Annotated in this window: 54 protein-coding genes and 1 pseudogene (1 of these 55 cut by a window edge); 34 read left to right on the forward strand and 21 right to left on the reverse strand. The window is 72.6% G+C overall.

Annotated elements, in window-relative coordinates; all coding sequences use genetic code 11:
• The first annotated feature begins 686 nt into the window (after positions 1–686).
• The 3 genes and pseudogenes from istA to ABD979_RS02245 all read left to right on the forward strand — a co-directional run bounded on the left by istA (position 687) and on the right by ABD979_RS02245 (position 3,501).
• Positions 687–1,951, forward strand: a pseudogene (istA, locus tag ABD979_RS02230) (IS21 family transposase).
• A complete protein-coding gene (istB, locus tag ABD979_RS02240) occupies positions 1,951–2,751 on the forward strand; it encodes an IS21-like element helper ATPase IstB (RefSeq protein WP_345505801.1) in 801 nt (266 codons plus the stop codon). The pseudogene istA and the gene istB overlap by 1 nt, the downstream one beginning before the upstream one ends.
• 171 nt (positions 2,752–2,922) lie before the next feature.
• Positions 2,923–3,501 (forward strand): hypothetical protein, encoded by a 579-nt coding sequence (locus ABD979_RS02245; protein WP_345505802.1) that lies wholly within the window; start codon positions 2,923–2,925, stop codon positions 3,499–3,501.
• Positions 3,502–3,558: 57 nt separating this feature from the next.
• On the opposite strand, the gene ABD979_RS02250 is transcribed toward ABD979_RS02245, so the two are convergent.
• The 3 genes from ABD979_RS02250 to ABD979_RS02260 all read right to left on the reverse strand — a co-directional run bounded on the left by ABD979_RS02250 (position 3,559) and on the right by ABD979_RS02260 (position 7,648).
• Complete coding sequence (locus ABD979_RS02250) at positions 3,559–4,908, reverse strand: restriction endonuclease (RefSeq protein WP_345505803.1); 1,350 nt, start codon at positions 4,906–4,908, stop codon at positions 3,559–3,561.
• Complete coding sequence (locus ABD979_RS02255; RefSeq protein ID WP_345505804.1) at positions 4,856–6,664, reverse strand: site-specific DNA-methyltransferase; 1,809 nt, start codon at positions 6,662–6,664, stop codon at positions 4,856–4,858. Before ABD979_RS02255 ends, ABD979_RS02250 begins: the two co-directional genes overlap by 53 nt.
• A gap of 408 nt (positions 6,665–7,072) precedes the next feature.
• Positions 7,073–7,648, reverse strand: a complete 576-nt coding sequence (locus tag ABD979_RS02260; RefSeq protein ID WP_345505805.1) for a hypothetical protein — start codon at positions 7,646–7,648, stop codon at positions 7,073–7,075.
• A gap of 262 nt (positions 7,649–7,910) precedes the next feature.
• Here ABD979_RS02260 and ABD979_RS02265 point away from each other — a divergent pair, with 262 nt between their 5' ends.
• Positions 7,911–8,444, forward strand: coding sequence for a hypothetical protein (locus tag ABD979_RS02265; protein ID WP_345505806.1), 534 nt, complete (start codon positions 7,911–7,913; stop codon positions 8,442–8,444).
• Between the two features lie 31 nt (positions 8,445–8,475).
• Positions 8,476–9,354 (forward strand): TIR domain-containing protein, encoded by an 879-nt coding sequence (locus tag ABD979_RS02270; protein ID WP_345505807.1) that lies wholly within the window; start codon positions 8,476–8,478, stop codon positions 9,352–9,354.
• A gap of 28 nt (positions 9,355–9,382) precedes the next feature.
• Here ABD979_RS02270 and ABD979_RS02275 read toward each other — a convergent pair whose 3' ends face one another.
• Positions 9,383–11,278: a glycoside hydrolase family 15 protein gene (locus ABD979_RS02275; RefSeq protein ID WP_345505808.1), complete on the reverse strand. Its 1,896-nt coding sequence runs from the start codon at positions 11,276–11,278 to the stop codon at positions 9,383–9,385.
• A 342-nt stretch (positions 11,279–11,620) separates the two neighbouring features.
• Positions 11,621–12,151, reverse strand: coding sequence for a glycine cleavage system transcriptional repressor (locus ABD979_RS02280; RefSeq protein ID WP_345505809.1), 531 nt, complete (start codon positions 12,149–12,151; stop codon positions 11,621–11,623).
• A gap of 158 nt (positions 12,152–12,309) precedes the next feature.
• Between ABD979_RS02280 and ABD979_RS02285 the strand changes: the two genes are divergently transcribed.
• The gene (locus ABD979_RS02285) at positions 12,310–12,801 is read left to right on the forward strand and encodes a peptidoglycan-binding domain-containing protein (RefSeq protein ID WP_345505810.1); all 492 of its coding nucleotides are present in this window, start codon (positions 12,310–12,312) and stop codon (positions 12,799–12,801) included.
• A 96-nt stretch (positions 12,802–12,897) separates the two neighbouring features.
• Here the strand turns inward: ABD979_RS02285 and ABD979_RS02290 are convergent, their stop codons facing one another.
• On the reverse strand, positions 12,898–13,842 hold the full coding sequence (locus ABD979_RS02290) for an oxygenase MpaB family protein (protein WP_345505811.1): 945 nt from the start codon (positions 13,840–13,842) through the stop codon (positions 12,898–12,900).
• A gap of 64 nt (positions 13,843–13,906) precedes the next feature.
• Positions 13,907–14,308 carry a PPOX class F420-dependent oxidoreductase gene (locus ABD979_RS02295; protein ID WP_345505812.1) on the reverse strand — a complete coding sequence of 134 codons (402 nt, stop codon included), beginning with the start codon at positions 14,306–14,308 and terminating at the stop codon, positions 13,907–13,909.
• Positions 14,309–14,355: 47 nt separating this feature from the next.
• Here ABD979_RS02295 and ABD979_RS02300 point away from each other — a divergent pair, with 47 nt between their 5' ends.
• A complete protein-coding gene (locus ABD979_RS02300) occupies positions 14,356–14,880 on the forward strand; it encodes a 2'-5' RNA ligase family protein (protein WP_345505813.1) in 525 nt (174 codons plus the stop codon).
• A gap of 355 nt (positions 14,881–15,235) precedes the next feature.
• Here ABD979_RS02300 and ABD979_RS02305 read toward each other — a convergent pair whose 3' ends face one another.
• Positions 15,236–15,463 carry a hypothetical protein gene (locus ABD979_RS02305; protein WP_345505814.1) on the reverse strand — a complete coding sequence of 76 codons (228 nt, stop codon included), beginning with the start codon at positions 15,461–15,463 and terminating at the stop codon, positions 15,236–15,238.
• A gap of 561 nt (positions 15,464–16,024) precedes the next feature.
• On the opposite strand from ABD979_RS02305, the gene ABD979_RS02310 reads away from it, so the two are divergent.
• From ABD979_RS02310 to ABD979_RS02325, 4 genes are all read left to right on the forward strand, one after another.
• The gene (locus tag ABD979_RS02310) at positions 16,025–17,356 is read left to right on the forward strand and encodes a toll/interleukin-1 receptor domain-containing protein (protein WP_345505815.1); all 1,332 of its coding nucleotides are present in this window, start codon (positions 16,025–16,027) and stop codon (positions 17,354–17,356) included.
• Between the two features lie 116 nt (positions 17,357–17,472).
• Positions 17,473–18,621 (forward strand): hypothetical protein, encoded by a 1,149-nt coding sequence (locus ABD979_RS02315; protein WP_345505816.1) that lies wholly within the window; start codon positions 17,473–17,475, stop codon positions 18,619–18,621.
• A gap of 290 nt (positions 18,622–18,911) precedes the next feature.
• Positions 18,912–19,583 carry an SRPBCC family protein gene (locus ABD979_RS02320; protein WP_345505817.1) on the forward strand — a complete coding sequence of 224 codons (672 nt, stop codon included), beginning with the start codon at positions 18,912–18,914 and terminating at the stop codon, positions 19,581–19,583.
• 101 nt (positions 19,584–19,684) lie between these two features.
• Positions 19,685–20,371: a hypothetical protein gene (locus tag ABD979_RS02325; RefSeq protein ID WP_345505818.1), complete on the forward strand. Its 687-nt coding sequence runs from the start codon at positions 19,685–19,687 to the stop codon at positions 20,369–20,371.
• A 62-nt stretch (positions 20,372–20,433) separates the two neighbouring features.
• Here ABD979_RS02325 and rocD read toward each other — a convergent pair whose 3' ends face one another.
• Positions 20,434–21,687 carry an ornithine--oxo-acid transaminase gene (gene rocD / locus ABD979_RS02330; RefSeq protein WP_425583896.1) on the reverse strand — a complete coding sequence of 418 codons (1,254 nt, stop codon included), beginning with the start codon at positions 21,685–21,687 and terminating at the stop codon, positions 20,434–20,436.
• Between the two features lie 175 nt (positions 21,688–21,862).
• On the opposite strand from rocD, the gene ABD979_RS02335 reads away from it, so the two are divergent.
• Genes ABD979_RS02335 through ABD979_RS02345 form a run of 3 tightly spaced genes read left to right on the forward strand, consistent with a single transcriptional unit; the run spans position 21,863 to position 25,487 of the window.
• Entirely contained in the window at positions 21,863–23,377 is a 1,515-nt protein-coding gene (locus tag ABD979_RS02335) for a cyclic 2,3-diphosphoglycerate synthase (protein WP_345505819.1), read from the forward strand.
• Positions 23,374–23,892: a hypothetical protein gene (locus ABD979_RS02340; RefSeq protein WP_345505820.1), complete on the forward strand. Its 519-nt coding sequence runs from the start codon at positions 23,374–23,376 to the stop codon at positions 23,890–23,892. Before ABD979_RS02335 ends, ABD979_RS02340 begins: the two co-directional genes overlap by 4 nt.
• Positions 23,889–25,487, forward strand: a complete 1,599-nt coding sequence (locus ABD979_RS02345; protein ID WP_345505821.1) for a DUF4389 domain-containing protein — start codon at positions 23,889–23,891, stop codon at positions 25,485–25,487. The genes ABD979_RS02340 and ABD979_RS02345 overlap by 4 nt, the downstream gene beginning before the upstream one ends.
• 60 nt (positions 25,488–25,547) lie before the next feature.
• Here the strand turns inward: ABD979_RS02345 and ABD979_RS02350 are convergent, their stop codons facing one another.
• A complete protein-coding gene (locus ABD979_RS02350; protein ID WP_345505822.1) occupies positions 25,548–25,736 on the reverse strand; it encodes a hypothetical protein in 189 nt (62 codons plus the stop codon).
• 160 nt (positions 25,737–25,896) lie between these two features.
• On the opposite strand from ABD979_RS02350, the gene ABD979_RS02355 reads away from it, so the two are divergent.
• Positions 25,897–28,131: a M1 family metallopeptidase gene (locus tag ABD979_RS02355; protein ID WP_345505823.1), complete on the forward strand. Its 2,235-nt coding sequence runs from the start codon at positions 25,897–25,899 to the stop codon at positions 28,129–28,131.
• A 50-nt stretch (positions 28,132–28,181) separates the two neighbouring features.
• Here the strand turns inward: ABD979_RS02355 and ABD979_RS02360 are convergent, their stop codons facing one another.
• The gene (locus tag ABD979_RS02360) at positions 28,182–29,111 is read right to left on the reverse strand and encodes an alpha/beta hydrolase (protein WP_345505824.1); all 930 of its coding nucleotides are present in this window, start codon (positions 29,109–29,111) and stop codon (positions 28,182–28,184) included.
• Between the two features lie 217 nt (positions 29,112–29,328).
• Between ABD979_RS02360 and ABD979_RS02365 the strand changes: the two genes are divergently transcribed.
• The 6 genes from ABD979_RS02365 to ABD979_RS02390 all read left to right on the forward strand — a co-directional run bounded on the left by ABD979_RS02365 (position 29,329) and on the right by ABD979_RS02390 (position 35,782).
• The gene (locus ABD979_RS02365) at positions 29,329–30,090 is read left to right on the forward strand and encodes a DeoR/GlpR family DNA-binding transcription regulator (RefSeq protein WP_345505825.1); all 762 of its coding nucleotides are present in this window, start codon (positions 29,329–29,331) and stop codon (positions 30,088–30,090) included.
• Entirely contained in the window at positions 30,087–31,031 is a 945-nt protein-coding gene (gene pfkB, locus ABD979_RS02370) for a 1-phosphofructokinase (protein WP_345505826.1), read from the forward strand. Before ABD979_RS02365 ends, pfkB begins: the two co-directional genes overlap by 4 nt.
• Positions 31,032–31,146: 115 nt before the next feature.
• Positions 31,147–33,258, forward strand: coding sequence for a PTS fructose transporter subunit IIABC (locus tag ABD979_RS02375; protein ID WP_345505827.1), 2,112 nt, complete (start codon positions 31,147–31,149; stop codon positions 33,256–33,258).
• Between the two features lie 81 nt (positions 33,259–33,339).
• Positions 33,340–33,609, forward strand: coding sequence for an HPr family phosphocarrier protein (locus ABD979_RS02380; RefSeq protein ID WP_345505828.1), 270 nt, complete (start codon positions 33,340–33,342; stop codon positions 33,607–33,609).
• A gap of 5 nt (positions 33,610–33,614) precedes the next feature.
• Positions 33,615–35,297 carry a phosphoenolpyruvate--protein phosphotransferase gene (gene ptsP / locus ABD979_RS02385; RefSeq protein WP_345505829.1) on the forward strand — a complete coding sequence of 561 codons (1,683 nt, stop codon included), beginning with the start codon at positions 33,615–33,617 and terminating at the stop codon, positions 35,295–35,297.
• A gap of 143 nt (positions 35,298–35,440) precedes the next feature.
• Entirely contained in the window at positions 35,441–35,782 is a 342-nt protein-coding gene (locus tag ABD979_RS02390) for a hypothetical protein (protein ID WP_345505830.1), read from the forward strand.
• Between the two features lie 50 nt (positions 35,783–35,832).
• On the opposite strand, the gene ABD979_RS02395 is transcribed toward ABD979_RS02390, so the two are convergent.
• The gene (locus ABD979_RS02395) at positions 35,833–38,028 is read right to left on the reverse strand and encodes an ATP-dependent DNA ligase (protein ID WP_345505831.1); all 2,196 of its coding nucleotides are present in this window, start codon (positions 38,026–38,028) and stop codon (positions 35,833–35,835) included.
• 56 nt (positions 38,029–38,084) lie between these two features.
• On the opposite strand from ABD979_RS02395, the gene ABD979_RS02400 reads away from it, so the two are divergent.
• Positions 38,085–38,495: a PPOX class F420-dependent oxidoreductase gene (locus ABD979_RS02400; protein WP_345505832.1), complete on the forward strand. Its 411-nt coding sequence runs from the start codon at positions 38,085–38,087 to the stop codon at positions 38,493–38,495.
• On the opposite strand, the gene ABD979_RS02405 is transcribed toward ABD979_RS02400, so the two are convergent.
• Entirely contained in the window at positions 38,470–39,300 is an 831-nt protein-coding gene (locus ABD979_RS02405; protein ID WP_345505833.1) for a UbiA family prenyltransferase, read from the reverse strand. The two genes, ABD979_RS02400 and ABD979_RS02405, sit on opposite strands and share 26 nt — an antisense overlap.
• 95 nt (positions 39,301–39,395) lie before the next feature.
• Between ABD979_RS02405 and ABD979_RS02410 the strand changes: the two genes are divergently transcribed.
• From ABD979_RS02410 to ABD979_RS02430, 5 genes are all read left to right on the forward strand, one after another.
• Entirely contained in the window at positions 39,396–40,466 is a 1,071-nt protein-coding gene (locus ABD979_RS02410; RefSeq protein ID WP_345505834.1) for a type III polyketide synthase, read from the forward strand.
• Between the two features lie 9 nt (positions 40,467–40,475).
• Positions 40,476–41,075 carry an isoprenylcysteine carboxyl methyltransferase family protein gene (locus ABD979_RS02415; protein WP_345505835.1) on the forward strand — a complete coding sequence of 200 codons (600 nt, stop codon included), beginning with the start codon at positions 40,476–40,478 and terminating at the stop codon, positions 41,073–41,075.
• Positions 41,072–42,154, forward strand: a complete 1,083-nt coding sequence (locus tag ABD979_RS02420; protein ID WP_345505836.1) for an NAD(P)/FAD-dependent oxidoreductase — start codon at positions 41,072–41,074, stop codon at positions 42,152–42,154. Before ABD979_RS02415 ends, ABD979_RS02420 begins: the two co-directional genes overlap by 4 nt.
• 74 nt (positions 42,155–42,228) lie before the next feature.
• Entirely contained in the window at positions 42,229–42,852 is a 624-nt protein-coding gene (idi, locus tag ABD979_RS02425) for an isopentenyl-diphosphate Delta-isomerase (protein ID WP_345505837.1), read from the forward strand.
• Positions 42,849–43,511, forward strand: coding sequence for a Type 1 glutamine amidotransferase-like domain-containing protein (locus tag ABD979_RS02430; RefSeq protein WP_345505838.1), 663 nt, complete (start codon positions 42,849–42,851; stop codon positions 43,509–43,511). Before idi ends, ABD979_RS02430 begins: the two co-directional genes overlap by 4 nt.
• 10 nt (positions 43,512–43,521) lie before the next feature.
• Here the strand turns inward: ABD979_RS02430 and ABD979_RS02435 are convergent, their stop codons facing one another.
• The 3 genes from ABD979_RS02435 to ABD979_RS02445 form a co-directional block, all read right to left on the reverse strand.
• Positions 43,522–44,256 carry a dienelactone hydrolase family protein gene (locus tag ABD979_RS02435; RefSeq protein ID WP_345505839.1) on the reverse strand — a complete coding sequence of 245 codons (735 nt, stop codon included), beginning with the start codon at positions 44,254–44,256 and terminating at the stop codon, positions 43,522–43,524.
• A gap of 21 nt (positions 44,257–44,277) precedes the next feature.
• On the reverse strand, positions 44,278–44,745 hold the full coding sequence (locus ABD979_RS02440) for a DoxX family protein (RefSeq protein WP_345505840.1): 468 nt from the start codon (positions 44,743–44,745) through the stop codon (positions 44,278–44,280).
• 69 nt (positions 44,746–44,814) lie between these two features.
• The gene (locus ABD979_RS02445; protein ID WP_345505841.1) at positions 44,815–45,222 is read right to left on the reverse strand and encodes an NINE protein; all 408 of its coding nucleotides are present in this window, start codon (positions 45,220–45,222) and stop codon (positions 44,815–44,817) included.
• A 148-nt stretch (positions 45,223–45,370) separates the two neighbouring features.
• On the opposite strand from ABD979_RS02445, the gene ABD979_RS02450 reads away from it, so the two are divergent.
• Together ABD979_RS02450 and ABD979_RS02455 are read left to right on the forward strand one after the other, a co-directional pair.
• Complete coding sequence (locus tag ABD979_RS02450) at positions 45,371–46,021, forward strand: DUF4097 family beta strand repeat-containing protein (RefSeq protein WP_345505842.1); 651 nt, start codon at positions 45,371–45,373, stop codon at positions 46,019–46,021.
• A gap of 52 nt (positions 46,022–46,073) precedes the next feature.
• Complete coding sequence (locus tag ABD979_RS02455; protein ID WP_345505843.1) at positions 46,074–46,457, forward strand: Pepco domain-containing protein; 384 nt, start codon at positions 46,074–46,076, stop codon at positions 46,455–46,457.
• A gap of 55 nt (positions 46,458–46,512) precedes the next feature.
• On the opposite strand, the gene ABD979_RS02460 is transcribed toward ABD979_RS02455, so the two are convergent.
• The gene (locus ABD979_RS02460; protein WP_345505844.1) at positions 46,513–46,875 is read right to left on the reverse strand and encodes an antitoxin; all 363 of its coding nucleotides are present in this window, start codon (positions 46,873–46,875) and stop codon (positions 46,513–46,515) included.
• Between the two features lie 251 nt (positions 46,876–47,126).
• Here ABD979_RS02460 and ABD979_RS02465 point away from each other — a divergent pair, with 251 nt between their 5' ends.
• Positions 47,127–47,879, forward strand: a complete 753-nt coding sequence (locus ABD979_RS02465) for an SDR family NAD(P)-dependent oxidoreductase (RefSeq protein WP_345505845.1) — start codon at positions 47,127–47,129, stop codon at positions 47,877–47,879.
• Between the two features lie 2 nt (positions 47,880–47,881).
• Here the strand turns inward: ABD979_RS02465 and ABD979_RS02470 are convergent, their stop codons facing one another.
• From ABD979_RS02470 to ABD979_RS02480, 3 genes are read right to left on the reverse strand one after another with little or no spacing between them, the layout of a single operon-like run.
• Positions 47,882–48,898, reverse strand: coding sequence for an NAD(P)H-binding protein (locus ABD979_RS02470; RefSeq protein ID WP_345505846.1), 1,017 nt, complete (start codon positions 48,896–48,898; stop codon positions 47,882–47,884).
• A complete protein-coding gene (locus ABD979_RS02475; protein WP_345505847.1) occupies positions 48,895–49,434 on the reverse strand; it encodes an SRPBCC family protein in 540 nt (179 codons plus the stop codon). The genes ABD979_RS02470 and ABD979_RS02475 overlap by 4 nt, the downstream gene beginning before the upstream one ends.
• 46 nt (positions 49,435–49,480) lie before the next feature.
• On the reverse strand, positions 49,481–50,659 hold the full coding sequence (locus ABD979_RS02480; RefSeq protein ID WP_345505848.1) for a GNAT family N-acetyltransferase: 1,179 nt from the start codon (positions 50,657–50,659) through the stop codon (positions 49,481–49,483).
• Between the two features lie 354 nt (positions 50,660–51,013).
• Between ABD979_RS02480 and ABD979_RS02485 the strand changes: the two genes are divergently transcribed.
• Genes ABD979_RS02485 through ABD979_RS02495 form a run of 3 tightly spaced genes read left to right on the forward strand, consistent with a single transcriptional unit; the run spans position 51,014 to position 54,688 of the window.
• Positions 51,014–52,603, forward strand: a complete 1,590-nt coding sequence (locus ABD979_RS02485) for a hypothetical protein (protein WP_345505849.1) — start codon at positions 51,014–51,016, stop codon at positions 52,601–52,603.
• Between the two features lie 23 nt (positions 52,604–52,626).
• Positions 52,627–53,490: an inositol monophosphatase family protein gene (locus ABD979_RS02490; RefSeq protein WP_345505850.1), complete on the forward strand. Its 864-nt coding sequence runs from the start codon at positions 52,627–52,629 to the stop codon at positions 53,488–53,490.
• A 1-nt stretch (position 53,491) separates the two neighbouring features.
• Positions 53,492–54,688: a benzoate/H(+) symporter BenE family transporter gene (locus tag ABD979_RS02495; protein ID WP_345505851.1), complete on the forward strand. Its 1,197-nt coding sequence runs from the start codon at positions 53,492–53,494 to the stop codon at positions 54,686–54,688.
• Between the two features lie 40 nt (positions 54,689–54,728).
• Here the strand turns inward: ABD979_RS02495 and ABD979_RS02500 are convergent, their stop codons facing one another.
• A complete protein-coding gene (locus ABD979_RS02500; RefSeq protein ID WP_345505852.1) occupies positions 54,729–55,364 on the reverse strand; it encodes a hemerythrin domain-containing protein in 636 nt (211 codons plus the stop codon).
• 132 nt (positions 55,365–55,496) lie between these two features.
• Between ABD979_RS02500 and ABD979_RS02505 the strand changes: the two genes are divergently transcribed.
• Positions 55,497–55,690: the beginning of a lipase/acyltransferase domain-containing protein gene (locus tag ABD979_RS02505; protein ID WP_345505853.1), read on the forward strand. Its footprint extends 1,237 nt past the window's final position; only the first 194 of its 1,431 coding nucleotides appear in the window; it begins with the start codon at positions 55,497–55,499; its stop codon lies off the right edge, out of view.

The raw sequence follows: 55,690 nt of genomic DNA on the forward strand, positions 1-55,690 counted from the left end.
AGCCCTTCAGCGCCGATGGTACTGCACTGGTGACGGTGTGGGAGAGTAGGACGCAGCCGGACAACCATTCACAACGAGCCCCACCGCACACGCGGTGGGGCTCGTTGCATTTCCCGGCAGTTTTACAGTTTCCGGAACTCCTCGTCGAGGACCTTTCACGCGAGGCGGTGCCCATCGGGTCCGCCTCTGGGCCGGTGTTCGCGAACGTGCCTAGGCCGTTGGCGGTTAAGTCGTCGCTTCATCGTCTTCCATGATTGCGACAACGGTATTAACCGAGTTGGTGATACGGGGGACTGGCGTGCTCGGAGGTGGCATGTAGTCACAGGGAAAGCGTAGACACGTCCGCAACTGTTAGTTAAATGCGCCGGTTCAGAGCCTCTTGACCCGGACATGTCCCCTTCGCGGCGTTAAGACGCGGATGTCGACGTCGGGTGAAAACTGACCCCTGATCGACGGGGCGGGGTCCATTTTCAGCCGCCGTTGACACCTCATCCGTTTCACCTTGAACGGCCAGATGGCTCTGGTCTGCGGCGGTGTTCGGTGCCGAGCTCGGATCGTGAGCGGGGCAACAGCGCCGAGAAGGTCGAAAACATGAAACGGGTTGGGGACTGCTGACGGTCTTGTCGACGACGCTCGAAAATAGGGCCATAGCGACGATCGAAAACGAGGCCATCCAGACAGATTGGATGGGTGATCTTAGTGGAGGATCGGCCCTGATCCGGCGGCTGGTCGCCGAGGGTGTGCCGCAGCGTCAGGTCGCACGTGACCTGGGCCCCGGGCGGGCGACGGTGGCGCGGGCGGTGGTCTCGAACCGGCCGCCGAAGTACGAGCGGCCGCCGGTGGCAACGGCGTGAACGCCGTTCGAGCCGCGGGTGGTGCAGCTGCTGGCTGAGCATCCCGATATGCCGGCGACGGTGATCGCCGAGCGGGTCGGCTGGACGGGGTCGATCACCTGGTTCCGCGACAACGTCCGGGCGCTGCGGCCGCAGTACCGGCCGGTCCACCCCGCGGACCGTCTGGTGTGGCTGGCTGGGGACGCGGCGCAGTGCGATCTGTGGTTCCCGCCGCGGAAGATCCCGCTCGAGGACGGCACCAGCGTGTTGTTGCCGGTGCTGGTGATCACTGTGGCGCACTCGCGGTTCGTCCTCGGCCGGATGATCCCGACCCGCCGCACCGAGGACCTGCTGGCTGGGACGTGGGAGCTGCTCCAGCAGCTGGGCCGGGTGCCGCGACGGCTCATCTGGGACAACGAGCCGGGCATCGGCCGCGGGAAACGCCACGCCGAGGGGGTGGCCGCGTTCACCGGCCCGCTGGCCACCACGCTGGTGCGGCTCCGGCCTCGGGATCCGGAGTCCAAGGGCATCGTCGAGCGGCGCAACCAGTTCTTCGAAACCTCGTTCATGCCCGGGCGCACCTTCAGCTCGCCGGCCGACTTCAACACCCAGTTCACCGACTGGCTGGCCACCGCGAACACCCGGACGGTGCGCACCATCAAGGCACGACCGGTGGACCTGATCCCGGCCGATCGGGCGGCGATGCTGCCGCTGCCGCCGGTGCCACCGGCGGTCGGTTGGGCCAACCGGGTCAGGCTCGGGCGGGACTACTACGTGCGGGTCGACAGCAGCGACTACTCGGTCGACCCGGCCCTGATCGGCCGGTTCGTCGACGTGCGCGCCGACCTGCACCATGTCGAGGTCCGGCACGAGGGGCGCCTCGTAGCAAGGCACGCTCGGGCGTGGGCCCGGGGCTGACGGTCACCGACCCGGTCCACCTCGCCTCTGCCAAGCAGCTGCGCCAGCAGTACCTGCATCCCACCCATCCCACCCACCCGACGCAGCCCACTCCTGCTGTCGAGGACGAGCTCGCGCGTGACCTCGCCGACTACGACCGCGCCTTCGGCCTCGCCGACCTGACCAACCTGACCGACCTGACCAACGGTGAGGTGGCCTGATGGCGACGACGAAGACTGACGCGATCAGCGAGGCGCTCAAGCAGCTGACCTACTTGGCGGCAGCGTTGAAAGCGCCTCGGATCACCGAGTTCGCCGCCAGGCTGGCTGACCACGCCTGCGACGCCGGCTGGAGTCACGAGGAGTACCTCGTCGCGATCCTGGACCGGGAGGTCGCCGCCCGCAACGCCTACGGCGCGCAGCTACGGATCCGCGCCGCCGGTTTCCCGGCCCGGAAGAGCCTCGAGGAGTTCGACTGGGACGCCCAACCCGCCGCCTGCCAACCGATCGCCGCGCTGGCCTCCGGCAGCTTCCTGACGGAGGCCCGCAACGTCGTGCTCCTCGGGCCGCCCGGCACCGGCAAGACCCACCTGGCCACCGGCCTGGGCATCGCTGCCGCCGGCCACGGCCACCGCGTGCTGTTCGCGACCGCGACCGACTGGGTCACTCGTTTGACCGAGGCCCACCGCGCCGGACGCCTCCCAGCCGAGCTAGCCAGGCTGCGCCGGTACGCGCTGATCATCGTCGACGAGGTCGGCTACCTGCCCTTCGAGCAGGACGCCGCGAACCTGTTCTTCCAACTCGTCTCATCCCGCTACGAACACGCCTCGCTGATCCTGACCTCCAACCTGCTCTTCAGCGGCTGGCGAGGCGTCTTCGGCGACCAGGCCGTCGCCGCCGCGATGATCGACCGCGTCGTGCACCACGCCGAGGTCCTGACCCTCAAAGGCGCCAGCTACCGCTTACGCAACCGCGGCATCGACACGCTGCCGAGCATCAGAACCCAGGACACGGCAGACTAGAACCACGAACCAGTGGCCTCATTTTCGAGCGTCGCATCGGCCCCACATTCGAGCGTTGCCGACAACTGGCGGAAGGATGGTGCCGACATTCGCCAAGTGATCACTTCCGACCAGACATGCCTTACTGTCGAACTCCGACCGCCAGGCTCTCACAGGTACAAGGAGGTTTCGATGTCCACTGTCTGGACGGAATGGGGTGCGCTCACTCGATTCCTCGAAAGCGCCCGGGTGGCATTCGCGCGAGAGAGGAACCTGTGGCATTCGCTTGAGCTCGCCGACCCTCAAATAGTTCAGATCACTACGACCACTGGGGTGCGACGGTACCAAGTCGCTCTCGCTAGCCACCTCGCCGCGGTCGATGACGAGGTAACTCTCTATGCGTCAGTGCTCATTCACACGTATGCGCTCACAGAGGCAGCCGCAACCTCAAAGTTGGGCATCGACTCGCGTGCAGCCGGTGGCATTGAAACCTGGGGCAAGCTCTTGCTTGATGCGAACGGCCGGGACTGGACCGGAGTCTTCGAAGGGGAAGGTGGCGCCGTAGAGGTGGCGGTGGTGCGGAATGCTTTCGCGCACGGCACGCGCGTGATCGACTCCGCCGCCGAAGCTCGATTGGTAGCTGCCGGAGCGTCGCCGCGAACGGCTGGAGACGCAGTCAGCCTCACGTACGAGGAACTGCGCGTGTACCGCGACCGTTTGCGAAGCCTCCTCCGCACAGGCGGGGTTGATCTCACGGCAGCGACCACCTAGAGCGGGGCGCGTACCCTGAGGGGCTCGTACGCCGCCAGGCACTGGCGGCGGAGTGGGTCATTGTCCGAATCCCTTCATGTGCTCCCACGAGCCGAGGGCATCAGCCACGTCCTGTTCGCTGAGCAGCAGGTACCTCCACTCCATCTCCACGGCGGGCGACGAGTTCACCGTGTTGGCCCACTTGCGTGCGGCCCGGCGCTTCTCGATGACCTCCGAGGAGTCCACGTCCTTATCGGCCTTGGTCTCGACTAGCCATCCGATGCGCTTGCCGTCGACCTCCTCGACGACGACGAAGTCGGGGTTGTAGCGACGTCCGTCAGCGGTCCAGGTAATCGGAATGTCGTTGATGTGGAGTCGCGCCCAGACCACGACACTTCGCCCGGCGTCGATAGCGTTAGCCGCCTTGAACTCCGGCAGGGTGTCGAACCAGCAGTGGCTGTAAAGGTTCTTGTCCCACCCGTTGAAGGCGTTGGACTTGTTGAAAGAGCCGTCCGCATGTCCGGAAACGCGCTCCTTGCGTGCCTCCCTGATTTTGATGAGTGGTTCAAGAGCGACTTCGTCCTCGTACGTGACCTGCGCGCGGCTGGCGTCGCTAAGTGCGCGGGTTACCTCAGCTGCGACTCGTTGTCCGCAGCGGTCGCCGAATGCGGAGAGGAACGCCCCAGCGTCGTCGCCCATTGCTGAGATGAGACGGTCGACGATCCGTTGGGCGGCGCCGACTTCCAGAGGCCGGTATTGGACGCCCTTAACGCTCATGACGCGCCGCAATAGGCTCTCCCTCGTGGAGGAAAGCGGGATGTCGAGTGCCAGTGTGGAAGCGATTTTGTCCGAGGCCGTCTCGACGTCCATCGTGACCGTGTCGCCCTGTCGGGTCGCAGTGATCTTGGTCCGCCGGAGTTCGTCGGAGTAGTCGCTGGTGAGCGCCTTCCCCAACTGCTCGAACCGAATGTACTGGTCTTCGTCGATCTCGTTGAGGCTGATCGCGGCTGCCTTCGGAACGGACGTAATTTGGGGAACGAGGATCGGCTCGCGATGTGTGATGGGCTGATAGCGGATTAGTTCGGCGGTCTTCTTCGCCTCTACGGCTGCTTGCGCCGTTCGGGTAACCACGTCGACGATGCCAACAGGAGTCGCGGTCCATTCACCGCCAATCGGGGCTGCTCCCTCGGTGGAGACGGGCAGCGGTGCGGGGGGAAGGATGACTGGCGCTTCGGTTTCGGTCGCTTTCTGCCGGACGACCTCTGTTCCATCGGCGAGGCGTCGGACCTCGGCGTAGGTTCCGTAGTCGATGAATGCTTGGTTGAGCACCTCCCGCTTCTTGAGAAGTTCTTCGTACTTCTCATGGGCGAGGACCTCAACCGTGTCGAGGATCTCCGGCCATCTCGACGAACATGGATTGTCCGACACGAAGGTGCGTGAAGCCACCGCCTCCGTGCCAGACCTGGGTCTCGGCGTCTTTGGTCTTGGTGAGGCGGTTCAACTGGCTCCTGGCTTGCTTGGTGAAGTCCAGCGTCGCCAGAGCGTCCTTTGAGCCGATCTTCTTCAGCAAATCGAGCAGTGTTTTGGTTTCATAGGGGTCGAGCGGTCCGGCGCCTGACTTACTCGCTGCTCGCACGATCTTGGCGAGCTCCTTGTCGAGCGCAACGGTCAGGTATGCCTCGTCCTCAGAGGCCAACACCTTCCCGAGAACCTTCTGGAAGTTCTGTGCCTGCATCGGGGAAACGTCCTCGGGCAACTCAACCCCTTCAGCCGCGAGACGCTCAGCGATCGTGGTGACGCCACCAGGGTCCTCGCCGCGCACCACCTTCGCCAGCCTCGGCTTCGTGAAGGTGTCGACGGTTTCCCCGATGAGTTCTGTGGTGACCCAGCGACGTCCCAGCTTGTGGGCGACAGCAGCAGTGGTCCCAGACCCTGCGAAGCAGTCCAGCACAATGTCACCGGGATGGGTGGACGTCTCGATGACCTTCCGAAGGAGTCGCTCCGGCTTCGGAGTGGCGAAAGGAGTCCGGCCCGGGAAGAGCGCCTTGATCTCGGCCTTGGCCTCGCGGTTGTGGCCCACCTCGTCGTTGAACCAGAGCGTGCGGGTGTTTGAGCCCGTGTCCGGCTGAGGGCGTTTACGTCCGATGGTGCCCTTGGGTCGAATGATGTACTCCGGCCAGGTTCCCTGCTCCTTGCGCTTCGCGGTCGATTCCTGTGCGTCCTCCAACGGGACGGCCAGCATGAGCGCCGGGATGCCCTTGCGCACCTCGTCAACAGGAACGCCGCAGATTTCTGCGCGCACGTCGTCGTCATCGAGTACGCGCAGTTCGTACTCCGCGTACTCCGAAAGCGCCGCGAATACGGTCTCCTGCTTGGTACCCCAGCACCTGCCCTTTGCTGGGTAGAGGGGGTCGCCGGTGACGGGAGACTGGATGGCATAGACCCACGTCTGGTTCCGGTGTGCGCTCGGTGCGGTCGGGTTGTCGTCATACCAGGGCTGCGGGTCGCCGTCCACCGAGCGGTAGATGGAGTTGAGGGCTTCGTCGCGTGCTCCGCGCACGAGACCGGACTTGGCGGTTTTGCCGTAGACGAGAAGCGTGTCGTGGTCGACGGAAAAGTTCGGAAGGTCGTTGCGCGGGCCGTCCGCCTTCTGCCAGATAACGGTGCCCAGGAAGTGCTCTGCCCCTAACTCCTCGTCCATTACGGACCTGCAGCGGTGCAGCTCGGCGTCATCGAGGTGGACCCAGATCACGCCGTCGTCCGCCATAAGGGGCTTGATTTGGCGGAGCCGGTCGCGAAGCATCGTGAGCCAGATTGAGTGCTCGATGTTGTCTTCGTAGTCGGTGAAGGTCTTCTTCGTGTTGAACGGCGGGTCGATGTAGACCAACGCGACCTTCCCGAGGTACTCGTCGGCGTACTCGGGGGTCTTCGCCAGCGCGTCCAGCGCGTGCATCGCGTCGCCGGTGATCAGCAAGTTCCCGTAAGTCGGGACGGGCAAGTTCGTAGGTCGGTCGGCGGGAACTTCCTCCTCCACGCGGTCGACCTCGTGCAGGAGTCGAATTTCGGAGGACCGGTAGTCCGAGGCCTCAGCGAAGGTGTAGTCGTACGTGCCATCCTTTATCGACAGGAGGGTCTTGTCCTTGTCCGTCCACGTGAGTTCCAGCCGACCCTTGTGCTTCGCCATGCCTCTGCTTTCGTCTGTATCCAGCGTCGTCCGCGTCGACATCGGCAGGTTCTGCGGCTGGCCGTACTCGGGCAACCCGAGCGGCGCGGCGTGCTCCACATCAATCGCGCGCCCTAACTGTAAGCAACGGACGAGCGTCAGCCGGACTGAACCACACGACCGAGATCTCACTAAGGTCAGCTCACCCGCCGCGGCGGGGTGACGTGATGTCATACGTGCTCAAACACGGCCAAGGCGGTCACCCCTCGTAACGGGACTCGTCCGCCGCGGCCTCCTCGACCAGCAGCCGAATGGAGCGTAACCCCGTACGCTAGGTGCAACGAGCTGACGCGCCGGCCCGTTCACCGCTCATGCTGGGGCACAGCTGCTCGGGTCAGAAGGAATCCGGATCTGCGCTTGAGTCGGGTTTCAGTCGCAGTTGGGGCAGGTGCCGGAGACGGGCATCTCCATGAAGCAGGTGGGGCAGACCGCGCCGCGGCGCTCGACGGGCGCGGGGCTGCGCGTCGGGCGAACGGCGCGCGTCGACGAGGCGCGTTCCCGGGGAGCGCGAGTCCGCGTGTGCACGGTCGGCACCGCGTCGTCAGGCACGTCGGTGCCCCAGTGCCGGTAGCACTCGAGGCGGGCCGCGGCGGCGCGATTCTCACGCTCGTCGGGGTCGTCGCTGACCTGCTCGCCGGCCAGGCGTAGGGCCTCGTCGAAGCCGGCGCCGACGCGGCCGTCGTCCTTGTGCACGACGAGGGAAGTGAGCGGCGGCTCGCTGCGCACGTGGTTCACCTTGGCGAGGTCGGCGAGCAGCCCGCCGATCCAGTTGCGCATCTGCGTCGTGCTGTGCAGCCCGGACCGCTGCTGCACCTCGTCGGCCAGCTCGGAGTCGGTGATGACGGCGTTGTAGCGCCCGGCCGTCTCGACGAGCACCTCGTAGGCGTGCTTCGCCCAGTAGGGCTGGGCGACCTTGGGACTGACGGTTGCCTGATGCTCGGCCATGACGTCCATTCCACCACTGCGGCCCGATCGCCGCCGCACCCGACCCTGTGGACAACGCTCACGCCGCCCGCTGCCGCGGTGGTTCGCTCGTTCGCAGCACGGCCGGAGCGAGGAGCGCGACATGGCAGGGCGACGGAGCAGCGCAGCCACGACCTTGGTCATGACGTTCGTCGCCCTGCTCCTCGCAGCCCTGGCCAGTGCCTGCTCCCCGCCCGTCGCTGCGGCACCAGCAACCACCGCCGCAGACGTCACCAATCGACCGGTGGCCACAGCCTCACCCACCACGACGCCACGTCCATCCGCACCTGTCGTCGCGTGGCGCCCACGCGTCCCGGGCCCGGACCTGCTCCACGACCACAGCTGGGGCGGTGCCGAGGCCTACGTCGAGGACTACCTCGAGCGCCTGGACGACGCGTGGACCGTGCCCCGGCCGTCGCTCCTCGACAACCGGGCCAGCAAGGAGTGCGGCACCTGCGCGAACTTCCGGGAGGGCGCGGCCTACCTCTTCCGCAAGGGCCAGCGCCACGAGGCGCCGATGCTCACCGTCTCCGACGTGTCGGTGGTCATCTGGAAGGGCGGCGTGCGGGTCGTCGCCGACGTCCGCCAGACCGACCATCGCATCGTGACTCGCACCGGACGCACCATCCGCAGGATCGACGGCGAGCGTGCCTACCTCTACGTCCTGCTCTCCTACCGGGGGAGGTGGTGGATCGACGCCATCGGCATCGAGCGCGTCAACGACGACGGCACCTACCGCGACGTGTCGAAGTCCCGGACGGTCGGTCGGCGACGATGACGCCTCGACCACCCGTCGCTAGCCTGAACACATGGTCGCGAAAGCGCCTGTCGACGAGGCCGTGGGCCGATCCGCTGGATGCCACGTCTTCATCTCGTACCGCAGGCGCAGCTCCTCGTTCGCTGCGCTCGCCCTCACGTATGCCGTCCGGCGCGCCGGGCACGACGCCTTCCTCGACGTCGGGTCGATCAGCGACGGCGACGCCTACCGCGACGTCATCCGGGAGGCGCTGGCCCGCAGCGACCTCGTGCTGGCGCTCATCGCGCAGGACCTCGATCCCGCCCGCCTGCACGAGCCGCTCGACCCGGTCGCCTTCGAGTGGCGCCGAGCGCGGTTCCAGGGGTGCGCCGTGCACCCGGTGCTGCTCGACGGCGCGCCGATGCCGGGCGAGGCCGACCTGCCCCCGGACCTCCGCTGGATCACGCGGTCCAGCGCGACGGCGCTGGGCGGGCCGGACCTCGACCAGCAGGTCGAGGCGCTCGTCGCCGCCGTCCCGCACCTCGCCGCGCCGCCGCGGCGCGTGGCCCGCGTCCTCTGGGTCGACGACAACCCGGCGAACAACGAGTACGAACGGTCGGTGCTGCGCCAGGAGGGAATCGTCTTCGACAACGTCGTGTCGTCCGGCGAGGCCGTCGAGCAGCTGCTCCTCACCACCTACGACCTCGTCATCACCGACCTCGGCCGGCGCTGGTCGTCCGACGCCTCCGGCAGTGCGGGCCGCGACCTGCTCAGCCACCCCGTCATCGCCCGCGGCGGACCTCCCGTCATCGTGTACGCCGGCCGCTCGGCCGCGAAGCACCGCGGTGAGCTCGAGCATCTCGGGGCCTTCGGGGTCAGCGACGACCGGGAGCACCTCTTCGAGCTGGTCTTCCAGGCGCTCGGCCGCGAGCGCCCGCCGCCGAGGAGTTGACCCCGAAGCCCCCTCACAGCTGCGCCCCTCACATCTCCGGCTCGCCCGGGCTCTCGGCCGCGATGACGTGCATGACCGCGTTGATGAGGGCGAGGTGCGTGAACGCCTGCGGGAAGTTGCCGAGGTGGCGGCCCGTGTGGGTGTCGATCTCCTCGGCGTAGAGCTCGAGCGGGCCGGCGAACGAGAGCAGCTTCGCGCACAGCTCGTGCGCGCGCTTCGTCTCGCCGATCTCCGACAGCGCCGACACGAGCCAGAACGAGCAGATCGTGAAGGTGCCCTCCTCGCCGCTGAACCCGTCGTCGGTCTCGTCGACGCGGTAGCGCAGCACGAGCCCGTCGACGGTCAGCTCGTCGGCGATGGCGAGCACCGTCGCCCTGATGACCGGGTGGTCGGGCGGCAGGAACCGCACGAGCGGCGCGAGCAGCAACGACGCGTCGAGGGCGTCCGTCCCGTAGTGCTGCACGAGCACCCCGCGACCGTCGACACCGTGCTCGAGGACGTCGGCCTTGATCTCCTCCGCCGCCTGCGCCCACTGTGCGGCCTGAGCCTCCTGGCCGATCATCGACGCGAGCCGTGCGCCGCGGTCGGCCGCGACCCAGCACATGATCTTGGACGAGGTGAAGTGTTGCAGCTCGCCGCGCACCTCCCAGATGCCGGCGTCCGGCTCGCGCCAGTGCGCGAGGGCCGCCTCGACCTGCTTGCCGAGGATCGGCCAGATCCGCCCGTCGAGGTGGTCGGCGACCTTCGAGTGGAGGTAGACCGAGTCGAGCAGCGCGCCCCAGACGTCGTGCTGCACCTGCGCGTGCGCGGCGTTGCCGACGCGCACGGGTCGCGACCCGGCATACCCCTGCAGGTGGTCGAGCTCCGACTCGGGCAGCTCGCGCTCCCCGCCGATGCCGTACATGATCTGCAGGTCGTCGTCGCGCTCGGCGACGTCAGCGATGAACGAGAAGAAGTCGACGGCCTCCCAGTCGAACCCGAGGGAGTACATCCCCCACAGCGCGAACGTCGCGTCACGGATCCACGTGTAGCGGTAGTCGTAGTTCCGTTGCCCGCCAATGGTTTCGGGCAACGACGTCGTCGCTGCGGCTGCGATCGCGCCGGTCGGCGCGTACGTCAGCCCCTTGAGCGTCAGGGCGCTCCGCTGCAGGTAGCTGCGCCACGGGTGGTCGGGGAAGCGTCCGCGTGCGAGCCAGTGCTGCCAGTGGTGCGCGGTCCACTCGAGCCGGTCGTGCGCCTCCTCGCTCGTCAGCGGCGGTGGCACCGCACCCCACGACAGCGCGAGGAAGCGCTCGTCACCGGCCTTGAGCAGCGTTCTCGCCGTGGCCTGCCCGCCCTCGAAGCCCAGCCGCAGGTCGGTCGTCAGCAGCAGCGACACGTCGGAGCCGTCGCACGTGGTGCGCCCCTGGTGGTAGCCGTGCTCCGTGTAGTCCCACCGCACCGGCGCCCGCCCGTAGTCGAGCACCGGCTCGCACTCCATGACGAGCTGCACCTCGCCCGACACGCACCGAACGCTGCGCAGCAGCGTGTGCTCGGCGTCGTAGTCCATCGGCGTGCGGCGGTGCTTCGGCGACACCCCGTCGTCGTGGTGCCACGGCCCGATGAGCAGCACGTCGCGCACGATGATCCAGCCCGTCGGCGTGCCCCAGCTCGTCTCGAGCACCATGGTGCCTGGCAGGTAGCGCCGCGCCGTCGGCACCGCGACGTCCGACGGCCCGAGCCGGAAGCGCCCCGCGTGCCGCCCCAGCATCGCGCCGAAGACGCTCGGCGCGTCGAGCCGCGGCACGCAGAGCCAGTCGACGTCGCCGCCCGGCGCGACGAGCGCGGTCACCTCGCCGTCGGAGAGGAACCCGTAGTCGGCGATCGGCACCGCCTGCGCGTGCGTCAGCGCGGTCGCCCCCGCGTCGTCCCCTGGTGCGTCCATCCCCTCAGGCTCCCCGCGCACGCTCCCCCAGACAAGGGGTGCTGCCCGCCCCCGAGGCCGTATGCCGTCCCGTTCCCGGCGCCGCACCGTGGCGGTCCGCGCGCCGCGGCCCGAGCCGCAAGGCCCTCGCAAGAGTCCCGCAAGGCTCGTGAGATCCAGACATTTCGGCACGCGGCAGCGGTTTCACTGGAGGGGTCGTCGGGAGCGACGCAGACTTTGGCGGTTGGCCCGTTGTGGTACGTGAACCGCCGCCGGGGCCCGGGCTCGCAGTCGCGAGGCGGGCCCCTTCCTCGTTCCCGTCAGCGCGTCCCCGTCAGCTCGTTCCTGACCGCTCCGTTCGCGTCAGGCGACGGCGATGTCGACGAGCAGCTCGGTCGCGAGCCGCTCGAGGTCGGCCCGCAGCCCGGCCGTGTCGGAGTCGGCCGGCACCCGCACGACGACGTGCGCCTCGAAGAGCAGGCCGCCCGCCATCGGCGCCTCGCGCGTGCCGGTCGTCATCGTCTCGATCGAGAGCTCGTGCCGGCTCAGCACCGACGACACCTCGCGGACGATGCCGGGCCGGTCGTTGCCGAGCAGGTCGACCGTGAGCCGCTGGGCGGACGCGTCGTCGGCGACGCCGCCCGCCGCGGCCTCGACGTCGGCGCCCGGGTGGGTCGTCACCTCGAGCAGCCCGTCGAGCTCGCGCAGTGCGGCGGTCAACGCGTCGACGCGGGCGTCCGGCACACCGACGACGACGATGCCGGCGAACTTGCCGGCGAGCTCGGCGAGCTGGCTGTCCTCCCAGTTGCCGTCGTGGGCGGTGACGACGTCCGCGAGGGCACTGACGAGGCCGGCGCGGTCGTCGCCGATGACGGTGAGCACGAGTCTGGGCACAGCCGCAGCCTACTGACCCGGCTCGCCCGCCGCCGCCTGTCAAGAGTGCGCGTTCTCAGGGTCCCCGCTGGCCCGACGCGGCAGGCTGGTGCGCGCCACCTCCAGGGGGCGCCCGAGCGCCCGCCGCACCGGCGGGCCCGACGACGAGGAGAACGAGCATGAGCACGAGCGTAAGGACGCGGCGATGGACGGGAGCCGCGCTCGCGGCCGCTGCGCTGGCGACCGGCGCGGTGACGATGGGTCCGGCAACGGCTGCCCACGCCGCGAGCCCCAACTGCACGTACGCGAGCATCACCTACGGCACCGGCTGGGGTGCCTCGATGTATACCCAGATCCCGGTCTACTTCCCGACCCGATCGTTCACGTGCGGCATGACGTCGGCGTCGCACGGGTCGTACAAGAGCGTCGCCGTCCTCCACATGCAGGACGCGCTCCGCAAGTGCTACGGCCAGAAGATCGACGTCGACGGCTACTTCGGGCCCAGGACGAAGCAGGCCCTGAAGAACGTCCAGGCCAAGGTCGGCATCAAGGTCGACGGTGCCTGGGGCCCGCAGACCTCGGGCGCCATCCGCTACCCCGTCTACACGACGAAGGGCGGCTACCAGGGCAAGTGCTACGCGCGGAACTTCTTCAACGGGGAGCGCTACTGACCGCCGCCGGATGACGACCGGACGGTGACCGGGTAGGCACCGGGCCGGGTGCGCCCGCTGCTTGAGCGACACCCGGCCCGGTCAAAGGTCGGCCGCTCAGCTGGCGGCCGGGACCCCGACGAGATCGTCGTTCCCGTCGGGGGGTCTGGGGGAGTGGGTCGGCTGGTCGGAGGGTCGGCGCTCGGCGAGCCCGGCCATGCCCCAGCGCACCGCTGCCGTGCCGAGGTGGCCGAGCGGGCGCGCGACGAACGAGGTGACGACCTCGGGAAGCGGGATGCCGAGCATGCCGCGCGCCCACGCGGGCAGGAGAGAGACACCGCCCGAGGCGATGACGCCGTAGCCCGGGCGGGCGAGCAGGGGCAGCGGCGGGTCGAGGAGCAGGAAGCGCGCGGCCTCGCGGGCGGCATCCGTCGTCTCGAGCTCGGGGCGGTACGCCTGCAGCACCTCGCGCAGCTCGGCCACCGTCTGCGGCGGGTCGACGACCCCGAGCCGCGCGGCCGGGATGCCGGCCTGGCGCACGTAGACGTCGGCCTCCTCGTCGGTCAGCGGCTCCTCGCCGAAAGTCTGGTAGGCGCGCAGGAACGAGTCGATCTCGGCGACGTGCACCCACATCAGCAGGCGGGGGTCGTCGGCGCGGTAGGGCCGGCCGAAGGCGTCCTTGCCGCGCACCCGCTCGTGGATCGAGCGGACCATGGCGATCGACTCCTCGGCGTGCTCGATCGTGCCGAAGGTCGTCGTCGCGAGGTAGTGACTGGTCCGCTGCAGGCGCCCCCACGGGTCGCTCTTGTAGCCGCTGTGCCCGGCCACACCCGCCATCGCCATGGGGTGGAGCATCTGCAGCAGCAGCGAGGTGACCCCGCCCGGGAACATCGACGCGTCGGCGTGCACGCGCCACACCGGGTCGGTGGGGGTGAACCAGCGCTCGCCCTCCGCGCCCCAGATGCGCTGCGCGCGCGCCGGGGCGTCGTCGCCCGCCACCTTGCTGCGCAGCAGGCGGCCCAGCTGGCGCTGGACGAGGCGGGGTGCGGCGTGGACAGTCACGCGCCAACGACAACACACCCGCCCGGAATGTTCAACCTTTGTCGAAGGTTGAGGTTCGGCCCGGTCAGGTGAGGGTGATGCGGATCGCCGCGCGTGGTTTGCGCCTGACGGCCCACGAGAACAGGTCGCTGACCGTGTCGCCGATGCGGGCGAAGAGGTACTTGCGTGCCACGGCCCGCTTGACCGTCGCCACGGCCTCGGGGGAGCGGTCGACGGTCGCCCGGCCCGAGAAGGTCGGCGCGCCCTCGGCGACGCGGCCCCGGAGGTCGCACGGTCGCAGCTCGACCCGCCGCGTGTGCGCCAGGCGCTTGAGCTTGCCGGTCGGGTCGACCGTGATGACGACGAGCTCGTCGCCGTCCGGCGCGATCCACACGGGCGACGACACGGGCTCGCCGGATCGGCGGAACGTCGTCAGCGAGACGTAGCGCTCCTTGGCGAGGACGGCAAAGGCATCCGAGGTGCTCACCCCACTCACGGTAGGGCCGCAGCGCGCGCGCCGTCCGACAATGGGACATGGCGCTCGCGCTCTGCCTCCTGCTCGACCTCACCTCCGACCGTCTGGTGCGCGAGCTGTGGGCGCAGCTCGAGGCCGCTGGCATCCCGACGCTGCTGTCGCACACCCACAGTCGCCACGTGCCGCACCTGTCGTATGCCGTCCTGCTGGCCTGGAAGGAGTCCGCGGTCCGGGCCGCCGTCGCCGGGCTACCCGACGGCGGCCCCGTCGAGATCGCGGTGCAGGGCTCGGTCGTCTTCCCGCGCCGCCGGGTGGCGCTCGCGGGGGCCACGTCGCCCGACCTCGCCGCGCGGCACGAGCGCGTCGTCGAGGCCGTGCGGGCGACCGGCGCGACGCTGCACCGCCACTATGAGCCCGGCCACTGGACGCCGCACGTCTCGCTGTCCACCGGTGTCGCGGGCGCCGCGCTGGCGACGGTCGTCGACGCGGCGTCGGACCGGCTGCCCCTGACGCTGCGCTTCGACCGCGCCGCGCTCATCGACACCTCCGACGGCTCGACGTGGCCGCTTCCCGGAGTGCTATGACAAGCATCCGGTGGTGGTGTCGGCTACTTCTGGTCGGTGAAGGTGATGTTGAGGCCGCTATCAGGGTGGTAGTTCCAGCGGACGTTCATGCCCTCCCACGAGTCGGTCTGGATGCCGTCCATGGCACGGGTCTGGCCGATGTGGTCGAGAATCGATTGAGGGACGTCGACCTCGCGGAATACGCACTGAAGGTCATCCATGCCCGCGGGCCCCGCGTCTTCTTTGGCGGCAACGTTGCGAAGGGTGAGGGTGTGGCCTAGGTCGGTCGTGTCTTCGCCGAGGGGGTAGCAGGCTGTCACGGCAGCCTCCAGCTTTGTAGGCGGCTTCGTGGTCGACGTCGCTGCTGTGGCGGGCGTCACGGTTGTCGCAGGCGCCATGTTGGTGAAGATGAGTACCCGCCTGTCGCGAGGGCCGCGACGGTCAGGATGGCGCCGACGATGAGTCCGGTTCGGCGCTTCGTCGGCGTGGGCGGCGGCGAGCTGACGGCGACGTGCTCGCCGGGGCTCGTGAACGGGGTCCCGTCGCTGCGCGGAGGGAGGTTTGGGTCGGGATAGGCGCCGTACTGCGGCGGCTGGTCGGTCATGGCTGGCTTCTCCCCTGTCTCAGGCGGTCGTATTGCGCTGGTCAGTGTGCGACACATTGGAGGTGATACATGCAGATTCATCAGAATTGGTTGCGTATGAGACTATTTCGACCGCAGGCATGACGAAGCCCTTGTCGACAGGCACGGGGACCGCACGAGGGATGCCTCGGCCAATGCCGACGTCCGCGCCCCCGGTTCTCGGGGTGAATCGGGGGCGCGGAGGCTTGGCCAAGCGCGTAGCAACCGAGGATGACGACGTCAGCACCCGACTCTCCTCGCTCAGGTCATGCACGGCTTGCCAGTGACGCGCACCGGTTCTTGCCGCCTGCACAGGGCTGTTCGACGGCCTGCCGGTCGAGCCCTGGGTACAGGCTCACTCGACTTTCACATATGGGTGGGCCACATCGACACCTTCGGCGTTTCTCGGTGGCCGCTGTCGAGGCATGACCTCCCGTCGGGCTGACGTCGAGTGATCTCGTGTGATGTGCCCGACTTCCGACGTATCTGCTCCGCGCCGGGCGCCTCGGTAGGAGAGTAGGAATCGGTCAGGAGGGCATCGCCGTGGGACGCACCATTTTCCTTTCGTACAGCCGCATCGACAAGGCGCTCGTGCCGCCCCTGCTCAAGGGGCTCGACCGCCTGCGCCACGAGGTCTGGCTCGACGAGCAGCTCGAGGGCGGTCAGACCTGGTGGGACGAGGTGCTGAACCAGCTGCGCGGCTGCGACGTCGCGCTCCTCTGCGTCTCGGAGGCGATGCTCGACTCCGACGCGTGCAAGGCCGAGCTGCGCTACGCCCAGGCGCTCGGCAAGCCGGTGCTGCCCGTCGCCCTCGAGCCGCTCAACGCCGACCTGCTGCCGGCCAACCTCGGGCGGCTGCAGATCGTCGACTACACCCCGACGAACCCGCAGGCGCCCTTCGACCTCATGGCGGCCCTCGAGAACCTGCCCTCCGCGCCGCCGCTGCCCGACCCGCTGCCCGAACCGCCGCCGGTGCCGATCTCGTACCTCTCCAGCCTCGGCGAGCTCGTGCGCGAGCCGTCCCTGACGATCGAGCAGCAGTATGCCGTCATCCAGAAGCTGCGCGCGGGCCTCTACCGCCCGCGCGACCGCGAGGGCGTCATCGGGCTCATGCAGGGGATGCGCGAGCGCGAGGACCTCTACGTCAGCGCCTCCCGAGCGCTCGACGAGGCCTTCGAGGAGGCCGCCCGCACAGCGCCGCAGCCTGCGCCCGCCGCTCCCGCCCCGACGGCTGCGCCGGCCGCCGCCACGACGCCGACGGCGTCGCCGGCCGCCCCCACGCCCTCCTACTTCTCCGGCCCGACCCCACCCGCCCAACCGCCGCGCCCGAAGAGCCGCCGCAAGCTCCTGCTCGTCGGGCTCGCGGTCGCCCTGCTGCTCGCCGTCGGGGCGGGCATGGTCGCCGCCTACGGCAACCGCGACCAGGGCGGTGGCACCGACAACCCGGGTGGCACGACCGCCGGCGCCGTCGGCGACGCCTGTCTCGTCGGCAGCTGGCGCAGCAGCGCGCTCGCCCTCGCCGGTGACAGCGGCGAGAGCGCCTCGGGGGGCTCCGGCCTCTCGCTGGAGATCAGCACCGACGGCGAGGCCACCTACGACTTCGGCTCGATGGAGCCCGTCACCGTCACCGTGGGTGGCTCCGAGAGTCGCGTCGAGTTCACCGGCCAGCTGCGCACCACCGTCCGGGCGCCGAGTCCCGGTGCCGCCACCGAGAAGATCGTCAGCAACACGGCGTCGTTCCAGGCCTTCGTCGACGGCCAGGCGCAGGGGAGCCCCTCACCTGTCGACCAGGGCTTCCTGCAGCGCTACTCGTGCTCCGACACGACCCTGACGTCGAGCTCGGGCTCCGACGCGCTGACCTTCGAGCGGCAGTGAGCGGACGGCGTACGGGACCGGACGGCGACGGGGGATCTGAGTAGCCGCACCCGTATCGGTATGCGGCGCCCGCGCCTCCTCTCCTCGGAACCGCCCACCGAGGAAAGGCGCCCACCATGCGCATCCGCTTCACGCCCGCCGAGCACGGCTTCCCGTTCGCGAACTCGTTCACCAACCACGTGCTGACGATCCCCGGCCTCGGGATCGACCTCACGACGGCCGGCCGCTGCGGCGGCATGGCGGCCGCGGCGATGGACTACTGGTACGCCGGGCTCGCGATGCCGACCGACCCCAGCCTGCCGCAGGACGGCACGCTCGTCGCCGACTACGTCTACAGCCGGCTGATGGACACCTTCGTCGACAACGGCCTCACCTACGTCCACTACGCGACGAGCCTCGACCACCCGACCTGGCTGCGCGGCAAGGGCGTCGCGCGGATGACCCGCGAGGACGAGCTGCCGAAGCTCACGTCACGGCTCGAGAGCGGCCAGCCCGTGCTGCTCGGGCTCAACCAGGCCCGGTCGCTCACCGACCTCGGCAACGACCACCAGGTCGTCGCCTACGGCTACGAGCAGGACGCCCGCTACACGTACGTGCTCGTCTACGACAACAACGACCCCGGCGTCGAGGTGCGGCTGCGCCTCACGACGGTCGACGACCCAGGCGAGCGCGACATCGTCGGCAGCAACGGCCAGGTCTGGCGCGGCCTCTTCGTCGAGGCGTACACCCGCAAGATGCCCGGCTACCTCGCCGACGGCCTCGCGATCCACGACTCGACGGACCCACGCATCCACGTCGTGCGCGGCGGCGGCGCCTTCTGGATCCCTTCGCCGGCCGAGTTCGACGCGGGCGGCTTCCTCTGGGACGCCGTGCTCGCGGCCAAGCCCGGCTCGATGTGCCACGTCGCCCGGCACCCGGGCAACGGCACCCTCGTGCGCGAACGCGGCACCGACCCGGTCCACGTCGTCTTCGGGGGCAAGGCCTTCTGGATCCCCTCGCCCGAGGTCTTCGAGGCGCTCGGCCACGACTGGGGCGCGGTCAAGGAGGTGCCGCAGGGCTCGATCGGCGGGCTGCGGCAGGTGCCGCTCGACCACACCCTGCTGCGTGAGCGGTCGAGCGACCCGGTCTGGCTCGTGCAGGGCGGCGCGCTCCACCACGTGACGAGCCCCGACGTCATGGACCGGCTCGGGCTCGAGTGGTCGTGCGTCAACGTCGTGCCCGACGGGGCGCTCGCGGGGCTGCCGACGGGCGCGCCGATCAGCTGATCTCGACGGTCGAGGTCTGTTGATTTGGGTGTTTTGTCGATTTTCTGAACATGGCGCGGGCCGGCGTGTCAGGCTGTGCACGCCGCGCCGGACGAGGAGACTCGGAGGCAGGACGGCACCCCCATCCCAGACTTCGACGGTTGGCCCGACGTGGTACGTGAACCGTCACCGGACGCCCGGACTCGCACCCGCGAGCCGGGCTCCATCTTTTCCCGGGCAGGTCGCTGCGGCGGCCGATGGACGGCCGGATCCTGCTGCCCGCCAACGGCATCGGGGCTACCGTGGGTGACATGAGAGGTCGCACCGTGCCGGTCGCGGTCGCCGGCGCCGCCGCCGGGGCGCTCTCGGTGCTGACGGCGCGCTGGTCGGCGCTGCACTGGGGCGCGACGACGGAGGAGGCCCGCGAGCCGCTGCCCGGCGACGAGATCCTGCCCCGCGCGGCGCTCGTCGCGACCCGCTCGATCACGATCGAGGCGCCACTCGAGCAGGTGTGGCCGTGGGTCGTGCAGCTCGGCGCCGACCGGGGCGGCTTCTACAGCTACGACCGCCTCGAGAACCTGCTCGGCTGCCGGCTGCGCAGCGCCGACACGGTCGTCGAGGCGTGGCAGCAGCTCGCCGTCGGCGACCTCGTGCGGCTGCACCCGAAGGTGGCGCTCGCCGTCGCGGCCGTGGAGCCCGGGCGCTTCCTCGTGCTGCACGCCGCGCCGGCCTCCGCGGCCTCCGGGTCGGGGCCACCGTCTGCTGCGGCAGCAGCGGCGCCCTACGACTTCACGTGGTCCTTCGTGCTGCGGCGCCACCCGCACCGCGCGACGCGGCTCATCACGCGCGAGCGGTTCGACTACACGCACGCCTGGTCGCCGGCGCTCGCCGAGCCGGTGGCGGTGGCGAGCTCGGTGATGAGCCAGAAGATGCTGCGCGGCATCCGCGACCGCGCCGAGGGCCGCCTCCCCGTCACCCTGTGACGCCGACCCCGCGGGTGTGACCGACGAGACGCCCGAGGGCCCTGACGGCACACGGCCCCGGTGCCACGCTGGAGGGGCCGGGGGCAGAGCAGGGAGGCATCATGAGACGAGCACTCGTCGCGGCCGCGCTGGCCGTCCCCTTCGCCCTCGCGCCGTGGGCGACCTCGATCGCCGTGGCGGCGCAACCGCGGATCTACCACACCATCAAGGACACCACCGGGTCGGCGGTCGTCAGCGCCGCCCAGGGGTGCGAGCTGACGGAGGTCTTCGTCTCATCGAGCGTGGCGATGTATGCCGCCCAGCCCGGCCCGGTGGGCAAGCAGGGGCTGACGAGCGTCTTCGTCCGCGTCAGCGACACGTGCGCGACGGCGCCGCTCCGAGCCGCAGCGGGAGGTGGCGGCACCGTCGTCTTCGAGGCGGACGCGCAGAACAGCGCGCCCCTCGTCGTCGACCCGAGGCTGACCCAGGCCTCCGTCACGACCGACCTGCCCGGCACCGACGACGCCGGCAACCCCGTCACCGTCCACCTCAGTGCGGCGTGGACGGGCACCGGTCCGCTCGAGCACACGACCGTGGCGACCCACGACAACACCGGCGACGGCAACGTCAGCTCGACGACGAACGGGCTGCGCCGCCCCGCGACGGCGACGGTGTCGGTGCGGGTGTCAGGGCGGTCGGTGAGCGCCACCGACCCGGGTGCCGTCGTCGAGCAGACGAAGTGGCACTGCATCGAGAACCCGCGGCCCGGTGTCGAGGACTACTACCCCTGCTTCGGCTTCCCGGGCTGACCCCGCCGTCGGGCAGCTCGTCAGCGCAGGCTCGTCAGTGCAGGCTCGTCAGTGCAGGCTCGTCAGCGCAGGATGGCGGCGAACGCGTCGAGGAGGATGTCGATCTCGGCCTCGCCGACGACGAGCGGGGGAGCGATGCGCACCGTCGCGCCGTGCGTGTCCTTGACGAGCACGCCGTGCTCGAGCAGGCGCCGCGACGCCTCGCGGCCGGTCATCAGGGCCGGGTCGAGGTCGACACCCGCCCACAGCCCGCGGCAACGGACCGCCTCGACGCCGTGGCCGACGAGCTCGCGCAGACCCGCCTCGAGGTGGGCACCGAGACGGCGCGCGTGCTGCTGCCACTCGCCCGTGGCCAGCAGCCCGACGACGGCCCGCCCGACGGCGGCGCCGAGCGGGTTGCCGCCGAAGGTCGAGCCGTGGCTGCCGGGGTCGAAGACACCGAGCACGTCGCGGTCGGCGACGACGGCCGAGACCGGCACGATGCCGCCGCCGAGCGCCTTGCCGAGGATGTAGACGTCGGGCACGACGCCCTCGAGGTCGCACGCGAAGGTCGAGCCGGTGCGCCCGAGACCCGACTGGATCTCGTCGGCGAGCATGAGCACCCCGGTGCGACGGGTCAGCTCGCGCACGTCGCGCAGCCAGCCTTCGGGCGGGAGGATGACGCCGCCCTCGCCCTGGATCGGCTCGAGGAGCACGGCCACCGTCTCGTCGGTGATCGCCGCCTCGAGCGCCTCGATGTCGCCGAACGGGACGACGTCGAAGCCGGGCGTGTAGGGCCCGTAGTGGTCGTGCGCGACCGGGTCGTCGGAGAAGCTGATGATCGTCGTCGTGCGGCCGTGGAAGTTGCCCGCCATGACGACGATGCGCGCGCGGCCGTCGGGCACGCCCTTGACCTCGTAGCCCCACTTCCGGGCGGTCTTGATCGCCGTCTCGACGGCCTCGGCGCCGGTGTTCATCGGCAGCACGAGCTGCTTGCCGGCGAGGGTGGCGAGGTCGCGGCAGAATGGGCCGAGCTGGTCGCTGTGGAAGGCGCGGCTCGTCAGGGTGAGCCGGTCGAGCTGCGTGCGGGCCGCGTCCACGAGGGTCGGGTGCAGGTGGCCGAAGTTGAGCGCCGAGTAGCCGGCGAGGGCGTCGAGGTAGCGCCGTCCCTCGACGTCGGTGACCCAGGCCCCCTCGGCGTGCGAGAGGACGACGGGCAGCGGGCTGTAGTTCGCCGCCACCCAGTCGGCGGCGAGGGAGACGTGCTCCGACGTCGAGCTGCCAGGGATGGGGCCGGGCCGTTCGCGGGCCCCGGGACGTGCGGCCGTGTCGCTCACCCCTCGATCGTCGCACCACCCCGGTCGGGCGTCACGGGGAATCGGGGTGACGCGGCTCTCGTCCCGCCGCCGGGCCCTTGCGGCGGTGGGAAACTGGCGGTGGCGGGTCCCGCAGCCAGGACTGCCCGCAGCAGGGTGTGTCGGTCACGTCGGCGATCCAGCCACGGAGACGGCCATGGCCCAGAACAGCCCGAGCACCTCGACCCGGCAGACCCCCGATCCCGCAGCCGCCCGCACGCGCGTCGTCGTCCTCGGCGCCGCCGGCCGCGACTTCCACGACTTCAACGTCGTCTTCCGCGACGACCCCGGTGTCGAGGTCGTCGCGTTCACGGCTACCCAGATCCCCGACATCGAGGGCCGGCGCTACCCGCCGTCGCTCGCGGGACCGCTCTATCCGCAAGGGATTCCGATCGTCGCCGAGTCGGAGCTCGACGCGCTCGTCGCGCGGGAGCACGTCGACGTCGTCGTCTTCGCCTACTCCGACGTGCGCCACGAGCAGGCCATGCACCTCGCGTCGCGGTGCATCGCGGCCGGCGCGGACTTCCGCCTGCACAGCGCCCGCCACACGATGCTGCGCAGCACGAAGCCCATCGTCGCGGTGACGGCCGTGCGCACCGGCGTCGGCAAGAGCCAGACCACGCGCTACCTCGCGCGGTTGCTCACCGACCTCGGCCTGCGGGTCGTCGCCGTGCGCCACCCGATGCCCTACGGCGACCTCGCCGCCCAGGCCTGCCAGCGGTTCGCGACGTATGCCGACCTCGACCGCCACGACTGCACCATCGAGGAGCGGGAGGAGTACGAGCCGCACCTCGACGCGCGCGTCGTCGTCTACGCCGGCGTCGACTACGAGCGGATCCTGCGCGAGGCCGAGCAGGAGGCCGACGTCGTGCTCTGGGACGGCGGCAACAACGACCTCCCCTTCTACGTGCCCGACCTGCACGTCGTGCTCGCCGACCCGCTGCGCCCGGGCGACGAGGCGGCCTACCACCCCGGCGAGGCGAACGTCCGCATGGCCGACGTCGTCGTCGTCGCCAAGTGCGACTCGGCGAGGCCCGGCGACGTCGCGGACGTCGAGGCCTCCGTGCGCGCCCTGAACCCGCGCGCGACGGTGTTGCGCGCCGACAGCCCCGTCACCGTCGACGACCCGGCCGCCGTCCGGGGCCGCAAGGTCATCGTCGTCGAGGACGGCCCGACCCTGACGCACGGGTCGATGACGTACGGCGCCGGCGTCGTCGGCGCCCGGTCCGCCGGCGCGGCGCAGCTCGTCGACCCGACGCCGTATGCCGCGGGGTCGATCGCGGCGACCTACGCGCGCTACCCGAACGCGCGGGGCTTGCTGCCCGCCATGGGCTACGGCGACGCGCAGGTGCGCGACCTCGAGGCCACGATCCGCGCGGCCGTCGAGGCCGGTGCGTGCGACGTCATCGTCGCCGGCACCCCGGTCGACCTGACCCGCGTGCTCTCCGCTCCGGTGCCGATCGTCCGGGCCCGCTACGAGCTGCGCGAGGTCGTGCCCGGCGGTCTCGCCGCGGCCGTGCGGGCCGCCCTCACGGCGGCCGCCGGGTCGGCGAGCCCCGCGCCCACCGTGCAGTCCGCGTCCCCGTCCGCGTCCCCGTCCGCGTCCCCGTCCGCGTCCCCGTCCGCGTCATCAGACCACCCGTCCACGTCCTACGCAGGGAGTTCTTCATGAGCACCGCCACGCCGCACCTCCCCTCGGAGCCCCGCTCGTCCGAGCACCGCCCCTCCGAAGACCGACACTCCGAGCACCGCGCCCCGCCGGGGTCGGTCCGCCGGGTCGGCGGGCGGCGCAGCGGCTATGCCGGCTCGGTCGTCGTCAACCTCGTCGTGCTCGGCCTCGTCAACACCTGGCCCGGCTGGGAGGCGGTGCCGTTCCTCACGGCCCGCACGGCGCTCGTCGTCGGCGTCGTCAACGCCTCGATCGTGGCGCGCCTCGTGGCCGACCTCGTCAACCTCCTGCTCGACCTGCCCCGCCCGAGGGCGCTGGGCGACGTCGTGTCGCTCGGCTTCGGCATCGCCGCCCTCGTGCGGATCTGGCAGGTCTTCCCGCTCGACGTCGTGGGCACCGGCTGGGAGGTCGTGGCGCGCGTGCTGCTCGCCGTCGGCCTCGTCGGCAGCGCCATCGGCGTCGTCGACGCCGTGACCCGCCTCTTCACCGGACGCTTCCCGGGGACGTGGTCGCGATGACCACCCCGGGCCCCGGGCCCCTTCCCTCGCCGGTCCCAGCGTCCGTTCCCCCACCCGTCACGTCGCCCCCGAACCCCGCGCGGCGCCACCTCGCCGCCCTCGTCATCGGCTGCCTGCTCCTGCTGCCCGGGCTCGGGATGCTGCTCGGCGGCGCCGGGGTGGTCGGTGCCTACGCCTTCGGTCGCGACAGTGCGGGCTACCTCGCGCTCACCCTCCCGTCGGTCCACAGCGCCACACCGGCCGTCACCGCCGAGGACGTGATCGTGCAGACCGGGCCGGACGTGCCCGCCTGGGTGCTCGACCGGCTCGACCTCGACGTGCGACTCGCCGTCACCCCGTCGGCCGGCGGCGCGGCCGTCTTCGTCGGCGTGGCCCCGGAAGCCCAGCTGACGGCATACCTCGACGGCGTCGCCCACGACCAGGTCGTCGGCGTCACCGAGCCGCGCAACGGTGCGCCCCGCGCGGCGGTGCTGCGCACCACGCCGGGCGCGAACACTGCCTCGGCGCCCACGGGCCAGACGTTCTGGACGTCCGCCGTCACCGGCACCGGCCGCCAGCAGCTGACGTGGCAGGTGACCGGGGGCCAGTGGGCCGCCGCCATCATGAACGCCGACGGCAGTGCCGGCATCGACGTGGCCGCGACGCTGGGCGTCCGAGCCGGCTTCCTCCTGCCGCTCGGGCTGCTCCTGCTCGGCATCGGGCTCGTCGTCACGGGCCTCGCGGTCGCGCTCGTCATCCGCGGCGCGCGCACGGGTGGGCCGTCGAGAGGCGAACCCGCCCCGGGCGCAGGCGTGCCCGCGGTGCCGAGCCCCCTGGGGTCCGCCGCGCATGGCACGTCGGCGGCACCCGAGCCGTGGCACACCCACGCGCGCGCGGTGAGCCCGGTCGCGCTCGACGCACGGCTCGACGCCCCGCTCTCGCGGTGGCTCTGGCTCGTCAAGTGGTTCCTCGCGATCCCGCACGTCGTCGTGCTGGCGCTGCTCTGGGTGGCCTTCGTCGTCGTCAGCGTCGTCGCGTTCGTCGCGATCCTGCTCACCGGCAGGTACCCGCGCGGGCTCTTCGACTTCAACGTCGGCGTCCTGCGCTGGTCGTGGCGGGTCGGCTACTACTGCGGCAACGGCGGGCTCGGCACCGACCGCTACCCGCCGTTCAGCCTCGACGACGACCCCGACTACCCGGCGCACCTGTCGATCGCCTACCCGGAGCGGCTCTCGCGCGGGCTCGTGCTCGTCAAGTGGTGGCTGCTCGCCATCCCGCACTACCTCATCCTCGGCCTGCTCGTCGGGGGCAGCTGGGGCTGGACGGCGGCGCGCGACGAGGGCTGGCGCGTCGACCCCGTCGGCGGCGGCATCCTCGGCCTGCTCGTCGTGGTCGCGGGGCTCTTCCTGCTCTTCACCGACCGCTACCCGCGCTCGCTCTTCGACCTCGTCGTGGGGCTCAACCGCTGGGTCTACCGGGTCGTCGCGTATGCCGCCCTCATGACGGACGCGTACCCGCCCTTCCAGCTCGACGAGGGCGGGGCGGAGACCCCCCCGCCGCCACCTACGCCACCGGTGCCGCCCGACCGCGTCGACTCCCGTCAGCTGACCGGCTGACCCCGGACCGCGTCCGCACCCACGTGCCGGGCTGAGTCGCCGCTGCGGCCCCGACGCGCCTCAGGGGCGTGGCCGGGGCCGCCACAGGGCGAGGGCCAGACCGGCCACGACGACGACGGGACCGATGACGGCCCACAGGGTGACGCCCGACATGACGCTGCCCCCGACGTAGCCGAGACCCTGCAACGTCCAGAGGAGGCCGACGGCCACGAGGAGCACCCCGAGGGAGAGCCGCAACGGACGACTCATGACCTGGCCTGCCGCGTGGTGTCCATCGCCCGACCGTACGTGTCCGACGAGGCCGGCACCACCGATTGCGCCAATCCGGCGCAGGCCCCGGTCAGGAGGTCTAGCGTCGACAGGTGGACGGTTCGCGTCCGGGCGGGCCGTGGTCCCAGGGGAGATGATCATGCGACCCATCTCGACGTTCGCGTCCCTCACCGCCGCAGCCGCGCTGGCCGTGCTGCCCCTCGGAGCCGCGACGGGCGCCCCGCGCGCGGCGTCCCCGGCCTCCTCGGCACCGACGGCCACCGCGGCCACGGCATCCGCGGCCACGGCATCCGGGGTGACCGTGGTGCACCGGCACCACGGGTTCCGCCCCGGCGCGGGCAGCGTCGGCGACCCCTACGTCGGCCACCTCGGCAACGGCGGCTACGACGTGCGGCACTACGACCTCGCGGTCTCCTACGACCCGGCCACCGACCGCCTCCGTGGCCGGGCGGGCATCTCGGCCGTCGCCACGCAGGACCTCTCGCGCTTCAACCTCGACCTCGTGGGGCTCACCGTGCGCTCCGTCACCGTCGACGGCCGCGCCGCCCGGTGGAACCGCGCCGGCGGCGAGCTGCGGATCACCCCGCCCCGGGGGCTGCGCACCAAGCGGGCCTTCACGACCGTCGTCGTCTACGACGGGGTGCCGGCCACCCTGCCGGACGGGTCGGGCTTCGTGCACACCGGCGACGGCGCCCTCGTGATCGGCGAGCCCGAGGTCGCGGCCACCTGGTTCCCCGTCAACGACCACCCGAGCGACAAGGCGACCTACCACTTCGACGTCACCGTGCCGAAGGGCCTGACGGCCGTCGCGAACGGCTCCCTGACCCGCACCCGCACGCACCACGGCTGGACCACCTGGACGTGGGACGCGCGCGCCCCGATGGCGTCCTACCTCGCCACCGCGACGATCGGCCGCTTCGACCTCCGGCGCTCCACGCACGCCGGGATCGCGATCTGGGACGCGGTCGACCCCGCCCTCCACGATCCCGTCGCGCGCCCGCGCACGGGCTCGTCGTTCGCCATCTCGGGGCAGGCCGACTCGTCCTACAAGCGGCTGACCCGCACCATCGCCGTGCCGGCGGGTGGGGCGTCGGTGACGTTCTGGGTCACCCGCAGGACCGAGCAGCGCTGGGACCACTTCTTCGTCGAGGCCCGGCACCCCGGCGGAGACGACTGGACGACGCTGCCCGACGCGAACGGTCACTCGAGCGCCGACACGGGCGACTCCTGCCCCCAGTGGCTGGAGCTGCACCCCTTCCTCACGCACTACCAGCACGACGACGGCGACGGCACCTGCACCCCGAGCGGCACGACGGGGCAGTGGAACGCGGCGGCCGGCAAGAGCAGTGGACCCGAGCAGTGGCGCATCGACCTCACGCCGTATGCCGGCAGCACCGTCGAGCTGTCGCTGAGCTACGCGAGCGACCAGAGCGTGCAGCTCCCCGGTGTCTTCATCGACGACATCGCCGTCTCGACGGGTGAGGGGAGCACGTCCTTCGAGCCCGACGGCGACGTCATGGACGGCTGGACCGTGCCCGGTCCTCCTGCCGGTAGCCCCGTCAACGAGAACGACTGGAGCGTCGGCGGGGTGGCGGACGTGCCGCCCCCGCCCGGTGTCGGTGCCGACGCCTCGCTCGCCCGCGAGTCGGAGGTGCTCGACTTCCTGTCCGCCACCTTCGGCCGTTACCCGTTCCGGGCCTCCGGCGGGATCGTCGACGACGATCCCGACCTGGGCTTCGCCCTGGAGAACCAGACACGACCGATCTACTCGCAGGTGTTCTTCGACCAACCCGAGGGTGACACCGGGGTCGTCGTGCACGAGCTCGCCCACCAGTGGTTCGGCGACAGCGTGTCGGTGCGGCGGTGGAAGGACATCTGGCTCAACGAGGGCTTCGCGACCTACGCCGAGTGGCTGTGGTCGGAGCACGACGGCCAGGGCAGCGCGCAGGAGAACTTCGACTTCTGGTTCGGCGCCATCGCCTCCCAGAGCCCGTTCTGGCAGGTCGTCATCGGTGACCCCGGCCGTGACCTGATGTTCGACGACGCCGTCTACCTCCGGGGCGGGATGACCCTGCACCAGCTGCGGCTCACCGTCGGCGACGAGGCCTTCTTCACCATCCTGCGCACCTGGGCCCGCACGCACCGCTACGGCAACGGCACGACGGGGCAGTTCATCGCGCTCGCCGAGCGGGTGTCGCACCGACAGCTCGACGCGTTCTTCGACACCTGGCTCAGGACGCCGGGCAAGCCCGTGCTGCCGGGCGCGGCGCCGTCCGCCACCGGGCGCCGGGCGGCGGCGCTCGGCCTCGCGGCCGCACCGGCGGGGTCCCGCTCGCTCGTGATCCGCTTCAAGCAGGGCCTCGCGCTCCGGTGACCACCGTCGGGTGACGACGGCCCCTGGAGACGGACCGTGTGCCCACCTGCCTACTGCGGCAGGTGGGCCTCGAGCCAGTCGATGATCTCGGCCTCGACCTCGTCGCGGTTCGTCTCGTTGAGGATCTCGTGGCGGGCTCCCGGCCACAGCGTCACCGTGACGTCACGCACGCCGACGCGGCGCAGCTGCTCGGCGACCTGCTGCACGCCCTTGCCGTTGCCGCCGACGGGATCCATGTCGCCGGAGGTGAGGTGGACCGGCAGGTCCGCGGGCACACGGGCAGCGACCTTGTCGGTGTTGACCGCCTCGAGACCTCGCAGCAGGTCGGCGAATCCACCTGCGCTGAAGACGAATCCGCAGTCGGGGTCCTCCACGTACCTGTCGACCTCGGCCGGGTCGCGCGAGAGCCAGTCGAAGTCGGTGCGGGTCGGCTTGAACGCCTTGTTGTACTGCCCGAAGCTCAGGGTGTTCATCAGACCGCTCGTGTGACCGTGCCCACGCAGACGCGCCTGCGTGGCGGCGAGGAAGACGCCCACCTTCCCGATCGCGCCCGCACCACCGGCGGTTCCCGAGAGCACGAGGCCGGCGAGCTCGGAGCCGTAGCGGGCGGCATACCCCCTCGACAGGAACGAGCCCATGCTGTGCCCGAGGAGGAAGACCGGGCGTCCCGGCTGCTCGTCGCGGGCGCGGGCCGTGACGGCGTGGAGGTCGTCGATGACGGCGCGCCAGCCGTCGCGCTCGGCGAAGAGTCCGCGCGTGCCCGAGGTCTTGCCGTGGCCGCGGTGGTCCGAGCCGTAGACGGCGTAGCCGTGGTCGGTGAGGCGCTGCGCGAAGCGGGCGTAGCGGCTCGAGTGCTCGGCGAGGCCGTGCGCGACCTGGACGACCGCCTTGACGGCGTCAGGCCCGCCGTCGGGCAGCCAGCGGTTGACGAAGACCTCGGTGCCGTCGGGCGTGGTCACCGTGAAGGTGCTGCTCTGCATGGATCGTCCTCGATCTCGGGCCGCGCCGGGCGCCTCGCCCGGGCTGTTCCGGCACCGTACCCCGCGGCGCCCCCGCGTCATGCCCGGTTCGACCCGGTTCAGTCCGAACACACAAAAACGGGTGCCCGAATCTATTTACTTAGCACCGACCGCGTGGTTTCCTGAGAGGGAGGTCCTCACGGAGGACGACGGAAGCGGTCAGGACGAGGGAGTCCCCATGTACGCAGCGGAGCGGCAGCAGCGGATCATCGCCGTCGCGCGCCGCGACGGCCGCGTCGAGGTCACCGCCCTCGCCGACACGCTGGGTGTCGCCGCCGAGACCGTCCGCCGCGACCTCACCGCCCTCGAGCGCCGGGGCTCGCTCCGCCGCGTGCACGGCGGGGCCATCCCCGTCGAGCGCCTCGAGGTCGAGCCGTCGCTCGCGACCCGGTCGGGCCGGCTCGCCGACGTCAAGCGGCGCATCGCGGCCCGGGCCCTCGACGAGCTGCCGAGCGGTGGCAGCATCATCCTCGACTCCGGCTCGACGGCCCTCGCCGTGGCCGAGCTGCTGCCCCCCGACCTCGACCTCACCGTCCTGACGAACAGCCTCGCGGCGGCCACGGTGCTCGCCTCGCACCCCGGCATCTCGCTCTACCTGCTCGGCGGACGCGTGCGGGGCACGACCGGCGCCGCCGTGGGCGACTGGGCGACCGGTGCCCTCGCCGACGTGACGGTCGACGTCGCCTTCCTCGGCACGAACGGCCTCTCCGTCGCCCGGGGCCTCACGACGCCCGACCAGTCCGAGGCCCTCGTCAAGCGCGCCATGGTCGGCGCCGCCCGCAAGTGCGTGGTGCTCACCGACTCGAGCAAGACCGGTGACGCCCACCTCCACCGATTCGCCCAGGTCGCCGACGTCGACGTCGTCATCACCGACACCGACGTGGACGACGACGTCGCCGCCGAGATCCGTGCGGCCGGACCGGAAGTGGTGACCACATGATCGTCACGTTGACCCCGAACCCGAGCATCGACCGGGCCGTGCTCATCGACGCCCTGCGGCGCGGTGAGGTGCACCGCGCCACGAGCAGCCGCATCGACCCGGGCGGCAAGGGCGTCAACGTCTCCCGCGCCCTCGCCGCACAGTCGGGGGCGACCGTCGCCGTGCTGCCGAGCGGCGGCCCCGAGGGCCACCTCCTCGAGGAGCTGCTCGACGCCGCCGGGGTCGACTACGCCTCGGTGCCGGTGCGCGGCTCGGTGCGGATGAACATCAGCGTCCTCGAGCCCGACGGCACGACGACCAAGCTCAACGAGCCCGGCCCCGACCTGTCGGGGGCCGAGGTGGAGGCGCTGCTCGCCACGACGCTCGAGCGCGCCACCGGCGCCGACTGGGTCGTCGGCTGCGGCAGCCTCCCGCCCGGCGCCCCCACGGACCTGTATGCCGTGCTCGTCTCCCGGGTGCGCGAGCGCGGTGGCCGCGTCGCCATCGACTCGTCCGGTGCGTCGTTCGCCGCGGCCGTCGCGGCCACCCCGCACCTCATCAAGCCCAACCACGAGGAGCTCGCCGAGCTCGTCGGCCACGACCTGCCGACGCTCGTCGACGTCCGCGACGCCGCCCGCGAACTCGTCTCGGCCGGCATCGAGGTCGTCGCCGTCAGCCTCGGCGGCGACGGGGCGCTGCTCGTCACGGCCGACGAGGTGGCCCACGCCCGCGCCTCGATCACGCGGCCCCTCTCGACCGTCGGCGCCGGCGACTGCATGCTCGCCGGCCTGCTCCACGGACTGTCCACCGGCCTCGACCCGGCCGACGCCCTCACGAGGGGCGTCACCTGGGGCGCGGCCGCGGTGACCCTGCCCGGCAGCCGGGTCCCCGCCCCCACCGACCTCGACGGCATCCACGCGGAGCTCACGCGCGAGCCCGACCTGGCCCTTGCGCTCTCCTGACCCTCTTTCCCACGCACGTCCAGCGCGTCCAGCACGACCTCGCACGAACACGCACGACCCAGCACGACCCAGCACGACCAGCACTCGCTCGCTGTCCCTCCGGAAAGGAAAACCCATGTCCCTCATCACCGAAGAGCAGGTCATCCTCGACCTCACCGGTGCCGACCGCCACGAGGCGACACGGACGCTCGGTGAGCGGCTCGTCGCCTCCGGTCGCTGCACCGACCTCGACACCTTCATCGACGACGTGCGCAAGCGCGAGGAGGTGATGGCGACCGGGCTCCCCGGCGGCATCGGCATCCCGCACGCCCGCAGCGCCGCCATCACCGAGCCCTCGCTCGTCTTCGGCCGTGCGGCCGACGGCATCGACTGGGGCGCCAAGGACGGCCCGGCCACCCTCGTCTTCCTCATCGCGGCCCCCGAGGGCGGCGGCGACGCGCACATGCAGATGCTGCCCAAGCTCGCCCGGGCGCTCATGAAGAAGGACTTCAAGGCCGCCCTCGCCGCCGCGACGACGGAGGAGGAGGTCGTGCGCATCGTCAGCGCGGAGGTCGAGCTCGACGCCCCGGCCGCAGCGCCTGCCGCGTCCGCCGGCTCGGCCGCAGCCGCCGCCTCGACGGTCTCGTCGAGCGCCGACCACACCGGTGCGGCGAGTGGCAGCGTCGCCACGGCGACGCCGCCCGCCAAGCGCGTGCTCAACCTCGTCGGGGTCACCTCGTGCCCCACCGGCATCGCGCACACCTACATGGCGGCCGAGGGGCTCGAGAACGCGGCCAAGGCCGCTGGGCACCACATGGTCGTCGAGACCCAGGGGTCGGCCGGCTCGAAGCCGCTCAGCCCCGAGGTCATCGCGGCCGCCGACGCGGTCATCTTCGCCCACGACCTGCCCGTCAAGGACGCCCGCCGCTTCGCCGGCAAGCCGCTCGTCGACGTCGGCGTCAAGAAGGGCATCTCGGACGGCCCCGGCCTCATCAACCAGGCCGAGGCGCTCGTCGCCGAGTGGGACGCCGACCCGGCCAAGCGCGAGGCGGCGGCCGCCGCGGCAGCCTCCGCCGCCGCCTCGGGCGGCCTCACCTCCAAGGTGGAGGAGGGTGCGAGCACGGCCACGAAGGTGCGCCAGTGGCTGATGACCGGGGTCTCCTACATGATCCCGTTCGTCGCGGCCGGCGGCATCCTCATCGCCCTGTCGTTCATGCTCGCCCAGGTCGCCCTCGGTGAGGACGGCGCCATCCAGATCGTCAAGTACGGCCTGACCGCCGAGGGCGAGTTCAACATCACGCAGAACTTCAACCCGCTCAGCCTGACGTCGTGGGCCGCGCTCCTCTTCGTCATCGGCGGCGCCTCGTTCGGCTTCCTCGTGCCGATCCTCTCGGGCTTCATCGCCTTCGCCATCGCCGACCGCCCGGGCCTCGTGCCCGGCATCGTCGGCGGGTCGGTCGCGGCCACGATGGGCGCCGGCTTCCTCGGCGGCCTCGTCACCGGCCTGCTCGGCGGCTTCGTCGCCCGCTGGGTGTCGAACTGGAACGTCGCCAAGGGCGTGCGGGGCGTCATGCCCGTGGTCGTCATCCCGCTCGTCAGCTCGCTCATCACGATCGGCCTGTTCATCACCGTCCTCGGCCGCCCCATCAAGGGCCTGACCGACGGCCTCAACAGCTGGCTGACCGGCATGACGGGCGCGAGCTCGATCATCCTCGGCATCATCCTCGGCGCGATGATGGGCTTCGACCTCGGTGGCCCGGTCAACAAGGTCGCGTATGCCTTCGCCACCACCGGTCTCGCCGCCGCGGGAGCGTCCACCGACGCACCGCAGCTGAAGATCATGGCCGCGGTCATGGCCGCCGGCATGGTCGCACCGCTCGCCATGGCGCTCGCCACGACGATCCGCCCGCAGCTCTTCTCCGAGCCCGAGCGCGAGAACGGCAAGGCGGCCTGGCTGCTCGGGTTCTCGTTCATCTCCGAGGGCGCGATCCCGTTCGCCGCGGCCGACCCGGTGCGGATCATCGCCAGCTCGGTCGTCGGCTCCGCGGTCACCGGGGCGCTCGCGATGCTCTTCGGCACGACGCTGCGAGCCCCGCACGGAGGCATCTGGGTGCTGCCGCTCATCGGCAACTTCCTGCTCTTCCTGGTGGCCCTCGCCGCCGGCGTCCTCGTCACGACGGGCCTCGTCGTCGCGCTCAAGTCGCGCGACTCGAAGCTTGCCACCGTCGAGGCGAGCGCTACGGTCTGATCAGGGCGCGAGCTCGATCGCCGTCTGACGCACCTCCGTACCGACGCACGACCACCTGTTTCCACACGAAGGAGCACGTCCATGGCAACCCGCACCGTCACCATCGCCTCGTCGGTGGGCCTGCACGCCCGCCCGGCCGCCCTCTTCGTCGAAGCCGCGAGCAGCTCGGGCCTCGACGTCGAGATCGCCAAGCCCGGCGAGGACCCGGTCGACGCGACGAGCATCCTCGGCGTCATGGCCCTCGGGGCCAAGCACGGCGAGGAGGTCGTCCTGACGGCCGAGGGCGACGGCGCCGACGAGACGCTCGACTCGCTCGTCGCGCTCCTCTCCCGCGACCTCGACGCGGAGTAGGACCCATGGCCGACTCGGAGACGAGACAGGGGATCGGCGTCAGCCCGGGCACGGCGTACGGGCCGGTGGTGCAGGTCGCACCACCGGTCCGGCCGCCGGCCGACGAGGCGGCCGTCGACGACCAGGAGGCGGCGCTCGCCGACGTGCGGGCGGCCTTCGAGTCGGTCGCGGTGTCGCTCGAGGAGCGGGCCAGCCGCGTCGAGGACACCGCCCAGCAGATCCTCAAGGCGACCGCCCTCATCGCGCGCGACAAGGGCCTCGTCAAGGCGTCGGCCAAGCAGCTCGCGGCAGGGCGCGGACGCGCCACCTCGATCACGAACGCGGTCGAGGAGTACGCCGCCCAGTTCGAGGCGCTCGGCGGCTACTTCGCCGAGCGGGTCGCCGACCTGCGTGACGTCGGATCGCGTGCGGTCGCAGCGGTGCTCGGTGTTCCCGCCCCCGGCGTGCCGGCCTTCACCGAGCCCAGCATCATCGTCGCCGAGGACCTCGCCCCCGCCGAGACGGCCACCCTCGACCGCTCGCTGGTCGTCGGCATCATCACCGAGGCGGGTGGCCGCACGAGCCACACCGCGATCCTCGCGGCCCAGATGGGCATCCCGGCCGTCGTGCAGCTGGCCGGGGCCACGGAGATCGCCGGCGGGACGCCCGTCGCCCTCGACGGCGACTCCGGCGAGGTGACGATAGCCCCCGACCTGGCGCTCGTCACCGCCCAGCGCGAGCGCGCCCAGCGCCGCGCCGCGGCGCTCGCCCACCTCTCCGGGCCGGGCCGCACGAGCGACGGGCAGCCGGTCGCGCTGCTCGCCAACATCGGCGGCGTCGACGACGCCGTCGAGGCCGGAGCCCTCGACCTCGAGGGCGTGGGCCTCTTCCGCACCGAGTTCGTCTACCTCTCCGCGACGAAGGCCCCGACCGTCGAGGAGCAGACCGAGATCTACCGGGGCGTCTTCGCGCCCTTCGGCGACCGGCGCGTCGTCGTGCGCACGCTCGACGCCGGCGCCGACAAGCCGCTGAAGTTCGCCGACCTGGGCCCCGAGGAGAACCCGGCCCTCGGCCGCCGCGGGCTGCGGCTGTCGGCCGAGCGGCCCGACCTGCTCGACGCCCAGCTCGAGGCGCTCGCGATCGCGGCCCGCGAGACCGGCGCCGACGTGCGCGTCATGGCGCCGATGGTGGCGACGGCCGAGGAGGCCGCCTGGTTCGCCCGGCGCGTCCGCGAGAACGGCCTCGCCAAGGCGGGCGTCATGATCGAGGTGCCGGGTGCGGCGCTGCGGGCCCGCCACGTGCTCGGCGAGGTCGACTTCGGCTCCCTCGGCACGAACGACCTCGCGCAGTACACGATGGCGGCCGACCGCATGCAGGGTGCGCTCTCCGACCTGCTCGACCCGTGGCAGCCGGCGGTGCTCGACGTCGTCGGCGCCGCCTGCGAGGGCGCCGCGGCCGTCGACCGGCCGATCGGTGTCTGCGGCGAGTCGGCGGGCGACCCCCTGCTCGCGCTCGTGCTCGTCGGCCTCGGCGTGACGAGCCTGTCGATGGCGCCGAGCAAGGTGCCCGTCGTGCGGCTCGCGCTCTCGCTCCACTCGGTCGCCGAGTGCCAGGCGCTCGCCGTCGCCGCCCGCGAGGCGCGCACGGCCGTCGACGCCCTGACCGCCGTCCGCGACGCCGCGAGGAGCGAGCTGACCGACCTGCTCTGAGTGACGCGGGCCATCGACCCCTCACCGACCGGTGACCACGGTCACGGCCGGCGTCCGGGGCGTTCGCTGCTGGGGCCCAGCCGTGGTCGATATCCTGAAACCAGGCGCCCTCCCCGGCGTCGACCCGGCCGAAGGAGCCTGCCGTGAGCACCCACCCCCACCTCATGGAGCGGATCCGCCTCGAGGACGGCTATAACGAGGACGACCTGCCGTTCATCGAGCACGCGTTGGCCCAGCTCTTCGCGCAGCTCGAGCGGTTCGACCCCTCGATGGTGCACATCGGGCTGCGGGTCAAGGACCGCGGCCGGCCGGGCATGCACACCTCCGTCGAGGTCTGCGTGAGCGGGCTGCCGACCGTCGTCGGCGTCTCCGACCTCACCGACACCAAGGCCGCGCTGAACGACGCCGAGGACAAGGTCGTCGCCCAGCTGCGCGAGGCCGCCGACCGGCACCACGACCGCCGCCCCCGCCAGGCCCGCCACTGACCTCCGGGCCCGCCACCGACCTCCGGCCCTGCTCGCGGGGGAGCCGCGGTTCAGCGGCCGGCGGACAGGACGTCGGCCAGGTCGTAGCCGACGGGCTCGTCGAGCTGCTCGAAGGTGCACGAGGCCGGTGTGCGGTCGTCGCGCCAGCGCACGAACTGCGCGGTGTGGCGGAACCGGGTGCCCTCCATGTGGTCGTAGCGCACCTCGACGACGCGCTCCGGCCGCAGCGGCACGAACGAGAGGTCCTTGCCGTTGTTCCACCGCGAGAACTCCGACGACCGCGGCGTGCGGAGCGAGCCGTCGTCGGTGGGCTGGCCCCAGCTCCACGGGTGCTCGTCCCACTCGGCCACGAGCGGTTGGAGCTCCTTGAAGAGCTCCTTGCGGCGGGCCATGGGGAAGGCCCCGATGACGCCGACCGAGGCGAGCTGCCCGTCGTCGCCGTAGAGGCCGAGCAGCAACGAGCCGATGGCGTCCGGTCCGCTCTTGTGCACGCGGTAGCCGGCGACGACGCAGTCGGCCGTGCGCTCGTGCTTGATCTTGAACATGAGCCGCTTGTCGGGCTCGTAGGCGAGGTCGACCGGCTTGGCGATGACGCCGTCGAGGCCGGCCCCCTCGAACTGGGTGAACCAGCCCCGGGCCACCTCGCGGTCGGGCGTCGCGGCGGTGAGGTGGACGGGGGCCTGCACGTCGGCGAACGCCTTCTCGAGCGCCGCCCGCCGCTCGGCGAACGGGCGGTCCATGAGCGACTCGCCGTCGAGGGCGAGCAGGTCGAAGGCGACGAAGGAGGCCGGCGTCTCGGCGGCCAGCTTCTTCACGCGCGAAGCGGCCGGGTGGATCCGCTGCTGGAGCAGCTCGAAGTCGAGCCGGTCGCCGCCCTCGGGGGAGACGAGCACGATCTCGCCGTCGACCACGCACCGCTCGGGGAAGTTGGCCTTGACCGCCTCGACGACCTCGGGGAAGTAGCGCGTCATCGGCTTCTCGTTGCGCGAGCCGATCTCGACGAGGTCGCCGGAGCGGAAGATGATCGAGCGGAAGCCGTCCCACTTCGGCTCGTAGAGCACGTCGACCTTGACGGCCGCGAAGTCCTTGACCGGCTTGGCGAGCATCGGTGACACGGGCGGCACGACCGGCATCCCCCACGTCGTGCGCAGGTCGGCGTCGCGCTCGGCCTTGGGCGCCATGTAGTCCTCGTCGGACTTGTCGGTGCGCCGCTTGCTCGGCTGCACCCGCGGCGGCTCGCCCGGCATCTTCGGGTAGTCGGGCGGGAAGTTGAGCTCGCCGAGGCCGCGCTCGCTGACGTCGGCGTCCCACAGGGCGATCGCGGCGGCGACGTCGCCCACCGCGTCGTCGATGCCGGCCCACGCGTCACCGCGGTCGGCCACGAGGGCGGGGACCGTGCGGACCGTCAGCTCCTTCGGGTCCGCGGACGCCAGCTCCTCCCACGTCACGGGAGTCGACACCGGTGCCCAGTCGAGCGGGCGTGGTGAGTAGGCCGATGCGATGGTGCGGTCGCGGCAGGCCTGGTTGAAGTCGACGAAGACCTTCTCGCCGCGCTCCTCCTTCCACCACGACGTCGTCACGAGGTCGGGCAGGCGTCGCTCCAGCTCGCGCGCGATGCCGATGACGCCGTGCCGCACGTCGAGGAACTCGTGCGTCGGCGCCACTCGCGCGTAGACGTGCACGCCGCGGTTGCCGGACGTCTTCGCCCATGCCGTCAGGCCGATCCCGGCCATCACCTCGCGGAGCGCGAGGGCCGCCTCGACGGCGTCAGCGAAGCCACGCCCCGGCTGCGGGTCGAGGTCGATGCGCAGCTCGTCGGGGCGGTCGACGTCGGCCGTGCGCACGGGCCAGGGGTGGAAGGTGATGGTGTTCATCTGCGCCGCCCAGACGGCGTCGGCGATCTCGTCGACGACGAGCTGGGGATGCCGGCGCCCGGACGGATACGTGCACATGACGGTGCGCGTGCCCTCGGGCACGCCCTTCGGCGGGTTCTTCGAGAAGAACTCCTCGCCCTCGATGCCCTCGGGGAAGCGCTGGAGCGTCACGGGCCGGTCGCCGAGGGCGCGCAGCATCGGGTCGGCGACGGCGACGAGGTACTCCGCCAGGTCGAGCTTCGTGACGGGGCGCCCGTCGGCCATCCCCGCCGCGGGCCACAGCACCCGGTCGGGACTCGACACGCGCACCTCCCGCACCCCGTCCGGGCTCGACGGACTGGGCGCTGCGACGACGGCGGGCTTGGCGCTCACCCGCCGATCGTAGCCACGGGGTGAGGCCCCGGACGTCCAACGGGTATGTCGCCCGCATGACGCAGGTGCCCACCCTCCACCACCTCGGCGGCGAGCAGTTCGTGCTGCTGACGACCTACCGCCGCTCCGGCGAGCCCGTGCCCACGCCCGTGTGGGTGCTGCCCGACGCCGGTGGCGCGGTCGTCAGCACCCCGGAGGGCGCCGGCAAGGTCAAGCGCGTGCGGCGCGACCCGCGCGTCACCCTGCAGGCCTGCGACCGGCGCGGCCGCGTGCAGGAGGGAGCCCCCGTCGTCGAGGGCACGACGGAGGTCATCACCGACTCCGCCGCGTCCGAGGCCGTCAACCGCCGCCTCCAGCGCAAGTACGGCCTGGAGTTCCGCATCTTCATGGCCGTCGAGTGGATCCTCAAGCGCGGCAACAGCACTCGCATCGTGCTGCGGATCACCCCGGTCGCGCCACGAGGCTGACGACGTTCGCGAGCGCCACGAGCACCGCCGCGACGAAGGGGAGCCGCCCGCGGCCCACCACGGCGACGCCGGTGAGGCCCACGCACACCGCGAGCAGCCCCAGCCCGGTGCCGTCGATCCCCGGCCCGTATGCCGCCACGACCGACCCCGCGAGCAGCACCACAGGTGCCAGTCGGCGCACCCGCGTCGCGCCCAGCCGGTGCGGCAGCCCGCGCACCCCCGTCGCCTCGTCGTCATCGAGGTCGGGCAGGGCGTTGAGCAGGTGGGCCCCGACGCCGAGGAGGCCCCCGGTGACGAGGACCCACGCCGCCGGCAGGGCCGGCACCGGCAGCGCGAGCGTGACGACGGCCGGGAGCGCGGCGAAGGCGACGGCATACGGCAACGGGGAGAAGGCGGTCCGCTTGAACCACAGGTTGTAGCCCCAGCCCGCCGCGACCCCGAGCGCGAGGTGGACGAGGCCCGACGCCCAGCCGCAGGCGAGCGAGAGGGCCACGGTGACGACGAGCGCGAGCCCGCACGCCACCCGCACCGCGCGCTCGGTCACGGCCCCCGACGCGACGGGCTTGTCGACCCGCCCGACGGCGCGGTCGCGACGGGCGTCGACGAGGTCGTTGCTCCAACCGATCGAGAGCTGCCCGGCCAGCACGGCGACGGTGACGAGCGCCCCACGCGCGGGGTCGTGGCCCGCCGACCACGCGAGGAGCGCCGTCAGGACGGTGACCGCCGCCGTGGGCCCGGGGTGGCTCGCGAGGACGAGCCCACGCGCCGTGCCACCGGCCGCGCCCGTCGACTCGTCCGTCGTCACGGGGTGAGCCTAGGCGGCGCTGGGTACGAAGGACCCGTGACGATGCCCGCCCGGCTCCGGGCCCTCGACCTAGGCACGACGCCTAGGCTGTGCCGGTGAGCCACCTAGCGGCCGTCTGCGGCGTCCTGCCCGAGCACACCTACGCTCAGGCCGACGTGACGGCCGCCTTCGCCGACGTGCTCGGCTCGACCGGCTCGGACCGCGCCCTGCTCGAGCGGTTCCACGCGAACGCCGGGGTCAGCCGGCGTCACCTCGCCCTGCCGCTCGAGCGGTACCGGGGCCTCGCCGACTTCGGCGAGGCCAACGACGCGTTCATCCGCGTCGCGACCGACCTCGGCTCGCAGGCGGTGAGCAAGGCGCTCGCGGCGGCCGGGCTGGCACCCGCCGACGTCGACCTCATCGTGTCGACGACGATCACCGGCCTCGCCGTGCCCTCCATCGAGGCCCGGGTCGCGGCCGAGATCGGTCTGCGCGACGACGTCAAGCGCGTGCCGCTCGTCGGGCTGGGCTGCGTGGCTGGGGCGGCCGGCGTCTCCCGCGTGCACGACCACCTCCTCGGGCACCCCGACGACGTCGCCGTGCTCCTCTCCGTGGAGCTGTGCAGCCTCACCGTGCAGCGTGACGACCGGTCGGTCGCCAACCTCGTCGCGAGCGGCCTCTTCGGCGACGGCGCCGCCGCCGTCGTCATGGTGGGCGCCGGTCGGGCCGCCGCGCTCGCCCCGGACGGGCCGCGCGTGGTCGCCACGCGCAGCCGCCTCTACCCCGGCACCGAGCGGGCCATGGGCTGGGACGTCGGGGCGAGTGGCCTGCGCATCGTCCTCGGCGCCGAGGTGCCCGACCTCGTGCGCGAGAACGTGCGCGACGACGTCGACCGCTTCCTCGCTGACGAGGGCCTGAGCCGCGCCGACATCGGCTGGTGGGTGGCGCACCCGGGCGGCCCCAAGGTGCTCGAGGCGATGGAGGAGGCGCTCGAGGTCGAGCGCGAGGCGCTCGGGGTCACCTGGCGCTCGCTCGACTGCATCGGCAACCTCAGCTCGGCGTCGGTGCTGCACGTCCTCGCCGACACCCTGCGCGACCACTCGCCCGAGCCCGGCTCGTGGGGCGTGCTGCTCGCCATGGGCCCCGGCTTCTGCCTCGAGCTCGTGCTGCTGCGCGCGGCCGGCTGAGGTGGCGCGATGACGTCCCAGTGGCTCTTCACCGGCCTCGTGCTCCTCGTCGGGCTCGAGCGCGTGGCCGAGCTCGTCGTGTCGAAACGCCATGCAGCGTGGGCGTTCTCGCGCGGCGCGGTCGAGCGTGGTCAGGGACACTACCCCGTCATGGTCGTGCTCCACACCGCCCTGCTCGTGGGAGCGGTGGCGGAGGTGTGGGCGGCGGACCGGCCGTTCCTCCCAGTGCTCGGGTGGGTCGCGCTCGCCCTCGTCGCGGCGAGCCAGGGCCTGCGGTGGTGGTGCATCACGACGCTCGGTCGGCAGTGGAACACCCGCGTCATCGTCGTGCCCGGCCTGTCGCTCGTGCGGCGTGGCCCCTACTGGCTCGTGCGGCACCCCAACTACGTCGCGGTCGTCGTCGAGGGCGTCGCGCTGCCGCTCGTGCACACGGCGTGGGTCACCGCGGTGGTCTTCACGATCGCCAACGCGGCGCTGCTCACCGTGCGCATCCGGGTCGAGGACGACGCCCTGCGCGAGATCGCCTCTGCCACAGGCACTCCCGCAGACGCTCCCGCAGACGCTCCCGCAGACGCTCCCGCAGACGCTCCCGCCGGGACCACGCCGTGAACTGCGACGTCGTGGTCATCGGTGGCGGTCCGGTCGGCCTCGCCGCGGCGCTCTACGCCGCCCGCGCGGGGCTGTCGGCGGTCGTGCTCGAGCCGCGTGCGGGCGCGATCGACAAGGCCTGCGGCGAGGGCCTCATGCCGGGTGGGCTGCAGGCGCTCACCGAGCTCGGCGTCGACCCGCCGGGCCACGCCCTGCGGGGCATCCGCTACCTCGCGCGGGGTCGGGTGGCCGAGGCCGACTTCACGCGGGGAGCCGGTCGGGGCGTGCGACGCACGCGGTTGCACGACGCACTGAGCCGTGCGGTCGAGGACGCCGGCGTGGAGGTGCTGCCGGTCGGGGCCGAGGACGTCAGCCAGGACGACGGCGTCGTGACGGTGCGCACCGACGAGTCCGGCACCGCGGGGCCGACCGTCCGGGCGCCGTGGGCCATCGCCGCCGACGGCCTGCACTCGCCCACCCGGCGGTCGCTCGGCCTCGACCGCGACCATGCCGACGGCCGTGCGGCCGAGGGTCGCCCGCTCCGCCGCTACGGGCTGCGCCAGCACTTCGGCATCCGGCCGTGGGGCGACCACGTGGAGGTGCACTGGGCGCCGCACGGCGAGGCCTACGTGACGCCCGTCGGCGACGAGCTCGTCGGCGTCGCCGTGCTCAGCCGGCACCGGAGCTCGTTGTCCGACAGCCTCGCCGCCTTCCCGCACCTGCGCGAGCGGCTCGACGGCGCCGAGGCCGTGACGTCGGTGCGCGGCGCCGGGCCGCTCCGCCAGCGGACGACCCGCCGCGTGGCGGGGCGGGTGCTGCTCGCCGGTGACGCGAGCGGCTACGTCGACGCCCTGACGGGCGAGGGCATCTCGCTCGGGCTCGCCCACGCGCGGGCCGCGGTGGCGGCCGTGGCCGCGGACGACCCGCAGTCCTACGAGCGCTCGTGGCGGGCCGCCACCCGGCGCTACTCGCTCCTGACCCACGCGCTCGTGCAGATGACCCGGCCCGCCTGGGGCCGCGCCCTCGTCGTGCCGGCCGCCGCGTCGCTGCCGCTCGTCTTCCGCAGCGCCGTCAACGAGCTCGCGAGGCCGGACCGGTGAGCGCGTCGGTGAACGAGCCCGGGAACGCGGTGGACGCGGTTGACGCGGTGGACCCGGTGGGTGCCGTGAACGCCGTGGACACTGCGGCGGGCGGGGCCGAGGAGCTCGTCGTCCTCGTCTCGCCGGACGGGCGGGCCGTCGGCACCGCTCCCAAGGCGACGGTGCACCATGCCGCGACGCCACTGCACCTCGCCTTCTCCGCCTACCTCTTCGACGAGGCCGGGCGCCTCCTGCTGACCCGGCGCGCGCTCGACAAGGCGACCTTCCCGGGGGTGTGGACGAACTCGGCGTGCGGCCACCCGGCGCCGGGGGAGCCCCTCGAGGCCGCGGTGCGGCGGCGTGCCCGCGACGAGCTCGGCCTCACCGTCACCGGGCTGCGCCTCGTGCTGCCCCGCTTCTCCTACCGCGCCGAGATGGACGGCGTCGTCGAGTGGGAGCTGTGCCCGGTGCTCGTCGGCCGCGTCGAGCCGGCCGTCGCCGCGGACACCCGGCCCGACCCTGCCGAGGTGGCCGAGGCCGCGTGGGTGGAGTGGCCGTCCTTCGCCGCCGACGTGGTCGCCGGGCGGCGCCCGGTGTCGTCGTGGTGCCGGGAGCAGGTGGCGGAGCTGACCGCCCTCGGCCCGACGCCGGAGAGCTGGCCCACCGCCGACCCGCGCGACCTGCCGCCGGCGGCCACCACCGAGACGGAGGACCCGTGAAGCTGCTGCTCACGTCCGGGGGCGTCACGAACCCCACCATCCACGCCGCGCTCGAGCGGCTCCTCGGCCGGCCGGTCGGGCAGTGCAGCGCCCTCGTCGTACCGACCGCGCAGTGGGGCCACCCGGCGTGCGGGCCGGACTCGGTGCGGGGCCTCGTCGCCGCCGACCCCGTCTTCCGGGGCTTCACCGGCCTCGGGTGGGCCTCGCTCGGCGTGCTGGAGCTGACCGCCCTGCCGACGATCGGGGCCGATCGCTGGGTGCCCTGGGTGCGGGACGCCGACGTCCTGCTCGTCGACGGCGGCGACGCGACCTACCTCGCGCACTGGCTGCGCGAGTCGGGCCTCGCCGACCTGCTGCCGACCCTCGCCGACACGGTCTGGGTCGGCGTCAGCGCGGGCAGCATGGTGATGACGCCGCGCATCGGGGCCGACTTCGTGCAGTGGCCGGGCGCGCCGGACGACCGCACGCTGGGGGTCGTCGACTTCGCGATCTTCCCGCACCTCGAGGCGTTCCCCGACAACAGCCGCGCCGACGCCGAGCGGTGGGCGGCCGACATCGGCGTGCCGTCCTACGCGATCGACGAGCAGACCGCGATCCAGGTCGTCGACGGCGCGGTCGAGGTCGTCTCCGAGGGGACCTGGCTCGCGTTCGAGCCCTGACCGTCTCCCGTCAGGCCGTCGGCAGGTGCTCGCGGAGGAACTCGGTGGTCGTGGCCCAGGCGAGCGCGGACGCCGCCGGGTGGTGCCACGGCATGTCGTCGTTGTCGAACGCGTGGTCGGCGCCGGCATACGTCTCGAAGACCGTGGCCGGCTGCGCGACGAGGCTGCCCTCGATGCGCCGCACGGTGTCGGTGTCGATGAACGAGTCGGCGAGCCCGAAGTGGTGCAGGCTCGGCGCGCTGACGGTCAGGTTCTCGTGCAGGCCGGGCAGGGCCGAGCCGTAGTAGCTGACGAGGGCGTCGAGGGCGGGCCCACCCTCCGCCTCGAGGTGCGCGGCGACGTTGAAGCCGAGGCCACCACCGAAGCAGAACCCCACGGCGCCGACACCGGCCGTCACCTCGTCGCGGTCGCGCAGCCACTCGACCGCGGCCGTGGCGTCGCCGACGGCGGCCGGCCAGTCGAGCTGCTGCACGAGTCCCATGCCCCGGGTCAGCGCGTCCTCGCCCTCGACCGGGGTCGTCACGCCGAGCCGCCAGAAGACCTCGGGCGCCACGACGACGTAGCCGAGGGCGGCGAGGTCGGCCGCGCGTCGCCGCACGTAGGCGCTGACGCCGAAGATCTCCTGGAGCAGCACGATCCCCGGACCCTGCCCGCCCGGCGGGAGCCACCGGTGGGCGGGCATCGCGCCCGCGTCGGTCGTGATGGTCACGTCGGTCGGGGTCGCCGTCGTCGGCTCGGAGGTCATGCCGTCAGTATGCCGACCGGCTCACTCCTCGGGGCCGGTCCGCAGCCGCGCGCCCAGGGCGTAGGCCGCGACGACGAGGGCCGACGCGGCGACGACGACGTCCTTGAGGACGTACCGGGCCGCCGGCGTCGGGCCGTCCGGGAAGAGCTCGGCCGTGAAGAGGGCGAGCGGCGACATGATGCCGATGAGGGCGCCGCCGAGCATGACGACGCCGACGGGGAGGAACCGGCCGGTGACGAGCGTCAGGCCGATCACCGTCTCGGTGACCGCGGTCAGCAGCACGGCGGTGTGCCCCGAGACGAGCCCGGAGGTCAGCCGGTCGAGCGAGGCCGACGTGACCGCCTCGGCCGGGCTGGGGCCGGGCACGAACCGGGCGACGGCGAAGCCGAGGAAGAGCAGGCCCACGCCGACCCGCAGCGCCACCAGGCCCCACGCGGCGCGGAGGCGCGGCCGCGCGTCGGCGGCCCGCTCGAGGACGAGCTGCGGCATGGGCGTGCTCCTTCGAGGTCGAGGTGTCGTGACCTCAGAAGGCGCAGCGGCCCTGCAGATACATCGCCGTCACCAGTTGAGCAGCAGCCGGTCCTGCTTGTCGCGGAAGACGCCGACGAGGACGAGCACGAGGTCGACGAGGGCCCAGATGCCGAAGCCGCCGACGGTGACGAGCTGGAGGATGCCGGTGCCGACCTTGCCGACGTAGAACCGGTGGATGCCGAGCCACCCGACGAAGAAGCAGAGCAGGGCGGCCGCGAGCCGCGAGCGGTCGCTGACGGGCCGGCCGGAGGCGTCGACGGTGACGGGGACGAAGGCCGCGGAGAGCGTCGGTGCCGGCGCGGCCACCGGGACCGCCGGCAGCTGCGGCCCCGTCTGGTCGGTCCACCCGTCGCCGTCCCAGTAGCGCGACCGGGGCTTGCCCTCGGGGTCGGGATACCAGCCGGCGGGGATCTCGCGGGGCGGTTGCTGGGTCATGGGTCCTCCGGGTGGGGCAGCGTGGCGTGCGGCCGGCGGGTGGTGCGCCGGATCTCCCGTCCAGCATGGGGGATCCGCGCCGACGGTGGGAGGTTCTCGTGAATCCCCTTGGCCCTCCGGGTGGGGAGCGCCCTACGGTGGTCGCGTGATGAGCGAGCAGCCGCCAGCCGACCGCGTCGCCGTCGCCAGCTCGCGCCCGTGGTGGGTGGTGGCCGGCGTCGGTGCGGCTCTCGTCGTCGTCAGCGTCGTGGGCGACTTCTCGTGGACGGGTCTCGCGGGCGGCATCGGCGTCGGCCCGGGGGTCGAGGAGGCGCAGACCTACCGGCAGCCGGTGAAGAGCCTCAGCGTGACCGGCGGCGCGGGCGACGTCGTCGTCCGCCAGGGCGCGCCGGCCGGCACGGTCGAGGTGACCCGCCGACTGGGCTGGAGCCCCGGCTCGTCGCGGCCGAGCGCCGACGAGACGTGGGACGGTGACGCGCTGCGCATCGACGCCGACTGCGGCGCCCTCCTCGGCTGGTGCTCGATCGACTACGTCGTGACGGTGCCCGACGGCACGGCGGTCACCGTCGAGACCGGCAGCGGCGACATCGACGTCGACCTCGCGGCCGGCTCCGCGCCCGTCGACCTCCGCGCCGGCTCGGGTGACGTCAGCGTCACGGTGCCGCGCGACGGGGCGTATGCCGTGCGCACCGGCACGGGGTCGGGCGACGAGGACGTCGAGGTGACCTCCGACGCGTCGGCCTCCGCCCGCCTCGACGTGGAGACGGGCTCGGGCGACATCGAGATCTCCTACCGCTGACGCCGACGGACTGCGACGCTGGGACGACCAGTCGCGCACCCCGGGAGGCCCGATGAGCCACGAGTCCGACAGCCACGAGTCCGAGAGCCACGAGTCCATCTCGGTCGTCTACGCCGAACGGCCCGAGCCCGTCCGGTCCGACCTCGAGGGCACCCGGTCGTTCGGGAGCTCGAAGCTCGTCGAGCGGGTCGGCGAGGTCGACACCGGTGCCCTCGGGCGCAGCCTCCGGCGGCTCACCGCGCAGATGAACGACCTCTTCGACGAGGTGTCGCAGGCCGGAGGCGCGTTCGAGCTGTCGAGCTTCGACGTCGCCGTGGAGATCACCGGGTCGGGGGAGGTGCGCCTCATCGGCGCCGTCTCGGTCGAGCTGACCGGCGGCATCTCGCTCACCTTCACGCGCCGACCGGGGACCACGACGCAGACCCCACCCGCATGACGGAGCCGTGTGCCGCCGCGGGGGGACGGCGGCACACGGCTCCTCGGGGTGCCGGCTAGGTGGGGTTGCCGGCGGGAGACTGCTCGTCGAACGCCGAGTGCCGGTCGTCCGGCACCGTCGACGGCCCCTGGGAGGGGGAGACCGTCTCGCGTTGGTCGACGAGCTTGTCGATGCCCTTGTCGACCGAGGCCCGCACCTTCGTGACGGTCTCGGTGTGCTTGCCGTTCGTCTTCTCCTCGACGATGCCCTCGGCCTTGTCGAGCGCCTCGTCGACCTTGCCCCGGTTCTCCTGGGCGTAGCCGGCGGCGGCCGACATCACGGCCTTGGCCATCTCGACGACCGCGTCGCCGAAGTCCTTGGCCTTCTCCTGCAGGTGGACCTCGTCCGCCTTGTGCTTGAGCTGCTCACCGAATGCCACGGTGTCTCCTCGGGGTGCAACGGCCCGGCCTCTCGCCGTGCTCACTGCCTCCACGGTCGTACCCCGTGCGCCCGTTCCACAACCGGGGTCGACCCGGAGAAGTCCCCGAGCCGACCCTGACCGGCGCGACTGTCTCGTCGCTCACGTCGCCCCCGGATGTGACCCACGAGGCGGCGCCGGCGCCGGTACCGGCGGAGACTGGGAGTGCGGGCAGGGCGCCCGCGCGGGTGACGGAGCAGGAAGGACACGCCATGAGGCGGCTCGAGGGACGGGTGGCGCTCGTCACGGGCGCAGCGAGCGGCATCGGCCGGGCCACGGCCCGGCGCCTGGCCGAGGAGGGAGCAGCCGTGCTGCTCACCGACGTCGACGAGGCCCTCGGGGCGACGACGACGGCGGAGCTGGCGCAGACCGGGGCGCGGGTCGAGTTCCTGCGCCACGACGTGACGAGCGAGGGCGACTGGGAGGCGGCCGTGGCCCACGCCGTCGAGGCGTTCGGCGGTCTCGACGTGCTCGTCAACAACGCCGGCATGGGCGACCTCGCGACGATCGAGGAGACGAGCCTCGAGGACTGGCAGCGCACGGTCGCGGTCGACCAGACGGGCGTCTTCCTCGGGATGAGGACCGCCGCGCCGCACCTCAAGGCCTCGGCCCACGGCTCGGTCGTCAACATCAGCTCGATCTTCGGCACGAGCGGCGGCTTCGGCACGTCGCCGGCCTACCACGCGGCCAAGGGTGCGGTGCGCACGCTGACGAAGAACGTCGCCCTGCACTGGGCGGGCGAGGGGGTGCGGGTCAACTCGATCCACCCCGGCTTCATCGACACGCCGATCCTCGACTCGGCCCGCGGCACGCCCTTCGAGCAGGTGATGGTCGACCTGACCCCGATGGGGCGGCTCGGGCGCCCGGAGGAGGTTGCGGCGGGCGTCGCCTACCTCGCGAGCGACGACGCCGCGTTCGTCACCGGGCTCGAGCTCTACATCGACGGCGGCTACATCGCCCGCTGACGTCAGCGGCGGAGGGCGCTCGAGATCGCCCAGTCGAGCACGGAGCGGTGCCGTGACCACTCGGGGTCGCCCACCGACGGGGCCTGCGGGTCGCCGTCGGCGGCGGCCCCGTCGGCGGCGGGCGTGGCGAGCGATCGCCGGATCGCCTCGGCGAGCTCGAGCCGGCCGCCGGGGGGCTCGCCGAGCACGTCGGCGGCGTCGCGCTCGGCCACCATGTCGTGCCCGAGGCTGGGGATGAGCGAGGCCACCGTGCTGCTCGGGACGTCGACGAGCAGGCCGGCCACGCGCGCGACCGCCTCGACGGGAGCGAGCCACACCGGCACCTGCACGCGCAGCAGTCGGGCGGCGCCGGCATACGTGCGCAGCAGCTCGACGTAGCTGACCCGGTCGGGCCCCACGACGTCGAGGTGGCCGGTGACCCCGGGCCGTTCGAGGGCCTCGGCGAGGAACCACGCGGCGTCGCGCACCGCGACCGGCTGGATGACCGAGCCGCCCATCCACGCGGGCACGGTCTGCACGACCCCGAGGCGGTGCGACATCTGGCGCATCACCTCGAAGCTCGTGGACCCGGCGCCCACGACCATCGACGCGCGCAGCGTCAGCACCGGGCAGGCGGCGGTCGCGAGCACCTCCTCGACCTCGAGGCGCGAGAGCAGGTGGTCGGAGAGCTCGTCGTCGGGAAGGTCGGGCACGATGCCGGAGAAGTAGACGAGCCGGCGGGCACCGACGACACCGGCGGCATACGCGACGTTGTCGGCGGCCAGGCGGTCGAGGCGCATGAAGTCGTCGTCGTCGAGGCCGTGCACGAGGTAGACGACGGCGTCGACCCCCTCGAGCGCCTCGACGACCTGCTCCTCGTCGTGCACGTCGACGCGCCGCCACTGCACAGCACCGCTCCAGGGGTATGCCGTCGCCGGGCTCCGGTGGTGCGTGGCCACGACCTCGTGGCCGCGGCGGAGCAGCTCGGGCACGAGGCGGGAGCCGACGTAGCCGCTCGCGCCGACGACGGCGACCCTCATCGTCGTCGACGCCGGAAGGAGCCGAGCAGGTCGGTCGCCGAGCGCACGAGGTCGAGCGCGCCCCCGTCGTCGTCGGGGCCGGCGTCGTCGACCGGCCCGGGCGTGGCCATGCACGAGAGGAACCGCTCGATGACGGGGTCGGAGGCGCGCTGCACGAGTCCCGAGCCGAAGTCCAGCGGGAAGCCGAGGAAAACGAGGTCGGTGGCGAGGTGGGCCCGGGTGCGGTTGCCGTCGCCGAGCGGGTGGAGGCGCAGGGTGATGTCGACCGTGGCGCGGCCGAGGCCGTGCCGCTCCCGACCGGTGGCCGCCAGGCGGGCGTGGCCGGCGTCCGCGTCGCGCTCGGTCATCGAGCCCGTGCCGTCGAACCACATCGACAGCGGGCCGAGGGTGGCGCGGACCTCGCCGACGAAGTCGTCGCCGTCGACCTGCGTCACGCGGGCGCCGGGGAAGCACCGGCCGATGCGGCGCAGGTCCATGAAGTGGGCCCACACGGCGTCGAGCGGTGCGTCGAGCTCCTGCTCGTGGCCCAGTCGCATCGCGGGTCCCTCCGTCGCTCGCCACCGACAGGGGCCGGTGGCATCGTCAACCTTCGTATACCCGCCCCAGCAGCTCCCAGTGCAGCCCGTCGCCCCAGCCGCCGTCGGCGAGGCGGTCGACGGCGTGCTCGCGCCCGAAGGGCACGAAGCCGACCGAGCGGAGCACGGCGTTGCTCGCCTCGTTGTCGGCCGCGGTCTCCGCGACGAGCCGACGCAGTCCGAGCCCGCCCTCGGCCTCGGGTGCCAGGGCGTGCGCGACGGCGAGCCGGGCCGCCTCCTTGGCGGCGCCGCGGCCGCGGGCGCTCGGGAAGAACTGGTAGCCGAGCTCGGCGACGTCGGTGACCGGGCCGCTGCGGCTGAAGACCGTGACGCCGCCGAGCGCGCGGTCGGTCGCGAGGTCGGCCACGCACCAGTCGATCCCGGTGCCCTCCGCCATCCGCTCCTGCCGGTCGCGCAACCACCGCGCATAGGTCTCGCGGCGCAGGACGGAGCGCGCCGGCATCCAGTGCTCGGGGTCGCCCTCGCGGGTCTCGATGGCGTCGACGTCGTCGGCCCGCCACGGCCGGAGCCGCACCGTGTCGCCCTCGCGTGGCGTGGCCTCGAGCCACGGGGTCCGCGGGCTGGGCGCGTCGTCGGGCGTGAGGCTCGCCGCCCACGTGTCGAGGGCCTCGGGCCCGCCGTCGGGGTCCGGGTGGCTGGCCGGGATCGTGCCGTGGAAGGTGAAGCCGGCGGCCCACGCCGCCCGGCGCGAGCCCCAGTTGCCGGCGATGGCGCGCCAGTGCACGCGGGTCACCGGGGCGCCCCAGACCGGCGTGGCGAAGGCGTGCGCCGTGACGAGCCGCACGGCGCGCGACATGAGGCCGCGCCCCCGGGCGTCGGGGTGCAGGCCGAATCCGAGCTCGCCGGCCGACGCGGCCGCGCCGGGGCGCAGGTCGATGGTGCCGCCGAAGCGGGGCGTGCCGTCGGCATCGGTCCACTCGATCGCCCACGACCGGGTCGCGGACGGCGACGCCCACGCGGCCCGGTTGCCCTCGACGAACCCGACGGCGTGCTCACGGGTGTAGGGCCGCGGCACGGTCGTCCACCGCAGGCTCTCGGGGTCGAGGCACTGCTCGAGGAGGGCGTCGACGTCGGCGAGGGTGTGCGCCCGCAGCGTGACCACCCCGTCGGTGAGGCGGGGCGCGAGGTCGGCTGGCGCGGCGGGCTCGGCAGGTTCGACTGGCACGGCGCTCACCCTGCCAGCGGGGGCCGACCGCCGCCAGCGAGATATGGCCGGCCGGTCGGTGGGACGTCGCCGGCGGAAAAGGGACCGGGAGCCAGCGAGCTGGCTCCCGGTCACGGCCCGCCTCCCCTCCACAGGCTGCGTACCGACCCCTACATACCCACTGCGCGCTCCGACGAACAACGCGTTCGACGGGCCACCGAGAGGGCGGTGGGTCGTCCCGGCGGTGGGGCGGGAGTCGCCCCCTGGCCACGTCTCCCGCCCCGGCCCACTCGTGCCGACCGTCACCGTACGGAGGGTGTCGAGCCGTCCCGGCCCGTGTTGCGCAGGATCCTCATCCGCGCAACAGTGCCTGCCATGGACCGCACGGCGAGGCTCGACGCCCAGGTGCGGTGGGTGCTGCGCAACGCCCGCCTCCAGGCCGCGGACCCGGCCCTGCGCACGGCGGCCGGCTTCGCCGAGGGCGCTGGCCGCGCCGCGCCCGTGCACCGGGCGCAGGTCGGCCGGTGGGAGGGCGGACAGGCCCAGCTCGGCCGGGCGCTCGTGCGGCGCTACGAGACGGTGCTCGGCCTGCCCGAGGGCCGGCTGCTCGCAGCCGTCGACCTCTTCTCCCGCTCGCACGAGCCGGTGCGAGCGGCCTCGACCCTGCCCCCGCCGGGGCCGCCCGACGTCGAGGGCACGCTGGCGCTGCTCGAGCGGGCTCTCGCGGCGGAGCGGATGACCGGCCTCGACTGGGACCGCCTCTCGGACCACCTCGGCCGGATGCCGCACGCCCTCGTCCGTGCGGCGGACTGGGAGGGCCTGCTGCGCCGGCTGCTCCACGAGGTCAGCCTCGGCATCGGCCTCGACTACGTGCAGCGGGCCGAGGCCGTGGCCCGGCTCGCGGGCCACCCGCGCAGCGGCGCCGTCGTGGCGTCCCTCGCGGCCGAGGTCGTGGCCCGGCCCGACGCGCCCTTCTACGCAGACACCCTCAGCCTCCTGCGTTTCATGGACTCCCCGCGGGTGGGGCTGCCGGTGCTCCTCGGCCAGCTCCGCGAGCCGACGAACGCGAGCACGCTGCGGGCCTGCCTCAGCGTGCTCACGGCGCTCGTCCGGGGCACCCGGCTCGACCCCGAGACCCGCCTCGAGGCGGTCCGGCTCGCCGTCGGGCACCTGCGCGACCCGGGCCACCCCTACCTCGTGCACCGCGGGGCGGCCAACCTCGTGCGCACGCTCGGGCCGTCGGGGAGCCGCCGGTTCGCGAGCGTGCTCACGGCCGACGACCGGCGCGTCGCGGCCTCGATCGTCCGCGACGGGCGCGCCATCACGGCCTCGGCCATCCGTGAGGCGCACCGGCGCATCCGCGTCGAGCTGGAGGCCGGGGCCGGGCCCGAGTCCGCCGCGGAGCCGGTGCTCGCCGACCTGCTCGAGACGGCCCTCGGCGTGACGAACGAGGAGGACCGCTCCTACGCCCTCGGCGTCCTCCTCCTCTCGCCCCAGAGCCGCGTCGTCGGCCGGGTGCACGCCGCCGTCCTGGCCGACGCCCTCGCGCGCTCCGACCACGTCGCCGCGCACGAGAGCGCGACCGTGCTCACCTGGATGGGCCAGCCCGAGGACCTCGACCTCTTCACGCGGGTCGCGCTGTCGCCGGGCCGGGCGCCCGACGTCGCCAAGGAGGCCGCCTACGTCGTCGGCAACATCAGGGAGCCCGCCGGGCCTCGCCGGGACGACCGCGAGACGGCGTTCGCCCGGCGCGTCGTCGAGGTCGCGTCCCCACCCGGGGGACGTCTCGAGGCGTCCGCCGTGCAGCTGCTGCGCGGCCTCGTCTACGCGCTCGGGATGCGCGGGCGCCACGACCTGCTGGCCGAGGTCGTGCAGGCCCGGCCGGCGATGCCCGCGAGCGCCCGCGCCACCGTCGACGCCTGGCTGACCGGGCCGGAGCACCTGAGACCCCTCCGTCAGCCGTGACGACGCGTCGCTAGGTTGGGGTGGTGCAGACGGACGAGGTGCTGGGCCTCCTGAAGGACGTGGCCGACGAGGTCATCAACCCGCGCTTCCGGGCGCTCGCCGACGGCGAGATCCACGAGAAGCGGCCGGGCGACCTCGTGACGGACGCCGACCGCGAGGCCGAGGTGCTCATCACCGCGGCCCTGCTCGCGGCCTACCCCGACGCCGTCGTGCTCGGCGAGGAGACCTTCGCGGGCGACCCGTCGCTCATGGGGCGGTATGCCGTCGCCGAGCACGCGTTCACCGTCGACCCCGTCGACGGCACGAAGAACTTCGTCCACGGCTCGAAGGACCACGCCGTCATGGTGGCCGAGACCGTCGGCGGCGAGGCCGTGCGGGCCTGGATCTGGCAGCCCCAGCACGAGCTGGGCTACGTCGCCGAGCGCGGCGGCGGCACGTGGCGCCACGACGCCGCGGGCACCCACCGCCTCGAGGTTCCCGCAGCCGGGTCCGCTGACGGGTCCGCTGACGGGTCCGCTGAGGGGTCCGGTGACGATGGGCCGCGCGGCGGCCTGAGCGACGGCCTGCGCGGCCGCACCTCGCGGCGCGCGTGGATCGGGCGGGCGCTCGAGGGGTTCGAGCCCCTCACCCTGACGTGGGTGTCGTGCGGGATCGACTACCCGAAGCTCGTCGAGGGGGAGGCCGACTACGTGCTCTACGGGTCGGCGGCCCCCTGGGACCACGTGCCCGGCTCCCTCCTGCTCGCCGAGGCGGGTGGCCTGCTCGGCACGACGGCGGGCGAGGTCTACTCGCCGCGCGACACGGCGCCCCCGGGCCTGATCGCCGCGGGGAGCGAGGCGGCCTACCGGGCCGTGTGCCGTGCGCTGGCCGCGAGCGACCTCGGCTGAGGTGGCGGGGGGCTCGCCTGCGGGCTCGACCGCGCACGCGGTGCTCGCCGGCATCGTCTGCGGGATCGTCGGCTTCACGAGCTCGTTCGCCGTCGTCCTGACGGGCCTTCGCGCCGTGGGAGCCGACCCGGAGCAGGCTGCGTCGGGGCTGCTCGTGCTGTGCGTGACGATGGGCCTCGGCTGCGTGCTCTTCTCGTGGCGGTTGCGGATGCCGATCACCATGGCGTGGTCGACCCCGGGCGCGGCCCTGCTGGCCGCCGCGACGGTCCCTGCGGGTGGGTTCCCTGCCGCGGTGGGCGCCTTCGTGGTCTGTGGCGTGCTCATCGCGCTCTGTGGACTCGTGCGGCCGCTCGAGCGCCTCGTCGAGGCGATCCCCACGTCGCTGGCGAGCGCGATGCTCGCCGGGGTGCTGCTGACCCTGTGCGTGGCGCCGTTCCGCGCCGTCGTGAGCTCGCCGGCGGCCATCGCGCCGGTCATGCTGACGTGGCTCGTGCTCGTGGCGTTCGCCCGCCGCTGGGCGGTGCCGGGCGCGCTCGCGGCGGCCCTCGTCGTGATGGCCGTCCAGGGCGTGTTCGGTCGCCTCGACGCCGGCGCGGCCGTCCCGGCCCTCCAGGTCGTCGTGCCGACGTGGCAGCCGGCCACCCTCGTCGCGGTGGGGCTGCCGCTCTTCCTCGTGACGATGACGAGCCAGAACATCCCCGGCACGGCGGTGCTCGCCTCGTTCGGCTACCGCCCCGGCATGCGGGGGCCGCTCCTCTACACCGGCGGGGCGACCGCGCTCGGCGCGCTCGGCGGCGGGCACGCGATCAACCTGGCCGCGATCTCCGCCGCGCTCGCGGCCGGCCCGGAGGCGCACCCGGACCGGGGTCGGCGCTGGATCGCCGGGGTGTCGTGCGGCGTCACCTACCTGGCCTTCGGGCTGCTCGCCGGTCTCGTGACGGCCGCCGCGCGCGCGGCCCCCGCCGGTCTCGTCGAGACGATCGCCGGCCTCGCCCTGCTCGGCACCTTCGCGGCCGCGGCGGCCGCGGCCCTCGGGGACCCGGCGACCCGCGAGGCCGGGGCCGTGACGCTCGTCGTGGCGGCATCCGGCATCACGCTGGCCGGGATCGGGGCCGCCTTCTGGGGGCTCGTCGCCGGGCTCCTCGTGCTGCTCGCCCTGGAGCTCGACCGGCGCCGGCGCCGGCGCGACGCCGCCTGAGCGCCCGACCGACCACGGTCGGGCGCCCGGGACCCGGGGGTCACTCCTCCTCGGAGGCCTCCGCCGACGCCGTCTTCGACCGCGCGCTGCGCGCGGGGGCGGTCGTGGCCGCCTTCTTCGCCGCCTTGGCGGCCTTCTTCGCCGTGGCCGAGGGCGTGCTCGACTTCTTGGTCTTGACGTAGCCCTCGGGGTCCTTGTCCTTGGGCGTGATGCCGTCGGCCCAGCGCACGGCCTCGTAGCGGAGGAACTGCAGCGCGATCTCGTGCCGCAGCTCGAGGCTCGACTGCTGGCGGAAGTCGGCGAGGTCCTGGCGCTCCTCCTCGCCCATGTGGTCGCTGTTGTGCACGTTCGCGTCGACGACGGCCGTCCACCACGCGTCGGAGCCGGTGCGGCAGCGGCCGACCCGGCGCACGGCCTTGCGGATCTCGTTGTGGTCGTGGACGGCGTCCTCGACCTCCTCGTCGACCGACTCGGCGTCGGCGCCACCGGTGCCGAGACGGAGCAGCTCGGGGTAGAAGTAGAGCTCCTCGGCCTCGGCGTGCGTCTCGAGGAGGATCTCGAGGCGCTTCCACAGGGCCGCGAGGCCCTCGTGGTCGTCGCGCGGCCACTCCTCGAGCATGGCGAACATCCGCCGCTGCTCGTCGTGCTGGCGAAGGATGACGTCGGTGATGTCCACGGGTGGCCTTTCGTTCGTCCGGCGGGTTCCGGATCCCACTGTGCCGCATCCATACCCGATGTCCGTAGGGGGCGGAGACGCCGATCCGTGGAATGGGGTATCACCGGACCCCGCGCGTGCCACCGTTGGTGCATGACGAGCAACGACCTGGTCGTGGTGCTCCCGGGCATCACGGGGAGCACCCTCGGGATCCGCGGCGACGACGGGTCGCCCGCGAGCGAGAACCTCATCTGGGCGCCGAGCGCCGGAGCGGTCTGGAAGCTGCTGACCGGTGGCAGCTCGATCCTGCGCCAGGCCCTGCCGGAGGGCATCGGCGACGGCCATCC

Origin of the sequence: Terrabacter aeriphilus (assembly GCF_039542985.1) — a bacterium.
Lineage (GTDB): Bacteria > Actinomycetota > Actinomycetes > Actinomycetales > Dermatophilaceae > Terrabacter > Terrabacter aeriphilus.

Bases quoted from the DNA above. Each gene is read 5' to 3' on its own strand.
- istB (WP_345505801.1), top strand. From the start codon at position 1,951: ATGGCGACGACGAAGACTGACGCGATCAGCGAGGCGCTCAAGCAGCTG.
- ABD979_RS02245 (WP_345505802.1), top strand. From the start codon at position 2,923: ATGTCCACTGTCTGGACGGAATGGGGTGCGCTCACTCGATTCCTCGAA.
- ABD979_RS02255 (WP_345505804.1), bottom strand. From the start codon at position 6,664: ATGGCGAAGCACAAGGGTCGGCTGGAACTCACGTGGACGGACAAGGAC.
- ABD979_RS02260 (WP_345505805.1), bottom strand. From the start codon at position 7,648: ATGGCCGAGCATCAGGCAACCGTCAGTCCCAAGGTCGCCCAGCCCTAC.
- ABD979_RS02270 (WP_345505807.1), top strand. From the start codon at position 8,476: ATGGTCGCGAAAGCGCCTGTCGACGAGGCCGTGGGCCGATCCGCTGGA.
- ABD979_RS02275 (WP_345505808.1), bottom strand. From the start codon at position 11,278: ATGGACGCACCAGGGGACGACGCGGGGGCGACCGCGCTGACGCACGCG.
- ABD979_RS02285 (WP_345505810.1), top strand. From the start codon at position 12,310: ATGAGCACGAGCGTAAGGACGCGGCGATGGACGGGAGCCGCGCTCGCG.
- ABD979_RS02300 (WP_345505813.1), top strand. From the start codon at position 14,356: ATGGCGCTCGCGCTCTGCCTCCTGCTCGACCTCACCTCCGACCGTCTG.
- ABD979_RS02305 (WP_345505814.1), bottom strand. From the start codon at position 15,463: ATGACCGACCAGCCGCCGCAGTACGGCGCCTATCCCGACCCAAACCTC.
- ABD979_RS02315 (WP_345505816.1), top strand. From the start codon at position 17,473: ATGCGCATCCGCTTCACGCCCGCCGAGCACGGCTTCCCGTTCGCGAAC.
- ABD979_RS02320 (WP_345505817.1), top strand. From the start codon at position 18,912: ATGAGAGGTCGCACCGTGCCGGTCGCGGTCGCCGGCGCCGCCGCCGGG.
- ABD979_RS02325 (WP_345505818.1), top strand. From the start codon at position 19,685: ATGAGACGAGCACTCGTCGCGGCCGCGCTGGCCGTCCCCTTCGCCCTC.
- ABD979_RS02335 (WP_345505819.1), top strand. From the start codon at position 21,863: ATGGCCCAGAACAGCCCGAGCACCTCGACCCGGCAGACCCCCGATCCC.
- ABD979_RS02340 (WP_345505820.1), top strand. From the start codon at position 23,374: ATGAGCACCGCCACGCCGCACCTCCCCTCGGAGCCCCGCTCGTCCGAG.
- ABD979_RS02345 (WP_345505821.1), top strand. From the start codon at position 23,889: ATGACCACCCCGGGCCCCGGGCCCCTTCCCTCGCCGGTCCCAGCGTCC.
- ABD979_RS02350 (WP_345505822.1), bottom strand. From the start codon at position 25,736: ATGAGTCGTCCGTTGCGGCTCTCCCTCGGGGTGCTCCTCGTGGCCGTC.
- ABD979_RS02355 (WP_345505823.1), top strand. From the start codon at position 25,897: ATGCGACCCATCTCGACGTTCGCGTCCCTCACCGCCGCAGCCGCGCTG.
- ABD979_RS02360 (WP_345505824.1), bottom strand. From the start codon at position 29,111: ATGCAGAGCAGCACCTTCACGGTGACCACGCCCGACGGCACCGAGGTC.
- ABD979_RS02365 (WP_345505825.1), top strand. From the start codon at position 29,329: ATGTACGCAGCGGAGCGGCAGCAGCGGATCATCGCCGTCGCGCGCCGC.
- pfkB (WP_345505826.1), top strand. From the start codon at position 30,087: ATGATCGTCACGTTGACCCCGAACCCGAGCATCGACCGGGCCGTGCTC.
- ABD979_RS02375 (WP_345505827.1), top strand. From the start codon at position 31,147: ATGTCCCTCATCACCGAAGAGCAGGTCATCCTCGACCTCACCGGTGCC.
- ABD979_RS02380 (WP_345505828.1), top strand. From the start codon at position 33,340: ATGGCAACCCGCACCGTCACCATCGCCTCGTCGGTGGGCCTGCACGCC.
- ptsP (WP_345505829.1), top strand. From the start codon at position 33,615: ATGGCCGACTCGGAGACGAGACAGGGGATCGGCGTCAGCCCGGGCACG.
- ABD979_RS02400 (WP_345505832.1), top strand. From the start codon at position 38,085: ATGACGCAGGTGCCCACCCTCCACCACCTCGGCGGCGAGCAGTTCGTG.
- ABD979_RS02415 (WP_345505835.1), top strand. From the start codon at position 40,476: ATGACGTCCCAGTGGCTCTTCACCGGCCTCGTGCTCCTCGTCGGGCTC.
- ABD979_RS02435 (WP_345505839.1), bottom strand. From the start codon at position 44,256: ATGACCTCCGAGCCGACGACGGCGACCCCGACCGACGTGACCATCACG.
- ABD979_RS02440 (WP_345505840.1), bottom strand. From the start codon at position 44,745: ATGCCGCAGCTCGTCCTCGAGCGGGCCGCCGACGCGCGGCCGCGCCTC.
- ABD979_RS02445 (WP_345505841.1), bottom strand. From the start codon at position 45,222: ATGACCCAGCAACCGCCCCGCGAGATCCCCGCCGGCTGGTATCCCGAC.
- ABD979_RS02450 (WP_345505842.1), top strand. From the start codon at position 45,371: ATGAGCGAGCAGCCGCCAGCCGACCGCGTCGCCGTCGCCAGCTCGCGC.
- ABD979_RS02455 (WP_345505843.1), top strand. From the start codon at position 46,074: ATGAGCCACGAGTCCGACAGCCACGAGTCCGAGAGCCACGAGTCCATC.
- ABD979_RS02465 (WP_345505845.1), top strand. From the start codon at position 47,127: ATGAGGCGGCTCGAGGGACGGGTGGCGCTCGTCACGGGCGCAGCGAGC.
- ABD979_RS02470 (WP_345505846.1), bottom strand. From the start codon at position 48,898: ATGAGGGTCGCCGTCGTCGGCGCGAGCGGCTACGTCGGCTCCCGCCTC.
- ABD979_RS02475 (WP_345505847.1), bottom strand. From the start codon at position 49,434: ATGCGACTGGGCCACGAGCAGGAGCTCGACGCACCGCTCGACGCCGTG.
- ABD979_RS02485 (WP_345505849.1), top strand. From the start codon at position 51,014: ATGGACCGCACGGCGAGGCTCGACGCCCAGGTGCGGTGGGTGCTGCGC.